The following is a 55,724-nucleotide window of genomic DNA, read 5'->3' as shown; positions in this document are numbered from 1 at the left end:
CGAAGGCCGCCTGGAACTGTCCATCCTCAGCCAGGAAGCACGCCTGAAAACCTGCCTCACCCGCCTGCAGGACAGCGCCGAGAACCTCGCCAAGCAGGCGGCCCAGGCCGACGTGCTGGCCCACAACAGCTCCACCGGCCTGCAGCGCCAACGCGAAGAAACCGACCAGGTCGCCACCGCCGTCAACCAGATGGCCGCCACCACCCTGGAAGTGGCCAACAACGTGGCGCGCACCGCCATCGCCACCCAGGAAGCCAACCGCCTGACCCAGCAAGGCCGTGGCATCGCCAGCGAAACCCGCGAAGCGATCCAGCGCCTGTCCCTGTCGGTGGGCGAAACCGGCGAAACCGTCACCCGCCTCGCCCAGGACAGCAATGAAATCGGCGGCGTGGTCGACGTGATCAAGGGCATCGCCGACCAGACCAACCTGCTGGCCCTCAACGCCGCCATCGAAGCCGCCCGCGCCGGCGAAATGGGCCGCGGCTTCGCCGTGGTCGCCGACGAAGTCCGCTCCCTGGCGCAACGCACCGCCGAATCAACCGGCCAGATCCACGCCCTGATCGCCAAACTGCAACGCACCGCCGACGAAGCCGTGCTGACCATGGACATCGGCCGCAAACAGGCCGACGAAGGCGTCGAACGCGTACAACAGGCCGACCTGGCCCTGGCCGGCATCAGCGACGCGGTCGCCAATATCAACGAAATGGCCGACCAGATCGCCGCCGCCGCCGAAGAACAAAGCGCCGTCGCCGACGAAATCAGCCGCAACATCACCACCATCGCGCAGCTATCCGACCAGACGGCTGGCGAGGCGCAAAGCACGGCGTTGTTGAGTGAGGAGCTCACAAGTACGGCGCAGGGGCAGTATTCGTTGGTGGCGCGGTTTAATCGGTAGGCAATTGAGGCGCAGCGAAATGTTGCGCCTTTTCGCTGGCCTTACGCCCGGGGACGACGTCAGGCTCGGCACCTATCGACATACCGAAAGCGTGGTGTATAACTCGCCAAGCATCCCAGCACCTCGCTGTATGTCGCGAGCTAGACGGGCTCGGCAAAAGGGCATGGGATGTTGTACACCACGCCCCGTCCGGAAAAGTTATGCACCACTTGGTGTCTATTTATAGTTAGAGCTACGCAATGAATCTTTGCCAATGTCCATGCTGCGACTACTTCACCCTAGCCGTAGGTGAAGATTATGAAATATGCGCTGTATGCTTTTGGGAGAATGATTACTTTGGTATTGAGGAACCAGATTTAGAATCAGGTGCAAATCATGGCCTTACTATTCGCCAAGCAAGAGCAAATTTTGCAACCTTTGGGGCATGCCATCCAAGCATGGTTAAAAATGTCATACGCCCCGAACAAAGAGAAAAATATGCATATAAAACACGTGCACTATAGCTCTAACTAGTGGTTTAAATCGTTCACCTCGCTCACTGGGACGGGCTAAATCCCGCGCCTTAACCAAACATTAGCCACCCTATGAAAATAATCGAAACGCATCAGTTTCACCTGACAGTATCAATGAGCGATTTAGTGCGTTGGCGTGGCAACGGCGACGATGACTTTGAGGCCAACACAGAAATTCAGTCGGCAATTGAGTTTTTAGGTCTAGATGTGGACATAAACCATCTATATAAGAAATATTTTTATCAAACAGAAATCGGCCAAGGCGATGTATATGCTTTCTTAAACAGGAATGAGCCTAAAAACCTCTTTGCAATTGACATGTACCGAGACCTCACGGATCAACTAGACATAGTTTCTATCTTTGTTAGCGCCTCCCCGAAACTAGCTCCAGTCGTCAAGGCCAAGCTAAGAAATTTATTTGATTCGGCTTCATGCCAGGTCGCATACGAAGAAGCCAGCAGTCTTCCTAAGCTTCAACAATTGCTTAACAACAATAAATACCCACTCGCCACTGAAGAAAATGGCTATATGCAGAATTTAATTGTGCAACAGTGCGGCTAACAACTCGTTCAAATCGTTCGCTGCGCTCACTGGGACGGGCTAAAGCCCGCCTCTTAACCAAATGTTAGAAAACATCGGAGGCACGTCGAACCTTCATGAGCAAAAAAGCGAAATCCGGAGGCGCTCAAAAACGCCAGCAGGAAAAAGAAAGAGACCTTGCAAAAGCAGAGAAACGACGTGCTCTTGAGAAAGAACGAGCAGCAGAGCAGCTTAAAAAGACAGTTAAATTTCTACGCAGCGGAAAAGTAAAACTCAAAAAGAGTAAGCAAAAGCAAGGCGTGCTCAGCACGTTCACTTCAATGCCATGCCAACCAAAGATCAGAAGAGAAGATGTTGTAATTGATGAACACACTTCACCAAAGAAAGAACAGAACCCATATCGCCTCGAAGGTGATACTGGTTGGGTCTAATAAAATCGAGGTGAATGCTTTTCTAACAATGCGCTCAAAGCGTTCACTTCGTTCGCTGGGACGGGCTAAAGCCCGTCCTCTTAGCTTAACGTTAGCTATTCAAGGAATAGTATTTTGTTTAATTATTCGCCCGGCCTAGATCGATATATTGAGCAAAGACGAAAGAAGGTAGCAAGTAAGGTGGATGACGCTCTTTTCATCCACCATTGCACTCTGAAACTGGTGGACGGATAAAGCGTCGTCCACCCTACGAAACTGGCTGACCACGTACCTCGATTGCTTAATCCAGGGCAACTTTAGCAAGTAGGGTGGATGACGCCTTTTTCATCCACCATTGCAATTTTGAAGTGGTGGACGGATAAGACTTCAGCTACGCGTTTCGCTATCCTACAAACCTTAGGTAATGCATGCCTGACGATGTTTTGGACTCTCCCCTTCAAACAGTGCCTAAGGTCAACTCAATGCTCACCCACAACACCCTTAAATACAAAGCCTGGGCAGACCGTCGAACGCTGGACGCGGTCGCTCAACTCGATCCATTGGCGCAGTCCGAAGCGCTGGCCTTCGCGCGGCAGCAGCTCAACCATATGGTTCGCGTTGAAGAGCTGTTTCGCGCACGGTTGCTTGGGGAGCCGGCGCCCCATGACAGTACCAACACCGATACCCTGCCCCAGCTCGATGAGCTGGATCGCCGGCTGATGGCGGCCAATCGGTGGTTGGCCGCGTACCTCGATGGCCTCACGCCTGGGCAGCTTCAGGAGCCTATTCGCTTCGTTTTCGTGGATGGCAAGCAGGGCATGCTGAGCCGTGAGGAAGCGATCTTTCACCTGGTCAACCACGGCACCTACCATCGCGGCGCCATCGGCCATGCCCTTGACCGGGCTGACGGCAACCGACCCGCCGATACCTACACGGTGTTTATTCATGGGTCAGAGCCTGAGCGTCGAAACGCCTGAGGCATATTCCCGTTCGATACAGACTCACCACCCGGCGAACCATGACCAATCCACAAAACCAACTGAATGAACTGATCGTTCACCTAGCGGCGCTCACAGATATTCTCGCCCTCGACCCAGATAGCCACTGGGGCACGCATTTCCGCAATTGCCTAGCGACCGCCAGAGCGCTGGCGGGCAGCAGTCACGATGGGGATGAACTGACAGGCCTGGCGTGTTCGGTGATGTCCGCTTACGGCGGCATGGGCAGCTTCAACGATTACGCGCCGTGGCAGAATGGCCGCTTCATTGCCGGCTTGGAGTCGCTGGATGAGGCGTCTAACCGCGTCTATATGGCGGCCCGTGCGATAAGGCTGCGTAACGCCACAGATGTAGACTGACTTCCCGCATAGACCAAAGCAGGGGCCACCTGAATCGATGTCCATCAACACCCTATCCGACCTCTTCCAGACCGAGCCCATCAGTTGGGGCTGCCGGGGTGATCCCTATCTGTGGCAGGAAATGAGCGAGGTGTTGGCCACGCAGCCGCTTCCGCCAAGCGATGCGCAACTGGCCGAAATCCTCGAGGCCACCTTCGAACGCCTGGTTGGCTTGCCGACAAGCGCGGAAGTGTCCACGGTGTTCGTCGAGCGGCACGCCCATGGCGGCATGTCGTCGGGGCATATCAGCCTGAAGTTCTGGCGCGAGTCGGCCTTGCCGTTATTGCTCGCACGCTACCGCACAGCACAGGGCGACAGGCCGTGAAGGAACTCGATGGCGAACGCGTGCTGATGACCGAGCGCCTGCTGGTGCGGCGCTGGGTGCCGGATGACCTGGAACCGCTGCTGCGGGTCTACGGCGATGCCGAGGCCATGCGCTGGGTCGGTGATGGCGTGGCGCTGACGCCGCAACAAGCGGCCAATTGGCTGGAGGTAACAGCGAACAACTACCGGCAGCGCGGCTACGGCATGTACGCCGTGACTCTGCGCGACGGCGGCGCGGTGATCGGCTTTTGCGGGCTGGTGCACCCGGACGATCAGGACAAACCCGAGATCAAGTACGCCTTCGCCCGCGAGTACTGGGGCCATGGCCATGCCAGCGAAGTGGTATGCGCCCTGCTACCCTACGCAGCTCAAAAGCTGGGCCTGACGCAGATTATCGCCACCGTTGCGCCAGACAACGCCGCCTCCCGGCGGGTGCTGGGCAAGGCCGGCATGACGCTTACCGACACGCTACCCGAAGAAGACGGCAGCCAGACTCTGTTAATGAGCTGGCACGCGCCAGCCTAAGCAGTGCAGTGATTACAGGAGTTCCCCATGACCGAAAACGCCCCCACCTACTCCATCGTGCACGCCACTCCGTCGGTGGAAACCTATCGCCATCTGCGCACGGCAGCCGGGCTGAGCGGCAAGACCGTTGAGGCGGCGAGCCGCGGCCTGCCCAATAGTCTATTCGCCGTGCAGGTGCTCTGCGCCGGCGAGCCGGTGGGGATGGGCCGGGTGATCGGCGATGGCGGCGCGTTCTATCAGGTGGTGGATATCGCCGTGCTGCCGGAGCATCAAGGCCGCGGCCTGGGGAAAATGATCATGGCGGCGATCAGCGACTTTATCGCCCGCGAGGTCCCGGAGTCAGGCTACGTCAGTTTGATCGCCGACGGCGAAGCGTACCGCCTGTACCAGCAGTTCGGCTTTGCGCTGACGACACCGGCAAGCCAGGGCATGGCCCTGAAGAAAACCGCAGGCTGAAGCGCTCGACACTTACCACAGGTACCCAGATGAATCGCCGCAAGAAGATCAAGCAGTTGCTGGAGGCCCACGCCAAGAAGGCCAATGCCAAGCTGGCACCCAAGAGCAACAAGCCCAAATACATCAGTAAGGCCGACCGGGCGAAGCTGGAAGCCGAGGCTGCCGAAAGCCCGAGCAGCGCCACCGAGTAACGCAAACTGCTTCATTTGTTTTCCATAAGGCACAGACGGTGTAACTGAAGCCAAACTGGCAACGGCTACCCAATAACAAGGATGCCGTGCCATGAACCCGGACGCTTACAACCGCCTGCGCAGCCATGTGGACTTTCTGGAGTCGCTGCTCACCGTACTGGTGATCGCTCTGTTCGTGCTGGCGATCTTCGGGATCCATGATGCGCTGGTGATTGCCCTGGCAGTGGCAATTGCCGCGGGGTTGCTGGGCCTTCATCACCAGCATCGGAAGCTGTCGCGCTACGCCTGCTCGAATTGCGGTCAGTCGCCTCATTACAAGTTTGACCACCGCACAGGTGAACACTGCGATCCTGCAACGGCGCACTGCCTGCAGTGTGGTCAACGGTTGTCGCAGTGACAACAGGCACCCAGCTTGCCGACAAGCTTCAGCGATGCAACGTATATGACCGAGGCCCTGCGCAAGGGCTCTTGTCCCATTCGGCGCTGAACAGGCTCAGCGACACACCTTTGCCTGGAACAGCGACGAAGCCCAGTGGCGCCGTGCGTTTGCCATCTCGAGCTATGTAGCTGAAGGTGCCGCAGGTACCGCGCTGGTCGCTGATGATCAAGGTATCCGGGTCGGCACCGGCGCCACGCACATAGTCTTTCATCATGTCGACGGAGGCTGGGTTGCCCGGCGCACCGGCCAGGTACCACTTGCCCTTGCCCAGCAGCAGAACGAGGCACAGCGGCACAAACGCCCACAGCGCCAGACGCTTGAAACGCTTGGCACTCCGCTGCACCGCCAATACGTCGCGATAATCCATTGCTGCCTTCCGGTAACCCTGACAGCCGTCCATGTTAACCCGTGCAGCGCGCCAGGACTGCGACGCAGACGAGGTTTCAACGCGCCTCGGTGTATTCACGCAGCCTCGTAGGGTGGATGGCGCTTTTTTCATCCACCGTTGCGATTGCAGAACGGTGGACGGGTCGGGCCGCGTAGGTGAGGCGTCGTCCACCCTACAAACTGAACCCTATGGCCCGCTCCTACACTGGATCAGTGTCGACCACTTCAGCCTCGCAGTTGCCGCTTCATGCTCATGAAGACCGTGAACAGATTTTAAGAAACGCCACGACCGCATCCGCCGCCGAATCCAGATGCTGCTCGTGGCTGTAGCCGGACACCTTCAGCGGTTTGAGGTCGTGGTCGCCCGCCGCCAGCCAGCACAGTTCGATTGCCGCCGAGAGTTGGTAACCGGCCACGGTGTGGCGGTCGCCCATGGCGTCGCGTTCGCCCTGCACGATGAGGGTCGGCGTTTTCAGGTCGGCCAGGTGCGCGGTGCGCGGTTTGTCGGCCTTGCCGATGGCGTGGAAGGGGTAGCCCAGGCAAACCAGACCGTCAGCATCCAGTTCGTCGGCCAGCAGACTGGCCATGCGCCCGCCCATGGATTTGCCGCCGATGGCCAACGGCCCCGTGACCTGGTGTCGCACGGCGGCGTGAGCGGCTCGCCAGCAGTCGAGCAGTTTCGCCTGGGGGTTGGGTGGGCGTTTCTTGCCGTCCTGTCGGCGCGCGGCCATGTAGTCGAACTCGAAGCGCACCACCGTCAGCCCGCGGGCGGCGAGCTTGCCTGCCATCAGGTTCATGAAGTCGCTGTCCATCGGCGCGCCGGCGCCGTGGGCAAGGATCAGGGTGGCCTGGCTGGCGCCCGTCGGCCGATCCCAGAGCAGCGCTGGCGCTGGGCTTTCTTGTGCCTGTTGACCGGCGTCAATACCGCTTCGCTGCCCTTCTCGCATGCTTGCCTCGCTCATAAAAAAGCCCTTTTTCGTGTACGGATTTGTCCGTGCGCGGGGGCTGCAGATGATCTGCCCATAACCGTGGATGGAAACCCAGACATGAACACAACAACCAGTTCCGCCTATAACTACAAGGTGGTTCGCCAATTCGCCATCATGACGGTGGTGTGGGGCATAGTCGGGATGGGGCTCGGCGTGCTTATCGCAGCGCAGCTCGCCTGGCCATGGCTCAATTTCGACCTGCCGTGGACCAGTTTCGGTCGCCTGCGGCCCCTGCACACCAACGCGGTGATCTTCGCCTTCGGCGGCTGCGCCCTGTTCGCCACCAGTTACTATGCCGTACAGCGCACCTCCCAGGCCACGCTGTTCGCACCGAAGCTGGCGGCCTTCACGTTCTGGGGCTGGCAACTGGTGATCCTGCTGGCGGCCGTCACCCTGCCGCTGGGCTACACCAGTTCCAAGGAATACGCCGAGCTGGAATGGCCGATCGACATTCTGATCACCATCGTCTGGGTCAGCTACGCGATCGTGTTTTTCGGCACCATCATCAAGCGCAACGTCAGCCACATCTATGTGGGCAACTGGTTCTTCGGCGGGTTCATCCTCACCGTGGCGCTGCTGCACGTGGTCAACAACCTGGAAGTGCCGGTCACCCTGACCAAGTCCTACTCGCTGTACGCCGGCGCCACCGACGCGATGATCCAGTGGTGGTACGGCCACAACGCGGTGGGTTTCTTCCTGACCGCGGGCTTCCTGGGGATGATGTACTACTTCGTGCCCAAGCAGGCCGGGCGTCCGGTGTATTCCTATCGCCTGTCGATCGTGCACTTCTGGGCGCTGATCACCCTGTACATATGGGCCGGCCCGCACCACTTGCACTACACCGCGCTGCCGGACTGGGCCCAGAGCCTGGGCATGGTCATGTCCCTGGTGCTACTGGCACCGAGCTGGGGCGGCATGATCAACGGCATGATGACCCTGTCGGGCGCCTGGCATAAGTTGCGCACCGACCCGATCCTGCGCTTTTTGGTCGTCTCCCTGGCGTTCTACGGCATGTCGACCTTCGAAGGCCCGATGATGGCCATCAAGACCGTCAACGCCCTCTCCCACTACACCGACTGGACCATCGGCCACGTGCACGCCGGCGCCTTGGGCTGGGTTGCCATGGTGTCGATCGGCTCGCTGTATCACCTGATTCCCAAAGTGTTCGGCCGCGAGCAGATGCACAGCATCGGCCTGATCAACGCGCACTTCTGGCTCGCCACCATCGGCACCGTGCTGTACATCGCCTCGATGTGGGTCAACGGCATCGCCCAGGGCCTGATGTGGCGCGCGGTGAACAGCGACGGCACGCTCACCTACTCCTTCGTCGAGGCGCTGGAAGCCAGCCACCCCGGCTTCGTGGTGCGGGTGATCGGCGGCGCGATCTTCTTCACCGGCATGTTGCTGATGGCCTGGAACACCTGGCAGACCGTGCGTGCCAGCAAGCCGGAAGAACTCGAAGCCGCTGCGCTTTATTCGGTTGAGGGAGCCCACTGATGAAACACGAAATCGTCGAAAAGAACGTCGGCCTGATGGCCCTGCTGATGGTGTTCGCCGTCAGCATCGGCGGGCTGACGCAGATCGTCCCGCTGTTCTTCCAGGACGTGGTCAACGAGCCGGTCGCCGGTATGAAACCCTACACCGCCCTGCAACTCGAAGGCCGCGACGTGTACATCAAGGAAGGCTGCGTGGGTTGCCACTCGCAGATGATCCGCCCGTTCCGCGCCGAGACCGAGCGCTACGGCCACTACTCGGTAGCCGGCGAAAGCGTCTGGGATCACCCCTTCCTGTGGGGCTCCAAGCGCACCGGGCCGGACCTGGCCCGGGTCGGCGGCCGCTACTCGGACGAGTGGCACCGCGCGCACCTCTACAACCCGCGCAACGTGGTGCCGGAATCGAAGATGCCGTCCTACCCCTGGCTGGTCGAGAACGTGCTCGACGGCAAGGACACCCCCGCCAAGCTCAAGGCCATGCGATTTCTCGGCGTGCCCTACACGGATGACGACATCGCCGGCGCCAGCGCCGCGGTAAAGGGCAAGACCGAGATGGACGCCCTGGTCGCCTACCTGCAAGTGCTCGGCACTGCGCTGAAGAACAAGAGGTGATCCCATGCTTACCGACCTGATCGACATCGGCATGGTGCGCGGCATCGGTACCGCCCTGGTACTGATCGCCTTCACCTGCGTGACGCTGTGGGCCTACAGCGGCAAGCGCGCCAAGGCCTTCGAGGATGCGGCGAACCTGCCCTTCGCCGATGAACCCAACAAAGCAGCAGTAAGGAAAGACACCCCATGAGCACTTTCTGGAGCTGGTACATCACGCTGCTGACCCTCGGCAGCCTGGTCGCGTTGTTCTGGCTGCTGTTCGCCACACGCAAAGGGGAACGCAAGAACACCACCGACCAGACCATGGGCCATTCCTTCGACGGCATCGAGGAATACGACAACCCGCTGCCACGCTGGTGGTTCATGCTGTTCCTCGGCACGCTGATCTTCGCCGTGGGTTACCTGGCCCTGTATCCAGGCCTGGGCAACTTCAAGGGTCTGCTGCCGGGTTATGAAGACGGCTGGACCCAGGTCGCCCAGTGGGAGCGCGAAGTGGCCAAGGCCGACGCCCAGTACGGGCCGATCTTCGCCAAGTACTCGGCCATGCCGCTGGAACAGGTGGCCCAGGACGAGCAGGCGCTGAAGATGGGCGGCCGGCTGTTCGCCACCTACTGCTCGATCTGCCACGGCTCGGACGCCAAGGGCGCGGTGGGTTTTCCCAACCTGACCGACGAAAACTGGCGCTGGGGCGGCGACGCCGAAACCATCAAGACCACCATCCTCAACGGGCGCATCGGCGTGATGCCGGCCTGGGGCCAGGTGCTCGGTGATGACGGCGTGCGCAACGTCGCCGGCTACGTGCGCCACGAATTGGCTGGCCTGCCGCTGGCCGATGGCAGCAACATCGACCTGGAACAGGGCAAGCAGCTGTTCTCTACCACCTGCGTGGCCTGCCACGGCCCGGCAGGCACCGGTATGGCGGTCCTGGGCGCGCCGGACCTGACCCACCCCGGCGGCTGGATCTACGGCTCGAGCCTGGCGCAACTGCAGCAAACCATCCGCTACGGCCGCAACGGCCAGATGCCCGCGCAGGAGCACTACCTGGGCAACGACAAGGTGCACCTGCTGGCGGCTTATGTACTGAGCCTGAGCCGCAGCAAAGAAGCGGCCAAATAACCCCGCCACCTACCGCGCCGTAGCCTGGCGTTGAGCGAAGCGATACCTAGGCTACGGAGCAGATCACGAAATCCCATCATTACCCGTAGCCTGGCGTTGAGCGCAGCGATACCCAGGGGCCCCATAATCAATTCTCCCGCTCGCCCAAATACCGCCAGAACCGCGTCTGCCATAGCTGGCGGAACCCTTGCACTACATTTCCACGCATTGCACCACCCGTGCCGGTCAGGGATACTCGCGCCGCCTGAAATGCCTGTCGCCCCGCGGCAGCACCCAGCCCAGCGTGGAACCCAGCATGAGCCCAGCAAGCAGTCCGGCTGCCTACAACTACAAGGTGGTGCGCCAGTTCGCGGTGATGACCGTGGTCTGGGGCGTGGTCGGCATGGCGCTCGGGGTGTTCATCGCCGCGCAGTTGGTGTGGCCGCAACTGAATTTCGACCTGCCCTGGACCAGCTTCGGCCGCCTGCGCCCGCTGCACACCAATGCGGTGATCTTCGCCTTCGGCGGCTGCGCGCTGTTCGCCACCAGCTATTACGTGGTGCAGCGCACCTGCCAGGTGCGGCTGGCGTCCGACCGCCTGGCGGCCTTCACCTTCTGGGGCTGGCAGGCGGTGATCGTCGCGGCGGTGATCAGCCTGCCAATGGGCTACACCAGCAGCAAGGAATACGCCGAGCTGGAATGGCCGATCGACATTCTCCTGGGCATCGTCTGGTTCGCCTATATCGGCGTGTTCTTCGGCACCCTGTTCAAGCGCCGCACCCGGCATATCTACGTGGCCAACTGGTTCTTCGGCGCCTTCATCCTGGTCACCGGCATGCTGCACCTGGTCAACAGCGCAGCCGTGCCGGTCAGCCTGTTCAAGTCCTACTCGGTGTATGCCGGCGCCACGGATGCGATGATCCAGTGGTGGTACGGCCACAACGCGGTGGGCTTCTTCCTGACCACCGGCTTTCTCGGGATGATGTATTACTTCGTGCCCAAGCAGGCCAACCGGCCGATCTACTCATACCGCCTTTCCATCGTGCACTTCTGGGCGCTGATCACCCTGTACATCTGGGCCGGCCCGCACCACCTGCATTACACCGCCCTGCCGGACTGGGCCCAGAGCCTGGGCATGGTGATGTCGATCATCCTTTTGGCACCGAGTTGGGGCGGCATGATCAACGGCATGATGACCCTCTCCGGCGCCTGGCATAAGTTGCGTACCGACCCGATCCTGCGCTTTCTGGTCGTCTCGCTGGCGTTCTACGGCATGTCCACCTTCGAGGGGCCGATGATGGCCATCAAGACGGTCAACGCGCTGTCGCACTACACCGACTGGACCATCGGCCACGTGCACGCCGGCGCCCTCGGCTGGGTGGCGATGATCACCATCGGCTCGCTGTATCACCTGATTCCCCGGGTGTTCGGCCGCGAGCAAATGCACAGCCTGGCGGCGATCCACCTGCACTTCTGGCTGGCGACCATCGGCACCGTGCTGTACATCGTGCCCATGTGGGTCAACGGCCTTACCCAGGGCCTGATGTGGAAGGCGGTGCACGACGACGGCACGCTCACCTACTCGTTCATCGAGTCGGTGACGGCCAGCCACTGGGGCTACGTGGTGCGCATGATCGGCGGCGCGATCTTCTTCAGCGGCATGCTGCTGATGGCCTGGAATACCTGGCGCACCATTCGCGGCGCCCAACCGGCCGACTACGATGCCGGCGCGCGGATTCCCCTGGCGCAAAACGGGGAGGCCGGCCGATGAAGCACGACCTGATCGAAAAGAACCTCGGCCTGATGACCCTGCTGATGGTGATTGCCGTGAGCATCGGCGGCCTCACCCAGATCGTCCCGCTGTTCTTCCAGGACGTGGTCAACGAGCCGGTGGCCGGCATGCGGCCCTACACCGCGCTGCAGCTCGAGGGCCGCGACATCTATATCCGCGAAGGCTGCGTGGGTTGCCATTCGCAGATGATCCGCCCGTTCCGCGCCGAAACCGAGCGCTACGGCCATTATTCGGTGGCTGGCGAAAGCGTCTGGGATCACCCCTTCCTGTGGGGCTCCAAACGCACCGGCCCGGACCTGGCGCGGATCGGCGGGCGCTACTCGGACGAGTGGCACCGCGCCCACCTGATCAACCCGCGCGACCTGGTGCCGGAGTCGAAGATGCCCGCCTATCCCTGGCTGGCCGAGCGCACGCTCGATGGCGGCCTCAGTGCCGAAAAGCTCAAGGTTATGCAGGGCTTCGGCATTCCCTACAGCGACGACGACATCGCCAAGGCCCGCGAGGCGGTGGCCGGCAAGAGCGAGCTGGACGCACTGATCGCCTACCTGCAGGTGCTCGGCACCTCGATCCAGAGCAAGCGGTGACGCCATGCCAGCCTTCCTGACCGACATCGGCACCATCCGCGGCATCGGCACCGCCGTGGTGTTCATCGCCTTCGTCGCCGTGGTGCTCTGGGCCTACAGCAGCAAGCGCAAGTCCAGCTTCGACGAAGCAGCCAACCTGCCCTTCGCCGACGAGCAGCCACCGAGCGCCAGCCAGCAGGACCACAAGGCCGAGGACGACAAACCTTGAGCACCTTCTGGAGCCTGTTCATCGCGCTGGCCACCCTCGGCACGTTGCTGGGCCTGGGCTGGCTGCTCATCGCCACCCGCAAGGGCCAGCGCCCGGGCGACAGCGAGCGGACCACGGGGCACAGCTTCGACGGCATCGAGGAATACGACAACCCGCTGCCGCGCTGGTGGTTCTTGCTGTTTCTCGGCACCCTGGCATTCGCCGTCGGCTACCTGCTGCTCTACCCCGGGCTGGGCAACTTCAAGGGCCTGCTGCCCGGCTATGACGAGGGCTGGACCCAGGTCGCCCAGTGGCAACGCGAGATGGCCGCCGCCGACGCACGCTACGGCCCGCTGTTCGCCGGGTACGCGGCCACCCCCATCACCGAACTGGCCAGGGACGAGCAGGCGCTGAAAATCGGTGGCCGGTTGTTCGCCAACAACTGCGCCGTATGCCACGGCGCCGACGCCAAGGGCGCCTTCGGTTTTCCTAATCTGACCGATGACGACTGGCTATACGGCGGCGACCCGGAAACCATCAAGGCCTCCATCATGCACGGCCGCCAGGGCGTGATGCCGGCCTGGCAGGCCATTCTCGGCGGCGACGGCGTGCGCGACGTGACCGGCTACGTGCGCAGCCTCTCGAACCTGGAAAACCCGGCGCACGTCGCCGTCGACCTGGACGCGGGCAAACAGCTGTTCGCCACCAATTGCGCCATGTGCCACGGCCCCGACGGCAAGGGCCTGCAGGTGCTCGGCGCACCGAATCTGACGGACAAGGTGTGGCTGTACGGTTCGAGCTTCGCCCAGGTGCAGCAGACCATTCGCTATGGGCGCAGCGGCAAGATGCCGGCGCAGGCGGAATTTCTCGGCAACGACAAGGTGCACCTGTTGGCCGCCTACGTGTACAGCCTGTCGCAGCGCGAAAAGGCACCGGCAGAAGCGCAAAACCGGAAGAAAGATTGAGTGCACTGATCTGGGTCAGGACGGCTCCGGCATACTGCCCCTAGCATGGCCCTGCACCTACCCTGCGACGGGTAGCCGCAAGCCCGATCCGGCGTTGCGGCGTACCATCGGCGCAGCGAACGATCGCGACCGGCACGTATCGGCCGCGGCAGGCCCGACCAACCGTTGTGGTAGCCCTCGATGAGCCAACAGATCCCCGTCAAGAACGTCACGCCGCCCGCCGGCGAGACCATCGACCTCTATGCCAGTCGCGAGAAGATCCACACCCGCGCGTTCAGCGGCTTCTACCGCAACCTGCGGCGTGCTGGCGGTGCTCTGCTGTTCGTCCTCTACTTCGGCACCGTGTGGCTGAACTGGGACGGCCACCAGGCAGTGTGGTGGAACCTGCCGGAGCGCAAGTTCCACATCTTCGGCGCCACCTACTGGCCCCAGGATTTCGTGCTGCTCTCGGCGCTGCTGATCATCGCCGCCTTCGGGCTGTTCTTCATCACCGTGTTCGCCGGCCGGGTGTGGTGCGGCTACACCTGCCCGCAGAGCGTGTTCACCTGGATATTCATGTGGGCAGAAAAGGTCACCGAGGGCGACCGCAACCAGCGGATGAAGCTGGAGAAGGCACCGATGAATGCCAACAAATTCGCTCGCCGCTTCGCCAAGCACAGCATCTGGCTGGGCGTTTCCCTGGTCACCGCGCTGACCTTCGTCGGCTATTTTGCGCCGATCCGCGAGCTGCTCGCCGAACTGGTCACCTTCGAAGCCAGCGGCTGGGCGCTGTTCTGGATCGCCTTCTTCACCCTCGCCACCTACGGCAATGCCGGCTGGCTGCGCGAGCAGGTGTGCATCCACATGTGCCCCTATGCGCGCTTCCAGAGCGTGATGTTCGACCAGGACACGCTGATCGTCTCCTACGACCCACGCCGTGGCGAAACCCGCAGCCCGCGCAAGAAGACCGCCGACCACAAGGCCCAGGGCCTGGGCGACTGCATCGACTGCACCCTGTGCGTGCAGGTGTGCCCGACCGGCATCGACATTCGCGACGGCCTGCAGATCGAGTGCATCGGTTGCGCCGCGTGCATCGACGCCTGCGACGCCGTCATGGACAAGATGAACTACCCGCGCGGGCTGATCAGCTATACCACCGAACACAACCTCTCGGGACAGAAGACCCGCCTGCTGCGCCCGCGGCTGATCGGCTACGCCATCGCCCTCCTGGCCATGCTGGCGGTATTCGCCTGGGCAGTGAGCAACCGTTCGCTGGTAGAACTGGACGTGCTCAAGGATCGGGTACTCTACCGCGAGAACGAGCAGGGCCGAATCGAGAACGTTTACACCCTGAAGATCATGAACAAGGCTCAGCAGGACGTCGTCTTCCGCATCGACGCCGACGGCCTGGACGGCCTGGTGTACGAGGGCCGCCGCGAAGTCCGCGCCCTGGCCGGCGAGGTGCTGGCGATCCCGGTGGAGCTGTCCATCGACGCCGAGAAGCTGCCGTCGAGCACCAACGAGATCACCTTCCACATCCGTGCCACCGATGACGACAGCATCCACAACGACGCCAGCAGCCGCTTTATCGGCCCGAGCGTGAGATAGCAGGCCAACCATGAACGAAGACCTCCAACCCGCCCCCTGGTACAAGCAATTCTGGCCCTGGTTCCTGATCGCCCTGCTCGGCTACTCGGTGATCCAGGGGCTGACCCTGCTGGCCGTCGCCACGCGCAATCCGCCGGGATTGATCTCCGACGATTATTACGACGTCGGCAAGGGCATCAACCAGTCCCTGGAGCGCGAGAACCTGGCGCTGCGCCTGAAGCTGCAGGCGACGCTGGATCTGGACGACGAACGCGGCATCGCCGAGTTGCAACTGCACGGCGCCAGCGCTCCCGCGCAACTGGTACTCAACCTGGTATCGCCCACCCAGCCGGAGCGCGATCGCCGCGTGGTGCTGCAACATCAGGGTGAAGGCCTGTATCGCGGCAACCTGCAGGACAGCGTGCAGGGCCGGCGCTTCGTCGAGCTGATCGGCCAGGAAGGCGGCCAGGACTGGCGCCTGTTCGAGGAAGAAACCCTCGAAGCCGGCAAGCGCATCCAGCTCGGGGATGAGCGCTGATCGACACCTCGCTTGCCACCGGCGCGCCGCTCGAGCGCAGCAGCCCGGCGCCCTGCTACCACTGCGGCCTGCCGGTGCCGGCGGGCAGCCACTTTTCAGCTGTGGTGCTGGGCCAGTCGCGCGAGCTGTGCTGCCCAGGCTGCCAGGCGGTGGCCGAAACCATCGTGCAGAACGGCCTGGAGCATTACTACAGCCATCGCAGCGAAGCGGCCCACAATCCCCAACAGTTGCCCCAGGCGCTGCCCGACGAGCTGGCCCTGTATGACCGCCGCGACGTGCAGCAGCCCTTCGTCGAACAAAGCGGCGAGTCGAGCGAAACCAGCCTGCTGATCGAGGGCATCAGTTGCGCGGCCTGCGGCTGGCTGATCGAAAAGCACCTCGCTGCCCTGCCCGGCGTGGTCGAGGCGCACCTGAACCTGTCCAACCATCGCCTGCGGGTACGCTGGAGCGCCAGCGCCCTGCCCTTGAGCGAACTGCTCGGCGAAGTGCGGCGCATCGGCTACGCCGCCCATCCCTGGCAGGCCGATGCCGCCGCCGAGCAGCTGACCCGCGAGAATCGCCGCGCGATGCGCCAGCTGGGCGTCGCCGGGCTTCTCTGGATGCAGGTGATGATGGCCAGCATGGCCACCTGGCCGGAATTCAACGTCGACCTGAGCCCCGAGCTGGACAGCATCCTGCGCTGGGTCAGCCTGTTTCTCACCACGCCCATCGTCTTCTACTGCTGCGGGCAGTTCTTTCGCGGCGCGCTGCGCGACCTGCGCACCCGCCACCTGAGCATGGACGTCTCGGTGTCGCTGGCCATCGGCGGCGCCTACGCGGCGGGCATCTGGTCCACGGTCATGGGCCATGGTGAGTTGTATTTCGATGCCGTGGGCATGTTCGCTCTGTTCCTGCTCAGCGGTCGCTACCTGGAGCGCCGCGCCCGGGAGCGCACCGCGGCGGCTACCGCGCAACTGGTCAAGCTGCTGCCGGCCTCCTGCCTGCGCCTGGATGAGCAGGGCCACAGCCAGCGCATCCTGCTCAGCGAGCTGCAACCCGGCGACCGCGTGCTGGTGCCGCCGGGTGCGCTGCTGCCGGCCGATGGCCAGGTGCTGGCCGGGCAGTCCAGCGTCGACGAATCCCTGCTCACCGGTGAATACCTGCCTCAATCGCGCAGCGTCGGCGATGCCGTGACCGCCGGCACGCTGAATGTCGAGGGCCCGCTGACCGTCGAAGTGCAGGCGCTGGGCGACGCCACCCGGCTGTCGGCCATCGTCCGCCTGCTGGAGCGAGCGCAAGGCGAGAAGCCGCGTCTGGCCGAGATCGCCGACCAGGTGGCGCAGTGGTTCCTGTTGATCGTGCTAGTGGTGGCGGCCATCGTCGGGGTTGTCTGGTGGCAGCTCGATGCGTCGCGGGCGTTCTGGGTGGTGCTCGCCCTGCTCGTCGCCACCTGCCCCTGCGCCCTCGCCCTGGCTACGCCGACGGCGCTGACCACCGCCACCGGCACCCTGCACAAGCTCGGCATGCTATTGACCCGCGGTCATGTGCTCGAAGGCCTGGAGCAGATCGACACGCTGATCGTCGACAAGACCGGCACCCTCACCGAAGGCCGCCTGACCTTGCGCGCCGTGCAACCGCTCGGTGACCTGGATGGCGACACCTGCCTGGCCCTGGCCGCGGCACTCGAAAGCCAGTCCGAACACCCCATAGCCCGCGCCTTCGGCCACGCCACAGCACCGGTCGAGGCGCTGCTGAACGTGCCAGGGCTGGGCCTCGAAGGTGTCGTCCAGGGGCGCCGGCTACGTATCGGCCAGGCCGATTTCGTCAGCGCACTCAGCGCCAGCCCCGCACCGGCCATCACCGGGGAACAGGGCCAGTGGTTGCTGCTGGGTGACGAACAGGGACCGCTGGCCTGGTTCGTACTCGACGACCGCCTGCGCGACGATGCGCCAGCCCTGGTCGAGGCGGCGCGCGGGCGCGGTTGGCAGGTCCTGCTGCTCAGCGGCGACAGCTCGCCCATGGTCGGCGAAGTGGCCCGCCAGTTGGGTATCGATCAGGCCCGCGGCGGGCTGACCCCGGACGCCAAGCTGGCCATCCTGCGCGATCTGCAGACGCAAGGCCGCCGCGTGCTGATGCTCGGCGATGGCGTCAACGACGTGCCGGTGCTCGCCGGCGCCGATATCAGCGTGGCGATGGGCTCGGCTTCGGATCTGGCCAAGACCAGCGCCGACGCCGTGCTGCTCTCCAATCGGCTGACCAGCCTGGTCGATGCCCTGCGCCTGGCGCGCCGCACCCGCACGGTCATCATCGAGAACCTGGCCTGGGCCGGGATGTACAATGGCCTGGTGCTGCCCTTCGCCGCCCTCGGCTGGATCACGCCGATCTGGGCCGCGCTGGGCATGTCGGCCAGCTCGTTGCTGGTGGTACTCAACGCTCTGCGCCTGGGGAAAGCACCATGACCGCGCTGTACATCCTGATTCCCGTCGCCCTGCTGCTGGTCGCCTTCGCCGTGTGGCTGTTCTTCTGGGCGGTGGACAGCGGCCAGTACGACGACCTCGACAGCCCGGCGCACCGCATCCTCTTCGATGACGATGACCCACGCCACCAGGCGGCGGTGAAACAGGCCAAAGACGAGCCCACGCCGAAAGAACATGACTGACCTGCTGCCGCAACTGCTCTCCGCCCTGATGCTCGGCCTGCTCGGCGGCGGCCATTGCCTGGGCATGTGCGGCGGGCTGATGGGCGCGCTGACCCTGGCCATCCCCGCCGAGCGGCGCCACCAGCGCCTGCGCTTGCTGATCGCCTACAACACCGGGCGCATCCTCAGCTACACGACTGCCGGGCTGCTGCTCGGCCTGGCCGGGTGGGCGTTGGCCAGCGGCCCGCTCGCCACCGTAATGCGCAGCATCGCCGGCCTGCTGCTGATCGCCATGGGCCTTTACCTGGCCGGTTGGTGGAGCGGCCTGACGCGTATCGAAGCATTGGGCCGCGGCCTCTGGCGGCACCTGCAACCGATCACCCGACGCTGCATGCCAATCACCAGCGCGCCGCGCGCCCTGTTGCTCGGCGGCCTGTGGGGCTGGCTGCCCTGCGGCCTGGTGTACAGCACCCTGCTGTGGGCGGCGAGCCAGGGTGATGCCCTGCGTAGCGCCACGCTGATGTTCACCTTCGGCCTCGGCACCCTGCCGGTGCTGCTGGCCACCGGGCTCGCGGCCGAGCGTCTGGTCAGCCTGCTGCGCCGGCGTGGCGTGCGCATCGCCGGCGGCCTGCTGGTGATCCTGTTCGGCCTGTGGACCCTGCCCGGCCCTCATCAGCACTGGCTGATGGGGCACTAACGCTGCGGCGTATTGGCTTTTGTAGCCCGGGTAGAGCGCAGCGAAACCCGGGAATCGATACCTGGGTATCGCTGCGCTCAACGCCAGGCTACGGCGCGCAGGTGGCGGGTGGGCTTTGTAGCCTGGCCAAGAGATAAGCTCAGCGGTAGCGCTCTGCTGCGACCCCATGACTCAGATCAAAAAGCCCCGCCCATACGCCCCCTAGACTGCTGAGCATTCAACGCTGAAGCGGAATTCGCCATGCTCGACGCCATCCAGTGGGATTCCGACCTGATCCGCCGCTACGATCAAGCCGGCCCGCGCTACACCTCCTACCCGACCGCCGTGCAGTTCCACGACGGCGTCGGCTCCTTCGACCTGCTGCACGCCCTGCGTGAGAGTCGCCGCGCCCTGCGTCCGCTGTCGCTGTACCTGCACCTGCCGTTCTGTGCCAACATCTGCTACTACTGCGCCTGCAACAAGGTCATCACCAAGGATCGCGGCCGCACCCAGCCTTACCTGCAAGCCCTGGAACGGGAGATGGCGCTGATCGGCCACCATGTCGACAAGCGCCAGCGCATCGAGCAGCTGCACCTGGGCGGCGGCACCCCGACCTTTCTCAGCCATGACGAACTGCGTCAGCTGATGGGCAAGCTGCGCGAGCATTTCGCCCTGCTCGACGACGATTCCGGCGACTACAGCATCGAGATCGACCCGCGCGAGGCGGACTGGTCGACCATGGGCCTGCTGCGCGAGCTGGGCTTCAACCGCGTCAGCCTAGGCGTGCAGGATCTGGACCCCAACGTGCAGCGCGCCATCAACCGCCTGCAGAGCCTGGAAGAAACCCGCGCCATCATCGAGGCGGCACGCACCCTGCAATTTCGCTCGGTGAACATCGACCTGATCTACGGCCTGCCGCTGCAGACGCCGGAGAATTTTGCCCATACCGTGCAGCAGGTCATCGCCTTGCAGCCGGATCGTCTGTCGCTGTTCAACTACGCCCATCTACCGGAGCGTTTCATGCCGCAGCGGCGCATCGACAGCGGGCAGTTGCCGAGCGCGGCGGCCAAGCTGGCCATGCTGCAGGGCAGCATCGAGCAATTGGCCAGCGCCGGCTACCGCTATATCGGCATGGACCATTTCGCCCTGCCCGATGACGAGCTGGCCAGCGCCCAGGAGGACGGCAGCCTGCAGCGCAACTTCCAGGGCTATACCACCCACGGCCACTGCGACCTGATCGGCCTGGGCGTGTCGTCGATCAGCCAGATCGGCGATCTGTACTGCCAGAACAGCTCGGACCCGGCCACCTACCAGACCAGCCTCAACAATCGCCAACTGGCGACCCAGCGCGGGCTGGGCTGCAACGCTGACGATCGCATTCGCCGCGCCGTGATCCAGCAGCTGATCTGTCATTTCCAGTTGGAGTTCGCGGACATCGAACAGCGTTTCGCCGTCACTATGCCCAGCTACTTCGCGGACGCCTGGCCGGCGCTGCAGCAGATGCACCGCGATGGCCTGATCGATTTACGTGACGGCAGCATCGAGGTGCGGCCGGCGGGACGACTACTGGTGCGCTCGCTGTGCATGCTGTTCGACCGCTACCTGGGCGAGACCAATCTGCAGCGTTTTTCGCGGGTGATCTGAGCGTCGCACCCGGCAGGGCTGCGCTGCAGCCCACGCTTCGTCACTTGGCCATCAACGAGGCGACAGTGGCGCTCTGTTCGCTGGTGAGTTTCTGGTCGCGCATCACTTTCACCAATTGCGCGTTGGCGGTGCTCAGGGCACTGCTGATCGAGCCGACTTCGGTCTGCAAGGCTTGCACCTTGGCCTTTTGCGCCTCGTCCTCCATATCGCCCTGAGCCATCAAGGCCTGCAGCTCGGCCGTCTTCTCGGCGAGTTGCGCCTTGAGCTCGCGGATCATCTTGAGCAATCGCTTGATCTCGTCGGGCAGGTTGCTCTCGTCGATATCGGCGTTCTTGTTTTCGGCCTCCTTCGAGCGCGCCAGGCCAACGGCAGACAGGCTCACTTTCACCCCCGGCTCGGCGCTCTTTTCCTCGGCGGGCTCGGTAACGCCTGGCGCTGCCGTCTCGGCAGGCGCTGCTGCTACCGGCGCCGCACCTGGCGCAACGTAACCGCGCTCAATCGCACCACTGGTGGCCACTTGCATCACACCGCTTCCTGCATTCAATTCATCGATACAAACCTATCGGCAGGCGCGTGCGACACTTGAGCACCCTGCGGCAGGTGGCCGCGCACCCCCCTGGTGCGTTACCCTTACGACTTCTGAGTGATTACCTAGGGATAAGGGCGATGTCCGAAAGCATCAAGCTGCGTACTACTCACCAGGCACACTGCAAGGACTGCAGCCTCGCCAGCCTCTGCCTGCCCCTTTCGCTGGATCTCGAAGACATGGACGCGCTCGACGATATCGTCAAACGTGGCCGTCCCCTGAAAAAAGGCGAGTTCCTGTTCCGCCAGGGCGACACCTTCAACTCGGTGTTCGCCGTGCGTTCCGGCGCGCTGAAGACCTTCAGCCTGAGCGACGCCGGCGAGGAGCAGATCACCGGCTTCCACCTACCCAGCGAACTGGTCGGTCTCTCCGGCATGGACACCGAGCTGTACCCGGTGTCGGCCCAGGCCCTGGAAACCACCTCGGTCTGCGAGATTCCCTTCGAGCGCCTCGACGAGTTGTCGGTGAGCCTGCCCCAGTTGCGCCGCCAGTTGATGCGCGTGATGAGCCGCGAGATTCGTGACGACCAGCAAATGATGCTGCTGCTCTCCAAGAAGACCGCCGACGAGCGCATCGCCACCTTCCTGGTCAACCTGTCCGCGCGCTTCAGCGCCCGTGGCTTCTCGGCCAACCAGTTCCGTCTGTCGATGTCGCGCAACGAGATCGGCAATCACCTGGGCCTGGCCGTGGAAACCGTGTCGCGCGTGTTCACGCGCTTTCAGCAGAGCAACCTGATCGAAGCCGAAGGCAAGGAAGTGCATATTCTCGACCCGATCGAGCTGTGCGCCCTGGCAGGTGGTAACCTTAACGGCTGATACTCCCGTTAAGGATTCACCCTGCCATGATCTTTGATGAATTCACCATCAAGACCCTTATCCGCCCGGTCAACGACTTCCCCAAACCGGGCGTGGTATTTCGCGACATCACGCCGCTGTTCCAGTCCCCTCGCGCCCTGCGCATGGTCATCGACAGCCTGATCCAGCGCTACGTCGAAGCGGACTTCACCCACGTCGGCGCCATGGATGCACGGGGCTTTCTGATCGGATCGATTCTCTCCTACGAGCTGAACAAGCCGCTGGTGCTGTTTCGCAAGCAGGGTAAGCTGCCGGCCGACGTGCTTAGCCAGGGCTACCAGACAGAATACGGCGAGGCCTTCCTGGAAGCGCACGCCGACAGCCTGTGCGAAGGCGACAAGGTGCTTATCGTCGACGACCTGATCGCCACCGGCGGCACCTTGCTGGCCGCCGTGCAACTGGTCAAGCGCATGGGCGCCGAGTTGTACGAGGCGGCAGCGATCATCGACCTGCCGGAGCTCGGCGGCTCGCGCAAACTGCAGGACATGGGCATTCCCACCTACAGCCTGACGGCCTTCGCCCTCGACGAGCGCTGAGACCGCTTCCCCGCAATGCACCCATCGACGAGCGAAAAACGCTCGCTTAACCGATGGGCGCTGGCCACCCCGTCCTGCGATGTGCTTTTCGGCGCCCTCCGCCGGCAGTTTTTACTAGCCAAACTCGGCCTGTCAGAACCTACCCGGCGCCCATCGAGCGCCAGGACCTTTGCTCATTTCGCCTGGGCAGTGGTCGGCTGCAAGGTCGAAGTGAAAGAGCTATCGAACAGCCGCTCGGCCGGATAACCCTTTACCAGCCCCAGGCCGGCGAAAAAGTCGACGGTCTGTTGCGCCTGCTCGATGGCTGCCGGCGTTACCGGGCCGATGTCTGTGCGGGCACGGGCGAACCAGGCACGGGCGACGGATTCGTCAGCGCGGGTGTGCTTGGCCCAGGCGCTGGCATAGGCGTCGGTATGGGCTGGGTTGGCCAGCGCCCATTCACGGGCGCGTTTCAGGCGCTGCAGAAAGTCGCCGATGATCTCGCGTTTGCCGGCCAGGGCCTTGTCACTGGCCACGGCGAAGCTCTGCGCGGGGATCAGCCCCTCGGCGGTGGTCAGCACACGGGCGCCGTGGCGCTCGGCCTGGGTGACGTAGGGCTCCCAGGTGGCGATCACGTCCACCGAGCCACCCTCCAATGCATGGGAGGCGTCGAGCGCGCTCAGGTAGCTCAACTGCAGATCGTCCCGGGCAATGCCCTCACGGTCCAACGCGGTGAACAGCAGTTGCTGGCTCCAGGAACCCTTCCACACGGCGGCACGCTTGCCGCGCAAATCCGCCAGGCTGCGAATCGGCGAGTCCTTGCGCACCAGGATGGCCACACCTTCCAAGTTCTGTTTGGTTACAGCGACTACTTTGATGGGAGCACCCAGAGCACCGAGGAAAAGGGGTGGCGCGTCACCAAGAAAGCCTAGGTCGAGACTGCCGACATTCAGCGCTTCGGCTACCGGCGAGCCGGCGGTGAACTGCTTCCAGTCAACCTCATAGGGCACGTCATCGAGCACGCCGGCGGCCTCCATGACGGTACGGGTGTTGTAACTCTGGTCACCGATAACCAGCGTCTCGGCTAGTGCTGAAAGCGAAAACAGCGTCGTGGCCGTGACCAGTGCGAGCGAGCGTAAAATGCGCATGAAAGGGTGTCCTGTTGGGTGGGCTACCAATCCGCGCGTGCGGTCTTGTGGGTAATGGCCAGTTGAATGGAGAGTTACTCGAAGGCCTTGTCGAACGAAGTGTCGATGATGCTGCTGGTATCGATTTTCTGTTTCAGCGCACCGGTTTCGACGAGGAAGTCAGCGGTCTCCTGATAGTCGCGCGCAGCCTGCTCGTCGACCGGGCCGACGGTCATGTTGGCGTGGCCGATCCAGTTGCGAGATACCGCCTGATCCAGGTTGGCCTTCTTGGCCCAAAGGTCGGCGTAGTCTTCCTTGTTAGCCTCGACCCAGGCGCGGGCTTTCTGCAAGCGGCCAAGGAAGTCGGCGATGGCGGCGCGCTTGGGCTCGATCGATTCGGCGTTGGCGGCGATGCTCGACAGCCCCGGCATCAGCCCCTTGGCGGTGATGATTGGCTTGGCACCAGAGAACAGGGTTTGCTGGGAGATATAGGGCTCCCAGACCGGAAACGCATCGATACTGCCTTGGGGAAAGGCTGCAGCGGCATCGATGGGCATCAGCTTGACGAACTCGACGTAATCCTGGGGCAGGCCGGCTTTTTCCAGTGCACGCAGGGTCAGCTGCTGGCTCCACGCGCCGGGCCAGTAGGCGACCTTCTTACCCTTGAGGTCTTCGATGGTCTTGACGGTGGAATCCTTCGGCACCAGCAAGGCGATGGTGTCCGGGTTCTGCCGCGATACGCCGATCAGCTTGACCGGCGCGCCTTTGGCAGCCAGGAAGATGAAGCCCGAGTCACCGAGAAAACCAAGGTCGACGGCGCCCGCCTCCAGCGCCTCGGCGACCGGCGCAGCGGACTGAAAATGCTTCCAGTCCACCGTGTACGGCGCGCCTTCCAATACGCCGGAAGCCTCCACCGAGGCGCGTACGTTGTAGTAGTTCTGATCACCAATGCGCAGCACCGTTGGGTCTGCGGCGTGTGCCAGGGGCGCAGCCACGGCGATGGCCGCCAGGCTGCGGCGCAACAGGGAAAGCAGTTTCATTGGGGCAATCTCCAGAGTCAGCCGGCCCGGCGCTGTTGCAGGGTGGCGATATGTTCACGAATTGCCGGGATCAGGCCCCGGCCATAGAGCTCGGCGTCTTCCAAAGGATCGAAGCCGCGAATCAGAAAGGTGGAGGCGCCGTGCTGCCAGTAGCGGCCGAGCGAAGCCGCGACCTGCTCGGCGGTGCCCACCAGCGCGGTGGAATTCCACTGCGCGCCGGTCAGGCGTGCCACGCCGGTCCACAACCGCTCGTCCAACACCTCGCCGCGCTGCGCGGCCGCCAGCAGGCGCTGCGAACCGGCATTGGCCGGCGCGTGGCCATTGATCGGCAGACCCAGACGGGTGCGGTTCTCGCGAATACGTTCGAGCAGTTCGGCAGCGCGTTTCCAGGCGGCCTCCTCGGTATCGGCGATGATCGGCCGGAACGACACCGACACCCGCGGGCTACGCCCTTGACGCTGGGCCGCAGCGCGCACCTGCTGCACGTGCTCTGCGAAGTCCGCGAGCGGTTCGCCCCACAGCATGTAGGTGTCGGCATGCCGCGCTGCCACCTGGATGGCAGCGGGCGAGGAACCGCTGAAATAGATAGGGATATGCGGCTGCTGCCGGGTACGCACGCTGGGCAGCGCACCCTTGAAGCGGTAGTAATGGCCGTGGTGATCGACCGGCGCCTGGGCGGTCCAGATCGCCTTGAGGGCGTCCAGGTATTCGTCGGTGCGTGCGTACCGCTGGTCATGGTCGAGCCAATCGCCATCGCGCTGCTGATCGGCATCGCTGCCGCCACTGATCACGTTGAGCGCCAGGCGCCCGTTGCTGAACTGATCCAGGGTCGCCAGCTGGCGGGCCGCGAGCGGCGGCGCGATCACCCCGGGCCGGTAGGCCAGCAGGATGCCCAGGCGCTCGGTGGCGGCGGCGATGAACGAACTGACCACTGCGCCTTCGGCGCCATTGGAAAAATAACCGACCAGGGCGCGGTCGAAGCCCGCGTGCTCATGGGCCTGGGCGAAACGCCGGACGAAGTCGGCATCCACCGCATCGCCCAGCGGTTGATCCACTTCCGAACTGGGAGTAGCAGTGATCATGCCGATGATTTCCACGCTCATGTCGCGCTCCTGAGTGAGTTGGCAAGCGCCAGCACGACAGTGCTTTTTTATTTATAAAAGCGCGTCTGTGTCTAACGAATGTTTATAACGCTACTCAAGCGGCATTCAGTTAGGAAATTCATTTTAGGCATAACCTAATATGCATAAATATCAGCCGTCATGTTTCAGGGTCGTTGAACTCGCAGGATCGATCCACGGGAACACCTGCCGAGCGCAGGCCAGCGGTCACGACAACGCAGCGAAGTGAGAGTCAGCCTGATAAATTCTTAATTGGCATATTAGCTTATGCACAAATTGAATTTTTATGATCATAAACCGTTTGCTAACGTGGGCACTCGATGCCCTGCCGGGCCTTCAGCTGACCACCGGATATCCGTATGTGCGCCCAACCGAATCTGCAACGCCTGCGCCTATTCATCGATCAATTGGCGCAACTGCTCGACAGCACGCCCGCAGAGAGCCAGGTGCTCGAACGCGGCGCCGAACTGCTGCATCAGTTGGTTGCTCATGACGACTGGCTGCCGCCCGCCTTCGCCCAGCCAGACCCGCAGCGCTATCAGCAATTTCTGCTGCACAGCGATTCGCGCCAGCGCTTTTCGATCGTCAGCTTCGTCTGGGGGCCAGGCCAGAGCACGCCGGTGCACGATCACCGGGTCTGGGGCCTGATCGGCATGCTGCGCGGCGCCGAGCTCTCCCAGGGCTTCGTCCGCGATGCCACCGGCTTGCGCCCCGAAGGGCCAGCGGTGCACCTGCTGCCTGGCCAGGTGGAAGCCGTGTCGCCACGCATCGGCGATATCCACCGGGTCAGCAACGCCTTCGATGATCGCACCTCCATCAGCATCCACGTCTACGGCGCCAACATCGGCGCGGTACGGCGTGCTGTTTACCTTGAGGACGGCAGCGAGAAACCCTTCATTTCCGGCTATTCCAACAGCCTTCTTCCCAACCTCTGGGACCTGTCCAAAGAGAACCCTGCATGAGCCAGATCGCCACCCGCTCCTTCCACGCCATCCGCCAGGCCCTGCTCGACAAGCAGGAAGTGGCGCTGATCGATGTCCGCGAAGAGGCGCCGTTCGCCGAAGCGCATCCGCTGTTCGCCGCCAATATCCCGCTGTCCAAACTGGAGCTGGAGGTCTACGCACGTATTCCGCGGCGCGATACCGCCGTAACCCTGTATGACGACGGCGAGGGCCTGGCGCAGGAAGCGGCCAAACGCCTGGCCGCATTGGGTTATAGCCAGGTGGCACTGCTCGAAGGTGGCTTGGCCGGCTGGCGCGATGCCGGCGGTGAACTGTTTCGCGACGTCAACGTGCCGAGCAAGGCGTTTGGCGAGTTGGTCGAGAGCGTGCGCCACACGCCGTCGCTGGCTGCCGAAGACGTCAAAGCCCTGCTCGATGCCAAGGCCGACGTGGTGGTGCTCGACGCCCGCCGCTTCGACGAATACCAAACCATGAGTATTCCTACCGGCATCAGCGTGCCGGGCGCCGAGCTGGTGCTGCGCGCCCGTGAGCTGGCGCCCGATCCGGCCACCCGTATCGTGGTGAACTGTGCTGGTCGCACCCGCAGCATCATCGGCACCCAGTCGCTGGTCAACGCCGGCCTGCCCAACCCGGTAGCGGCGCTGCGCAATGGCACCATCGGCTGGACCCTGGCTGGCCAGCAGCTGGAGCACGGCCAGGCCCGGCGCTTCGGCGAGGTGAGCGAGCGCAATCACCAACAAGCCGCGCAGTCGGCACGCGCCGTGGCGGACAAGGCCGGCGTCGGCCGCGCCAGCCTGCAGAGCCTGGCACGCTGGCAGGCAGAAAGCGGCCGCACCACTTATCTGTTCGACGTGCGCACGCCCGAGGAGTACGAAGCCAGCCATCTGCCGGGTGCCCGCTCGACGCCGGGAGGCCAGCTGGTGCAGGAAACCGATCATTTCGCCAGCGTGCGCGGCGCCCGCGTGGTGCTCGCCGACGATGACGGCGTACGCGCCAACATGAGCGCCTCATGGCTGGCGCAGCTGGGCTGGGAAGTGCACGTGCTCGATGGCCTGCAGGACAGTGACTTCACCGCACGCGGCGCCTGGCAGCCGCCATTGCCGGCCCTGCCGCAACCCGCCGCTATCGATGCGCAGACGCTGGCCGCATGGCAGGCCGAAGGCGACATACTGGTGCTGGACTTCACTGCCAGCGCCAACCATGTCGCCCGGCATATCCCCGGCGCCTGGTGGGCATTACGGTCGCAGCTGCCACAAGCGCTGGAAAAACTGCCGGTGGCCAAGCGCTATGTGCTCACCTGTGGCAGCAGCCTGCTGGCCCGTTTCGTGGTCAGCGAGCTGGAAGAACTGACCGGCAAGCCAGTGGCGCTGCTCGAAGGCGGCACGGCGGCCTGGGTCGCTGCCGGCCTGCCGACGGAGACCGGCGATCAGCACCTGGCCGTCCCCCGTAGCGACCGCTATCGCCGCCCGTACGAGGGCACCGATAACCCGCGCGAAGCCATGCAGGGCTATCTTGATTGGGAGTTCGGCCTGGTCGAGCAACTGGGCCGCGATGGGACCCATCACTTCCAGGTGATCTGACAACCTGCTCATAATCTTTCAGTACAGGCTCGCCGATTTTGGCAGCCAAGTGGGGCGAAAGCAGCCTTTCGTAGGGTGGACGACGCTTCATCCGTCCACCGATCTGCATCCGCGATGGTGGATGAAAAGAGCGTCATCCACCCTACGGACTGTGGGAGCGGGCCATGCCCGCGAAAAAATCACGGGCATGGCCCGTTCCCACATTGAATCGTTGGATGTCCGCTTCTGCCTTGTAGCTGCCGCTTCATGCGCGAGGATCTTGAACAGGTCCTGAGAGGCTGAAAGCTGCACCAGGAGGCTCTCGTTCCTGCGCCTCGAGTTTTCCAATGGCCGCGGCAGATGCCCCGCGCCGCCACCCTATTCGCTTCTTTCGCGGCCACTACGCAAAAGCTGGTTGGCGTTCAGCGCTTCGCCAAACCACCCCTGCCTTGCCGGGCACATTCGCAAATCGATCCGTGCTCTGGCTCAATCCAGCGAGTTATTCTATAAGCGTATTTTTTCCAACCTTTAATATGTGAGCGCAAAGATGAAGATCGATGACATGGATGCATTCGTTGCGGTGATCCGCTGTCAATCGACCAAGCTGGCGGCCGATGCGCTGCAACTGACCCAGCCAGCCATCACCCGGCGCGTACAGAACTTCGAGGAAGACCTGGGCGCCAACCTGCTCGACCGCAACACCAAGCCGCTCAAGCCGACGCCCATGGGCCTGCGCGTCTACGAGCAGTGCAAGGCGATTCTGCGTGAGATCGATTCGCTGCGTGAGCTGGTGGCCAGCGATGGCTCGCCTAGTGGCTCGCTACGCCTGGGCGTGCCGCAGACCATCAGCGATGTGGTGCTGCTCGATGCCCTGCAGCAGATTCGCGAAACCTTCCCGGAGCTCAAGACCCAGGTCGTCAACGGCTGGGGCAGCAGCCTGATAGCGCGCATGGAAAACGGCGAACTGGACGCCGCCGCAGCGCTCTTTCCGGCCGGCAAGATATTTCCCGAAGGCATCGCCAGCCGGTCCATTGGCCGCATGCCGCTGCTGGTGGTCGCGGCCAAGGGCGCCGTTCGCAAGCGCAGCTGCAAGCTAAAGGACTGCTACCAGCAAGGCTGGGTGCTCAACCCGGATGGCTGCGGGTTCCGCGCCGGCCTGCAGCGTGCGCTGTCCGAGCAGGGCTTGTCGCTGCAGATCAACCTGGAAACCTTCGGTACCGAACTGCAACTGGGGCTGGTCGCCAGCGGCATGGGTTTCGGTCTGGTGCCGGCGCCACTGCTGGAGCGCAGCGGCCATCGCGACGAGTTGGACGTGATCAGCGTGGGCGACTTCAAGCCGATGATCGACCTCTGGCTGCTGCATCCGCAGTACCTGGGCAACCTGCAGGACGCCGTGAACCTGTTCAGCGATGTTGCTGCCGAGCGCCTGCGCTCGGCCTGACGCCAGAGGCTGTAGGGGTTCGCACCGCCCAAACACCGCGCTGATCGACACCGGGAATGGCTGCAGAAGCAGGCATCCTGACAGAAAATAAAATTCTATTAATGCATAAACAGCAAACTGATAATTCAGAAAAGCTGATAATTAGCTTAGAACAAAAAAGACTTTTACAGCATTAAGTTATAAGAATACGGTCTCACTCAGGCCACCTCATCACCCTGGGGCGCTCAGAAATCCAACAGGCATTGCCTGCCCTCTGCGCCAGTGATGAGAGACCCATGACGCACCTTGCCGACCCCCTCGCCTTTGCCGCCCAACGCCAGTTCCCTGAGCAAGACGCGGTCCGCTTCGCCCGCCTGCTGGCTGAAATAACCCGTACCCTGGCCGCCAGCGCCGAGCGTTTCGACCGCACTGGCGAGTTTCCAGCGGAGAACTTTGCACTGCTGCAGCGCCACGGGTTGCTGGCCTTGACGGTGCCGAAAAGTCTCGGCGGCAGCGGCGCTGAGCTAGCCGCTGCGCGACAGGTCATCAGTGCAGTGGCCAAGGGCGAGCCCTCCACCGCCTTGATTCTGGTGATGCAGTACCTGCAGCATTTTCACCTGCAGCAGAACCTTGCCTGGCCGGAGCACCTGCGCCGCCGTGTGGCGATCGATGCCGTCGAAGAGGGTGCACTGATCAATGCCTTTCGTGTCGAGCCGGAGCTCGGCACACCGGCACGAGGCGGGCTGCCGGCGACCACTGCCCGGCGCACTCCACAAGGCTGGCGCCTCAGTGGCCGCAAGATCTACTCGACCGGCAGCCACGGCCTCACCTGGTACTTGGTGTGGGCCCGCAGCGACGACGCAGACCCGTTGGTGGGCGGCTACCTGGTGCACCGCGACACCCCCGGCATCCAGATCGTCGACGACTGGGATCACCTGGGCATGCGCGCCACCTGCAGCCACGAAGTGCGTTTCGAAGAGGTGCTGATTCCCCTCGACCACGCCGTCAGTGTCAGCCCATGGAGCGCACCCAAGCCGGAGCTGGATAGCGAAGGCCTGCTGTGGATGTCGGTACTGCTGCCGGCGGTCTACGACGGCGTAGCCCAGGCAGCGCGAGACTGGCTGGTGGGTTTTCTCGAAGGGCGCAAACCGTCGAATCTCGGCGCGCCGCTGTCCAGCCTGACGCGCTTCCAGGAAGTCGTAGGGCGTATCGACACGCTGCTGTTCGCCAATCGCAGCCTGCTCGACTCGGCGGCCGCCGGCCAGATCGACGCCAGTCACGCCGGGCAGATCAAGCAGTTGGTCAGCGGCAACGCGATCCGTGCCGTGGAGCTGGCCATCGAGGCCGCCGGCAACCCCGGGCTGTCACGCAAGAACCCGCTGGAGCGGCACCTGCGCGACGTGCTGTGCAGCCGCATCCATACCCCGCAGGACGACGTGGCCCTGAATGCCGCCGGCCGCGCCGCCTTTGCCCATTTCCGCGAGACGCAGCAATGAGCCGTCCCGAACGCCCGCCCAAACCTGTGCCGCCTGCACACACCACTACCCGATTGCCCACCACGGCCAGGAGATTGCCATGAGTTCACTTGCCACCCTGCACAGCACCCCGTCGGTCAGAGAGCGCGTCAGCCCTGAAGAATGGGAAGTGCGCGTCAAGCTCGCAGCCGCCTACCAGCTGGCGGCGCTGTTTCGCTGGACGGATCATATCTACACGCACTTTTCCGCCCGTGTGCCGGGGCCGGACGAGCACTTCCTGATCAACGCCTTTGGCCTGCTGTTCGACGAAATCACCGCCTCGAACCTGGTGAAGGTCGACGTCGACGGCACCCTCATCGATGACCCGCTGAACCTGGGCATCAACCAGGCCGGCTACGTGATCCACAGCGCCATCCACCGTGCACGGCCTGACCTGCAGGCAGTGTTGCACACCCACACCCGCGACGGCGCCGCGGTCTCCGCCCAGCGCAACGGCCTGCTGCCGCTCTCGCAACACGCGCTGGGCTACTACAGCCGGGTGAAGTACCACGACTACGAAGGCGTGGCGCTGGATCTCGACGAGCAGGAACGCCTGATCGCCGACCTGGGCGACAGCAACATCTTCATCCTGCGCAACCACGGGCTGCTCACCGGCGGCATCAGCGTCGAGCACGCGTTTCGCGAGCTGCATGGGCTGGAGCGAGCCTGCAACATCCAGATTGCGGCCCAGGCCGGTGGTAATGCCGACCTGTTGCACGCGCCGGCCGAAGCCATCGAGAAGGTACACCAGCAATCGGCGCGCTTTTCCGACGGCAAGGGCCCGGGCATCAAACTGCACTGGGACGCCCTGATTCGCCAGCTCGAGCGCGCCTCGGGCCAGAGCTATAAGCACTGAGCGACGGGAGATGCAGATGAGCGACACCAGCACCTTCACCGTAAGCCGCGCGATACCGTCCGCCCGCCGCCGCAAGTGGACGGCACCGGATTTCGTCCTGCGTCTGCTCAGCCCCCTGGCCATCCTGCTGCTGTGGGAAACCGCCTCGCGGGCCGGGCTGATTCCCACCCGGGTGATCGCCGCGCCGAGCGAAATCAGCACCACGCTGTGGGAGCTGATCCGCAGTGGCGAGCTGCTGCGCCATCTGCTGGTATCGCTGCAACGTGCCGTCACCGGCTTGAGCATCGGCGTGGCCATTGGCGTCAGCGCCGCGTTGATCACCGGCCTGTCGAAACGCGGCGAGATCGCCCTCGACTCGCCCATGCAGATGCTGCGTACCATTCCGTCCCTGGCCCTGGTGCCGCTGTTCATCCTGTGGTTCGGCATCGGCGAGTTCACCAAGGTGGCGCTGATCGTCATGGGCACCACCTTTCCGATCTACCTCAACCTGTTCGCCGGCATCCGCAACATCGACCCGAAACTGGTGGAGGCGGCCAACACCCTGGGCCTCAACCGTCGCGAGCTGATCTGGCATGTGATCCTGCCCGGCGCCCTGCCCTCGTTCTTCGTCGGCCTGCGCTATTCCTTGGGCATTTCCTGGCTGGCGCTGGTGTTCGTCGAGCAAATCAACACCACCGCTGGCATCGGCTTCCTGGCCAGCGATGCGCGGGACTTCATGCGCACCGACGTGATCGTCATCTGCCTGCTGATCTACAGCCTGCTAGGTCTGCTCATCGATGGCCTGATCCGCACCCTGGAGCGCCTGGCCCTGGCCTGGCGCCCCTCGTTCATAAGGACCTGATGCATGAATGCGCACAGCAAAATCGACTTCTCGCCGGCCGTCAGCCTGCGCGGCGTGGTGCGCCAGTTCGGCGACAACCGGGTGATCGACGAGCTGGACCTGGACATCGCCCCTGGCGAGTTCGTCGCCCTGCTCGGCGCCAGCGGTTCCGGCAAGACCACCCTGCTGCGCTCCCTGGCAGGCCTGGACCCCATCGAGGGCGGCGAACTGATCGCCCCGCAGGCCCGCGCCGCGGTGTTCCAGGAACCACGCCTGATGCCCTGGAAGCGAGCCTGGAAGAACGTCACCCTCGGCCTGCGCGTGGACAACCCCAGGGAGCGCGCCGTGCAGGCGCTTACCGAGGTCGGCCTGGCCCATCGCCTGGAGGCCTTTCCGGCCACTCTGTCCGGTGGCGAATCCCAGCGCGTGGCGCTGGCCCGCAGCCTGGTGCGCGAGCCGAAACTGCTGCTGCTCGATGAACCCTTCGCTGCCCTCGATGCGCTGACCCGCATCCGCATGCACCGGCTGATCATCGACCTGTGGCACAAGCACACACCGGCGGTGCTGCTGGTCACCCATGATGTCGACGAAGCGATCCTGCTCGCCGATCGCATCATCGTGCTGCAGCACGGACGCATCGCCGAAGCAGTGCAGGTTGACCTCGCGCGCCCTCGGGACAACGGCCAGGCCGGCTTCAACGCCATCCGCACGCGCCTGCTGGCCCTGCTTGGCGTGGAAAAAGACGATCCAGAGAGCCTCGCGCGGGATCACAACCCATTCATCACGCCGGGCTATCCGCTCAGCGCCATCGCCATCTGAGGCAGGAAGTCAGTCATGAAACGCGTTCTCTGCCGTCTCGTCAGCCGCCTGCTCGACAACCTGCATGGCGACCGTATCAGCACATTGATCGGCTGGCCGGGCGTGCCACCAGCCGACAACGGCGAGCGAATGTGCCGCCCGCACTGATCGTCTAACCGGACAGCTCACCGGACAGACCCCGCAACACCTCGAGCGATCTACCACCGCCTTGTCGCTCCCCACCACGCCCATGAACCGCGCTCGTGAAAACAGGCGCGTCAGGGTTTCGTGCACCTCGCGCGCGGCGGTGGACACCATTTCGGACGACGCCGCATCGGCTGTCGCCCCAGCCTTTCAGACAGGGATAAGCGCCATGGCAAAACCGTTCTCCACCACCCCGCTGCACCGCCTACGCAGCGCCCCGGCCCGCGCCGGGCTGACCTTTTCGGTACTGTCGCTGGCCTGCCTGCTTGGGCCCGACGTGCAGGCGCAAAGCAGCGAAACACGCCTGGAGACCGTGCAGGTGGTATCCACCGGTTTGCGCGGCAGCCAGCGCACGGTTGCCGACAGCCCGACGCCGATCGATGTGATCAACAGCGACCAGTTGCTCAAGACCGGTCGCGCCGAACTCTCCGAGGCGATTTCCAAACTGCTGCCCTCGTTCAACTTCGGTAGCAACATCGCCGGCTACAACTCGGTAACCCGGCCATTGACCAACCGCAGCCTCGGCCCGGCTTACACCCTGGTGCTGGTCAACGGCAAGCGCCGCCACAACGGCGCAATCGCCCAGCGCGGCTCGGTCGACAACAGCGGCGCCAATGCCGTGGACATCGACCTGATCCCGATCAGCGCCGTAGCGCACATCGAAGTGCTCAAGGACAGCGCTGCCGCCCAGTACGGCTCGGATGCGGTGGCCGGGGTGATCAATATCATCCTCAAATCCAGCGACGCCGGCGGCCACTACGAAAGCAGCTATGGCCAGCTGTTCTCCGGCCAGGGCGAGTCGATCAAACTGGCCGGCGACCAGGGCTTCGCGCTCGGCGATGGCGGTTTCCTGCATCTGGCCGCCGACGCCCGCAAGCGTGGCTACGCCGCGTGGAACGACAAGGCCGACAACAGCGTGCGCGCCTATGCCGACCCGGCGCAGGAGGCAGCCTGGGATCGCGTGGCGATCAAGAACGGCGACCCGGACATCGAGGCCTTCAACCTCGCCTACAACGCCGAGCTGCCGCTCGACGGCATCACCCTGTATTCCCACTCGACCTATGGCGAGCGCGACGCAGAGGTGCAGAACTACTTCCGCCTGCCCAATGGCACGGCGGCAGTACCCGAGCTGTTCCCGAACGGCTACTACCCGGTCAACAACATCAAGGATCGCGACTACCAGTTGCTGTTCGGCGGCAAGGGCGAAGCGCTCGGCTGGGACTGGGATCTGTCGACCACCTACGGTCGCAACAACGTCCACCACTCCAGTGACTTCAACATCAACCCGTCACTGGGCACCAGCACGCCGACCAAGTTCGACAACCTGGCGACCTTCCGCTTCGAGCAGTGGGTCAACAACGTCGACGTCACCCGCCACTACGAGGGCGGGCTGTTCAACCTCACCGCACCGGTGCAGGTATCGGCCGGCCTGGAGCATCGCTGGGAGCGCTTCAGCACCTTCGCCGGCGATCCGCTGGCCTACAGCACTGGCAGCTACCCGGCCGCATCCGGTGCCCAGGCCGCAGTGGTGATTCGCCCCGAGGATGAAGTCAGCCTGATCCGCAACAATTATGCCGGCTATCTGGATCTGGGCTGGGACCTGACCGAGCGCTGGTTTGTGGGCGCTGCCGGGCGCCTGGAGCACTACGATGACGACTCGGGCAACACCTTCGGCCTGAAACTCAACTCGCGCTACGAACTGACCGATACCGTCGCCGTACGCGGCACCGTCGGCACCGGCTTCCGCGCCCCCTCGCTAACGCAGATCGGTTACACGGTGGCCGACAACCGGGTCAACACCGACGTCAACGGCAACGTGGTGCCCGCCATCACCCGGTTGACGCCCTCCGCAAGCGCGCTGGCCAAGGCCCTGGGCGGCGACGATCTGGAGCCGGAAAAATCGCGCAACCTGGGCCTCGGCGTGACCTGGCAACCGGCGCCGCGTACCAGCATTACCGCCGATGCCTACCTGATCGATATCGATGATCGCATCACCCTGACCAGCAACATCTACGACCGCGGCAACGGCCGGATCAACGACATTCTCGATGCCCAGGGCGTGGCGCGCGGAACCTGGGTCAACTATTACACCAACGCCTTCGATACCCGCACCCGTGGCCTGGATATCGTGGCCGATCACACCACCCCGCTCGCGGCGGGCTGGGGCCAGGTGCGCTGGAGCGCGGCATTCAACTGGAACAAGACCACCATCGAGGGCATACGCGCCAACCCCAGCGCCCTCAGCGACTCCGGCATCAACCTGATCGGCCGCGACCGCGAGGGCGACCTGACCGAGGCGACCCCGAAGACCAAGTGGATACTCGGCGCCAACTGGACGGTCGACAACCTCGCCATCAACCTGCAGACCACCCGCTACGGCAAGGTCAAGACCCTGGCGGTCAACGAAAGCGGCGACCGCGCCTTCAACGCCAGGTGGCTCACCGATCTGGACATCAGCTACACATTCGCCGAGCAACTGACCCTGAGCGTCGGCGGCAACAACATCTTCGATGTGCGCCCCAGCAAGAACGCCGTGTACAGCAACCTCGGCCTGGCGCCGTACGGCAACCCGCCGTTCTACCCCGGCGGTGGCTCCTGGTACGCCAAGCTCGCCTACGACTTCTGAACCCTGTGGCTGCGCCGTTTCGGGACGGCGCAGCCTTTTCCGAGGACTTCTCACATGCCTCTCTCACATCGCCACCCTGGAACACGCCGATGAACAAGACCCGCCTCGCGACCCGCCTGCTGGCCTCCTGTGCCCTCGCCGCCGCGCTGATCGGCTGCTCGCCGTCAGACCAGCAAGCCACTAGCAAAACCCTGAGCATCGCCTTCTTCGGCGACAACACCACGCTGGTCAGCGTCGATCCCTTCCAGGTCTACTGGCTGGAGCACCGCGTTTTGCTGCGCAATGTCGCCGAAAGCCTGACCGATCAGGATCCCGACAGCGGCGAGATCATTCCCTGGCTGGCGAAAAGCTGGACGATCAGCGACGACGCCCTGACCTACACCTTCCAGCTGCGCGATGACATCACCTTCAGCAATGGCGAGCGCTTCGACGCCAAGGCCGTGAAGACCGCGTTCGACAGCAACAAGGCCTTGGCCAGCGAACTGCCAGCGACCTTTGGCGCCACCTACCTGGCCGGTTTCGATCACGCCGAAGTGGTCGACGACTTCACCGTCAAACTGGTGCTGTCGCGACCGAACGCCGGTTTTCTGCAGGCCACCTCGACCACCAACCTGGCGATTCTCGCACCAGCGTCCTACGCACTGACGCCAAAGGAGCGCTCGCTGGGCAAGATCATCGGCAGTGGCCCGTTCGTGCTCGAACACTACACCCCGGAAGTCGGCGCCAGGCTGGTCAAACGCAGCGGTTACGCCTGGCCGTCGGCCAACGTCAGTAACAAGGGTGAAGCCCATCTCGATGCCGTGGAGATCAGCTACATACCCGAGGAAAGCGTGCGCAATGGCCTGTTCCTGCAGGGCGAGGCCGACATCCTGTGGCCGCGCAATCCGTTCTCGGAAGTGGACCTGAAACTCTTCCAGTCCAAGGGCGCGACCATCCAGAGCCGGGCGCTGCCGGGGCCGTCGCTGAATCTGTTCCCCAACACCCGCAACGGCCGCGTGCTGGAAGACAAGCGCGTGCGCCTGGCGCTGCAGAAAGGCATCGACCGCAAGACCTACGCCAGCACCGTGTACAACGCCGAGTTTCCGGTGGTACGCAGCGTCTATGACCTGACCACGCCATTCTTCAAGGACCAGAGCGCCAAGCTGGCCTATGACCCGCAGGGCGCCGAGAGGCTGCTCGACGAAGCGGGCTGGAGCAAGGGCGCCGATGGTTATCGCAGCAAGGACGGCAAGCGCCTGAGCCTGAGCTACAACATCCAGGGTGCGGAAACCGCCGGCGACGTGCTGGTGCAGGATCAACTGCGCAAGCTCGGCATCGAGCTGAAGCTCGCCGTGGTGACCCGCGCCGAATGGGTCACGGCCAACGCCCAGGGCAACTATGACCTGACTTCAACCTACATGACCCGCGCCGACCCGATCATCCTGCAGACCATTCTCGATCCGCGCACCGCCAACAGCTCGACTCTGGCCACCAACCTCTACGAGCCGCCAACCCTGGAACGGGCCAAGGCGCTGTTCGATGCCGGCATCACCGCCACCCAGGCCGAGCAGCGCGCCAAGGCCTACGGGCAATTACAGGATCTGCTGGTCGACGAAGCCTCCGCGTTTCCGATCTACGAGCGCGTCTGGCAGGCCGCCACCGCGCCGCGGGTGAAGAACTTTCGCTGGACCGCCGAAGGCTTCGCGCTGTTAAGCGATATCGGGGTGGATGAACCATGAGCCGCTACCTGATCGGCCGCGTCGGCCAGGCACTGCTGGTGCTCTGGGGCGCCTACAGCATCACCTACTTCATCCTCTATCTGCTACCGGGCGACACCCTGGCGATCATGCTCAGCGCCTCGGGCATGGAAGTCGATTCGCTGTCACCCGCGGACCTGGCCAGAGCGCAGGCTTACTACGGCCTCGACAAGGGCATCTTCGAGCAGTACTTCAGCTTGCTGTGGAACGCTGTGCAGGGCGACTTTGGGCAATCGCTGTCGCTCAACCGCCCGGTAAACCAGCTGCTCGTCGAGCGTCTGCCGCAGACGTTGTCGCTGGCGGGCCTGGCTATCGTGCTGTCGATGATCGGCGGCATTGGCCTGGCCTACCTGACCGCTTACGTGCGCTGGCAACCGCTGAAGGTGGCGCTGGCCCGTCTGCCGTCGCTGGGCTTTTCGGTGCCGGTGTTCTGGATGGGCCTGTTGCTTATCCAGGTATTCGCCTTCAGCCTTGGCTGGTTTCCGGCCACCGGCAGCCGCGGCTTCGACAGCCTGATCCTGCCGGCCGTGACCCTGGCGATTCCCAGCGCCGCGGTATACGCCCAGGTGCTGCAGCGCGGTTTCCAGGGCGTGTGGCAGGAACCCTATATCGCCACGGCCTACGCCAAGGGCCTCAGCCGCTGGCAGGTGCAGGCGCGCCACGGTTTCAAGAACGCCGCGCTGCCGATCCTCACGCTGATCGGCCTGCAAGTGGGCAATACGGTGTCCGGCGCGGTGCTGGTGGAAACCATCTTTGCCCGCAACGGCGTCGGCCGCCTCGCCCAGGAAGCGGTGCTGCGCCAGGACATTCCCGTGGTACTGGCCATCGTCGCGGTGTCTGCGGCCGCCTTCGTGCTGGTCAACCTGATCGTCGATCTGCTCTACCCCTACCTCGATCCACGCATCGCCCACACGCCAAAGGTGTCCTGACCATGAACGCCGAAAGCCGCATCGCCTCGCTGTCCCACTCGCCTGCAACGGTGTCGCTGGGCTGGCGGCGCCGCAGCCGCCTGCAGCGCGCGGCCACCGCATTGCTGCCGCTGTTGCGCCGTCCCGGCTTCAGCCTGGCCCTGCTGATCGTGCTGTTCGCCCTTGTCGCGGCTCTGCTGCCGGGGCTGCTGAGCAGTTTCGATCCCTACGCCACGTCGCCTGCGGACAAGCTCACCGCACCGAATCTGGTGCACTGGTTCGGCACCGACGAATTGGGCCGCGACCTCTACACCCGCGTGGTCTACGGCTCCAGCCTGTCGGTGCAGGCCGCACTGCTGGCCGTGGGCATCGCCCTGGTCGGCGGGCTCGGCCTGGGTGTGCTGTCCGGGTTCGCCGGTGGGCGTACCGATGCCGTGATCATGCGCTTCGTCGACGTACTGTTGGCCTTGCCCGGCCTGCTGCTGGCCCTGGCCATCGTCACCGCCATCGGCTTTGGCACCCTCCCGGTGGCCATCGCCGTAGGCGTCGGCATCATTCCCGGCTTCGCCCGAACCACCCGCGCCGAAGTGCTGCGCGTGAAAACCCTGCCTTACGTGGAAGCGGCCCGCCTGGGCGGCGCCAGCTGGGGCCGCACCCTGCTTCGGCACATTCTGCCCAATGCCTGGGGCCCGGTGGCGGTGCTCGCCACCCTGGATTTCGGCGCGGCGATTCTGGCCACCGCCGGCCTGTCGTTTCTCGGTTTCGGCGCGGCGCCACCGGCTGCCGAATGGGGCACGCTGATCGCCAACGGCCGGCACTTCCTGATCACCGCGCCGTGGGTGTCACTGCTGCCAGGTTTGTTCGTGGTCGCCGTGGTGTTCAGCCTCAACCATATCGCCCGTACCCTGGAGGAAAACCCGCGATGAGCAGCCCCTTGATCGACATCCGCCAGCTCTGCGTCACCTACCGCTTCGCCGGGCAGATCACCGAGGCCGTGCGGGGCGTTTCCGTCCAGATCAGCCAGGGCGAAACGGTGGCCATCGTCGGTGAATCCGGCTCCGGCAAGTCGACCTTGGCCAACGCCATTCTTGGCCTGCTGCCCGACAACGCCCTGCCCTACGGCCAGTTGCGGGTCGACGGTGTCGAGTTGAGCGGCGCCAGCGAGAAGCAGAAACGCGCGCTGCGCGGGCGCACCATCGGCCTGGTGCCCCAGGACCCGATGGTCAGCCTCAACCCGACGTTGCGTATCGGCCAGCAGATCGCCGAAGCGCTGATTCTCGCTCACGGTCGCCGCTACCCCAGCGTCGATGCCGACGTGATCGAGCTGCTGGAACAGGTCGGCCTGGACAAACCGCTGCTGCGCGCCCGCCAATATCCCCACGAGCTGTCCGGCGGCATGCGCCAGCGCGTGCTGATCGCCATCGCCCTGGCTGGCAACCCGCGGCTGATCATCGCCGACGAGCCGACCAGCGCCCTGGACGTGACGGTGCAGCGCAGGATTCTCGATCACCTGCAACGCCTGGTCGCCGAGCGGGGCATTTCCCTGCTGATCATCACCCATGATCTGGGCGTGGCCACCGACCGTGCCGATCGCATCCTGGTGATGAAACACGGCGAGTTGGTCGAACAGGGCCCGCCCCGGCAGATCCTCGATGCGCCGCAGCACGACTACACCCGCGCGCTGCTGGCGGCCGCACCGGCGTTCGCCAATCGGCGCAAACCGCGCTCGCCCCAACACACCGCCCAGGCGCCGATCCTTAGCCTGCAGGGCATCGGCAAGACCTTCGACCTGCCACGGGTCAAGGGTGAGAGCAGCACCTTCACCGCCCTGCAGAACCTCAGCTTCGACGTTTATCCCGGGCAGACGCTGGCCATCGTCGGTGAGTCCGGTTCGGGCAAAAGCACCGCCCTGCGCATCGCCCTCGGCCTGGAAAAACCCAGCCAGGGTCGCGTGCAGTTCGAGCAACGCGACGTGACCGATCTCAGCTGGCGCGAATTCCGCCCACTGCGCCAGCGCATCCAGCTGGTGCAGCAGAACCCGTTCGCCGCCCTCGATCCACGCTTCACCATCTTCGACAGCATCGTCGAACCGCTGGTGTCGTTCGGGCTGCTCAAGGGGCCGGCATTGGAACAGGCCGCGCGGGAGCTGATCAGCCGCGTGCATCTCCCCCTCAGCTACCTGGATCGCCTGCCCCGCGAGCTGTCCGGCGGCCAGCGCCAGCGCGTTGCCATCGCACGTGCCCTGGCCCTCAAGCCGGATCTGCTGCTGCTCGACGAACCGGTCTCGGCGCTGGACGTTTCGGTGCAGGCGCAGATTCTCGATCTGCTGCTCGAACTGCAGCAAGCGTTGGGCATCGCCTATGTGCTGGTGTCCCACGACCTGGCCGTGGTGGCCAACGTGGCCGATCAGGTGCTGGTGCTGCGCAACGGCCAGGTGGTCGAGCAAGGCCCCGTGAGCCAGGTATTCGACCAGCCGGTCAGCGCTTACACCCGCGAGCTGATCGCGGCCATACCGGGGCGTCTGTCGGCCGGCGTGGCGGCTTGAGCCTGCCCCCGCCGACGCACCAACGCCCAGCGGGTGCTCAACCCACCGGCAACTCACCGGTCAGGATCGCCGTGACGATGAAGATACCGAACAGCGGCAGCGACCATTTGAAGAACTCCTTCTGGTACTGGCCGAACGTCATCTCGGTACGGTTCATCAGCAGGAACAGCCACGCCACCGTTGGGCTGGCATAACGCAGTGCCTGCCCCATGAACGAGGCCACGCCGATTTCGGTCGGGGTGATGCCGAACTGGTATGCGATGGGAGCAACCACGGGCAGGATGCCGAAGTAGTAGGCATCCACCGGCAATGCATAACAGGCAATGGCGCCAAGGAAGGCGAACATCAGCGCGGTATGGCTGCCCATCGACTCGGGAATCAGGCCGGCGATGCTTTCGGCGACCGCCGCCGCCATGCCGCTGCCGTTGAACACGCCGAGAAAGCAGCCTGCCGCCATGATGATCGACGCCACCGCGATGGCATCGCCCCCGTTGGCGGTGATGCGGTCACGCTGTTCGGTGGCACTGTAGTTCACCGCCAGGGCGATGGCGGTGCCGAGCATGAAGACGATTGCCCCGCTCGCCCAGCCCGCCAGGAGGATGACCAGCATGCCGATGGTCAGGGCCAGGTTGAACAGGAACAGTTTCGGGCGCTTGAACTCGCGATCGTTCTCTTCGATCACCGTGACCATGTCGTCGATCTGCTGCGGGGTAACGATCGCCCTCTCGCCAGGAATGTAGCCCAGCCGCGCGCGCTCCTTGCGTCCCATCAGGTAGGCCATGAAGAACACGTAGATGAACGACACGCCGAGAATCGGCAGAATCGCCACGAACAATGTGTTCACCTCCACGTTGAGCACCGCCGCCGCGCGTGCCAGTGGCCCGCCCCAGGGCAAGCAGTTGCCCAATCCGCACGGCAGGATGATGAGCATCGCCAGGTTCGACAGTTTCATGCCCATCTGCTTGTACAACGGCAGAAAGGCACTGGTGATGATCAGGATGGTGGTGGTGCCGTCACCGTCGAGCGTGACCACCGAGGACGTGAACGCCGTGACCAGGATGATCTTCAACGGATCGCCGTTGGCCTTGCGGATCAGGTAGGTGCACAGCGGGTCGAACAAGCCGACGTTCATCATCAGGCTGAAGTAGAGGATCGCAAAGAGGATCATCACCGTCGGGTTGACGGTCCCCAACGAGACCTTGCCCTGTTCATTGGTGGTGTAGAACAGCCCTTCCCTCACCCAGGTCACCAGAGTGTCGAACGGCACACCAGTGGCCATGCAGGCCAGGGCACCGACGATCAGCGAAACGACGATCAGGCCGGTGAACGGTGAAAGCTTTTGCTTGATGACGAGGATCAGGAACGAAACGATCAACAAGTAGCCGAGAGCGGTAAGCATCCGGACATCTCCCAATTTTATTTTTATAGTGCGGAAACGGTGTATCAGGGAGCCTCCGGGGCTCCCCAGAGGGCATCAGCGCCCGGCTAGCAGTTCAGTTACCCAGGCTGGCGCGAGCTCAGGCAATGGCTCGCCACTAGCTCGATGACGGGCATACTGCTCGATCACCTCGCGGCGCTTGGCCTCGTAGGCATCCTTCTTTTCGGAAGCCTCCAGAACGTCCAGCAGGCGGGCACGGGGAACCACCGTGACGCCGTCGTAATCGCCGAAGACCAGGTCGCCCGGGGCGACCTCGATGCCAGCGCAATGCACAGGCACATTGATCTTGCCAGGCCCCTGCTTGGCCGGGCTGCGCTGCATGAAACCCTTGGCATAGATCGGAATGTCCAACTCGGCCAGTGGCACCTTGTCGCGTACACAGCCGTCGATCACCAGGCCGTTGAGGCCCACCGCCTGGGCAGCGCCAGCCATCAGATCACCGATGTAGGCACGACCGCGATAGCCTTTGCCCGCCACCACCAGTACGTAACCCGGCTGCCCCTGGTAGATGGCCACGTGGATGGGGAAATTGTCGCCGTCTTCGGTATCCACCGTATAGGCGGTGCCGAGCATGACCTTGCTTTCATCGAGCGGCATCAGGTCGCTGTCCATGCAACCATTGCGGGCAATACCCAGGCTCTGCATGCCATCGCACAGCTGTGCGGGGCTGAGCTTGCGAAAGCGCTCAAGGATTTCCTGAGGAATGGCATCGGGTAGGGAAAGATAGTGTTCGGTATTCATGGCGAAGTCCTCAGGGCTGGCGGATGAGATGCGCGATGGCGTCGCGGTAGTTCATGTCACTGCCGCCCGGGCCGAGCTTGCTTGACCAGTCCTGGTCTGCAAGCTTTTCCAACTGTGCCCTGGTAGCGATCGACATGCTGGCATCGACGCCAGCCGCTTCGAGTGTGGAAACCACGTCATCCAATTCGGCAGCTCGGCGCTTCGCATGGATCAGCGTGCGTGCGGTGAAGGTGTTGGCGAGCTGCTCGACCGTCTTGCCATCGAGCGAGTCCGCCAGTGAGTCGACCAGGGTATCCAGCACGCCGAATCGCTCGGCCGCCTGGAAGGACTCCAGGAGCAACTGGGGTAGGCCTTTCATGACGACGCTCTTGAGCATTTTGATGGCCGATGCCGAGCCGGGATCCGCGTCCAGTACGGTCAGGCGCATGCCACGGGGGCTGAATGCCTGCTCGAATGCCTGCGCAGCGCTACCGGCCAGCAGCATCGGTACCCGGTGGGCGTTGCCCGGCACGGTACCCATTACCGCAACGTCGCAGAAGCCCACCTCAGCAGCCCGCGGCAAGCACGCGATGGCCTGCTTGACGGTGGGTGCTGCCGAGTTCATGTCGATGTAGTGCTGGCCGGCCCGTAGCAACGGCATGATGCGTTCGGCCAGGGCAAGGGCACTGCTGGCGCTGGTCAGGCAGACAATGAAGCGGCCCTCACGGCATGCCGCTTCCAGGGAGTCGAACAGGGTCACCTGCGTTTGCTCGGCGCGTTGCCGAATCAATGGGCCTGCTTTGGGGTCGTCTCGATAGGCGTCGTATGCGCCCATGCGTATGTCACCTTGCGCACCCAGGCCGGTGGCCAGGTGAAAGGCGGCTTCGCCAAAACCGATGAAGATCAAGTCCATGAACGCGTTGCCTCTTATTGGATTTATTTTTCTGGAGGCAGAGCAAGGCATGTGCCACGACCTACGCCGACGAAACAACCTCAATAAAATCGTCTTATATATCAATAAATTAAAGAAATTCCGTTTCAACTCGGCCTTGATCGCAAACAACACAGCAATTAATTTACAATTTCAGTTAATTTCACCTCATCCAATAAAAATGAAATAGAAGAGAAGAAAATGAAAGGCGACGCCAATCCAGCTGAGCAGCGGATTCCTACCAGTGCAATTGCCGTGATCACCCCCTCCACCACCATGACGCGGACGATCGACAGCATTCTGCAAGCGCGCCAGCTTTCCCTACCCGTCGTGCAGGCGGCACAGACCGAAGCGATCAGGATCGCCGGGCAACTAATAGCCGAAGGTGCTGAGGTGCTGATCAGTCGGGGCAAGACCGCACACATGCTTCGCGAACACTTTCGCGTACCAGTCGTGGAGGTCAGGCACACCTTCTTCGACTGCATCAATGCTTATGAGAAGGCTAAACGCCTGTCCTCCAAGATAATTTTCCTAGCGACATCAGAGGGTTACGCCAGGATTCTGGAAAAATCCCGCCCGTTCGTGCCCGACGCATCGATCTGTTTCATAGACCCGCTGAGTAGCGTGCAAAACACCGAGTCGATCCTTGATGGCCTGCAGGATCAGGGCATAGAAGTCGCGATAGGCGGCCTGTCACTCGAGGAGCCGGTCAAATCGCGCGGCATGCACTATGTGATGTCGGATACCGATAGCGATGCCGCATCCGAAGCAATCGACGAAGCCCTGCATCTTTTGCAGGTGCAGGAGCAAAGAAAACAGCAGCGACAGGAGTTGCAACACCGATACGAGATGATCCAGTCGATCCTCGATTGTGTGTCCGAAGGCATATTCAGCGTCGATGCCATAGGGGTGGTGACGCGCATGAATAACGTCGCCAAGACCTACCTGAGTACCGTCAGTTGCGGAGATGCCATCACCGAGCTGCCGATGCATAACTACGTCACCCAGGCGCTACGCCACGGTAAGCCGGTGCGCGGGGCGTTGATCGATATAGGCCGCCTGTCGCTCACCCTAAGCATTGCGCCCATCGTCCTCGAGGGGCAGACCATTGGCGCCGTTGCCACCCTGCAGAAGCAGACGGATATCAAGGCGATCGAACATAAGATGCGTCGCGCCCTGGCCGGGCAACATACGGCAGACAACAGTTTCGATGACATCATCGGTGGCAGCGCGGCCTTGCAAAGGGCCAAGAGCCTGGCCGCCACCTACGCCGGCGTGGATAGCACCCTGATGATCGAAGGTGAAACAGGCACCGGCAAGGAGCTTTTCGCGCAGAGCATCCACAATGCGTCGCAACGCCGTGCCGGCCCCTTCGTGGCGATCAACTGCGCTGCTTTTGCGCCTGGCGTCCTGGAAAGCGAGCTGTTCGGTTACGTAAAGGGCGCTTTCACCGGTGCCTCGAGCGAGGGTCGGGCCGGGGTCTTCGAACTGGCCCACACCGGCACGCTGTTTCTCGACGAAATCAGCGAAACCTCGGCAGATATTCAGTTGAAACTGCTGCGTACCCTGCAGGAACGCAAAGTCATCCGTATGGGCGACGACAAGGTTACGCCGGTAGACATCCGCATCATCACGGCAAGCAACAAGTCCTTGCCGGCGCTGGTCGCCCAAGGCCTGTTCCGCGAGGACTTCTATTACCGCATCTGCGTGCTGAGACTCAGGCTGCCGCCCCTGCGCGAACGCCGAGAGGATGTTCCCGCGCTGGTGCGCCATCTTCTCAAAGGCAACGCCAGCGAGCTGCTGGAGCACACGCCAACCCTGCTCGCCAGACTCTGCGATCACCACTGGCCGGGCAACGTTCGCCAACTCGGCAACATCGTCGAGCGCCTGAGCGTGATGAGCCAATGCAGCGCGCTGATACCGGGCTGGCTGGACGACGCCCTCGACGATCTCTCTCCGACAACCCCAGCCGTGAACGGCGAGCCGGCCATGAAACCGGCCAGCGAGCGTGACATTCTGTTCGCGGCACTGGTCAGGGCGGGCGGCAACCGGCAAAGCGCCGCCGAGCACCTGGGCATCAGCACCACCACACTGTGGCGCAGAATGAAGAAGTTTCTGGATGAGGATCCGGGTTGTTTCGATGCCGCACGATACGGCTAGTCAGCCACGTTCAGGCCGGTGATTGCGCGGAATCTCCAGCCCCAGGCTCTCGCGCAAGGTGCTGCCCTCGTACGCGCGGCGATAAACCCCACGCTCCTGCAGAATCGGCAGCACTTCCCTGGTGAAGCGCCGGAATTGCTCCGGGTGGCCGATGTAGAGGTTGAAGCCATCCAGTGCCCGCGCCTCGAACCAGCGAATCATCTCGTTGGCGACCGTCTCGGCCGACCCGACGAAGGCATTGGGCCTTAGCTGCAGGCCGGCCGCCACCGCCTGGCGCAGCGTCCAGCCTTTGGCGACGGCCTGGTCGGTGGCTGCCTTGGCGGCAGTATAGAAACTGCTGCGAGCATGTTCGAGCGCCTCGACCGGGAACGGCGCGTCGAGGTCGTACTGGCGGAAGTCGTGCCAGCCGAAACTGCGCCCATATTCGGCCAGGGCCTGCTCGAAACTATGGTCAACGGCATGATAGTGACGCTCGATCTCACGCGCCTCGGCGTCGGTGTCACCGATGTAGATCTGTGCGCCGGGCAGGATGATGATGTCATCGGCATCGCGCCCCAGGCGTTGGGCGCGCGCCTTGATATCGCGGTAGAAGGCCTGGCCCTTCTCCACGCTCGGTGCATGGGTGAACACCACGTCGGCCACGCTGGCGCCCAGGTCGCGCCCCTGGGGCGAGTCGCCCGCCTGGAAGATCACCGGCTGCCCTTGCGGCGAGCGCTGGATGTTCAGCGGGCCGACCACCGAGAAGTGCTCGCCCTTGTGATGCAGCGCATGCAACTTGCTGCGGTCGAGGAATTGCCCGGTATCGCGGTTGCGCACCAGCGCATCGTCCTCGTAGGAGCGCCAGAGTTTCTGCACCACTTCGACATGCTCCAGCGCACGCCCGTAACGGGTGTCGTAGTCGTAATGCTCGTCGCGCCCGTAGTTGCCGGCGGTGCCGGCATCGCCGCTGGTGACCACGTTCCATCCCGCCCGCCCCTTGCTGATCAAGTCCAGCGAGGCCAGCCGGCGCGCCACGTTGAAAGGCTCGTTGTAGGAGGTGGTCAGGGTACCGACCAGGCCGATGTGGCGGGTGGTCACCGCCAGGGCAGAGAGCAGCGTCAGCGGTTCCAGGCGGTTGAGGTAATGGGGCGGCGAATCCGGCGTGATGAACTGGCTGTCGACGATGAAGATCAGGTCGAACAGCGCGGCCTCGGCCTGCTGCGCCAGGTCGATGAACCACTCGACACTGACACTGGCATCAGCCGGCACTTCGGGGTCGTGCCAAAGATTATGGCGCCCTGGCCCGCCCACGCCCATCGGCACTGCGCCCAGTTTTATCTGTCTTTTGCTGCTCATGGGAGAACTCTCGATTACGCTCAGGATGCCCGCATTAAATACTCATTACTGATATTTCAAAACACGTTAGATAATGAAATTACATAATTAGCTTAGAACCACAAAGACTTTCACAGCCCTTTCTTAGCTCTATAAGGTCGACTGCAGACCGACCCCTTTCCTGGCGGAGGCCGTCCCCCGACCCATGCCAGGAGCGCTACGCCCATGCCCGCCCCCGCCTTCATTCCCGCTGATTCCCCACGACGCGGCATCGCTCACGCGCACCTTTATTTGACCAACCTGGCCGCGCTGGCGGCCTGACCGGAGCTCACCCATGCTGATCCGCACCCTCCTCACCACCCTGCTTGGCAGCAGCCTGCTGTTCGGCGGCTTTGCCAGCGCCGCAGACCTCGAGCCGCTGCGTGTCGCCAACCAGAAATCCAGCATCAAGCTGCTGCTGGAGGCCGCCGGCGAACTCGACGACGTGCCGTACGAAATCGACTTCTCCGAGTTCCCGGCCGCCGCCCCCTTGGGCGAGGCGCTGAACGCCGGCGCCGTCGACATCGGTGGCCTGGGCGATGCGCCCTATGTGTTCGCCCTGGGCGCCGGCGCGCCACTCAAGGTGGTGGAAATCATCAAGCGTGATGGCCGCTACACCACTTCGATCCTGGTGCCGAAGGATTCGCCGCTGAAGACCGTGGCCGACCTCAAGGGCCAACGCATCGTCACCAACCGGGGTTCCATCGGCCACTTTCTGGTGATCCGCGCGCTACGCGAAGCCGGCTTGAAAACGTCCGACGTGACCTTCGTCAACCTGCTGCCCACCGATGCCCGCAGCGCCCTGGAAAGCGGCGCCGCCGATGCCTGGTCGACCTGGGATCCGTACACCACCATCGCCATCACCCAGAACGGCGCACGCATCCTGCGCAGCAGTGACAACCTGCTGACCAACCATTTCTACCTAGCCGCCACGCAGACCGCCATCGACGGCAAACGCGTGCAGCTCGAAGACTTCGTCGAACGGGTCGAGCGCGCCTTCCTCTGGGCCAACGACCACCACCAGGCGTACGCAGAGGCCCAGGCGCGGGTGACCGGCCTGCCGGTCGAGGTGCATCTGGAATCAGTCAAGGCCACCGCCCATTCGCGCGCCGAAATCACCGACGAGGTCATCGCCGGCTTGCAGCAAGTCTCGGATATTTACCTGGAAGAAGGCGTGCTGAGCCGCGCCGTGGACGTTTCCAAGGGCTTTGACCCCAGCTTCAACGCCGCCCGCGCCGAGCAACCCGCAAAAGCGCTCGCCCAGGTGCAGCCCCAGTAATCCGACAGGAGCAACGTCCATGAGCAAACGACAGATCAAACTCGGCGCCATGATTCACGGGGTCGGCCACGGCTGGGGCGAATGGCGCCACCCGGATGCACTGGCCGATGCCAGTGTGAATTTCGGCTTCTACAAACAGCAGGCCAAACTGGCCGAAGGCGCCAAATTCGACTTCGCGTTCATCGCCGACAGCCTGCACATCCATGCCAAATCCAGCCCGCACTACCTCAACCGCTTCGAGCCGCTGACCATTCTTTCGGCACTGGCCGCCGTGACCGAAAATATCGGCCTGGTCGCCACCGTGACGGTGAGCTACAGCGAGCCGTTCCAGGTCGCCCGGCAGTTCGCCTCGCTCGATCACATCAGCGGCGGGCGTGCCGGCTGGAACGTGGTCACCTCGTGGCTCTCCGGAACCGCCGACAACTTCGGCAAAGCCGAGCATCCGCCCCACGCCACCCGCTACCGCATCGCCCGCGAGCACGTGAATGTGGTCAAGGGGCTGTGGGATTCCTGGGAAGACGACGCCTTCACCCGCGACAAGCAGAGCGGCGAATTCTTCGACCCGAGCAAGCTGCACACCCTCGATCACCAGGGTGAATTCTTCAAGGTCAAAGGCCCGCTCAACATCCAGCGCTCGCGCCAGGGCCAGCCGCTGATCTTCCAGGCCGGCACTTCCGAGGATGGCCGCAATTTCGCTGCCCAGAATGCCGACGCGATCTTCGTCAGCCCGGAATCCTTCAGCGAGGCCCGCGCCTACTACGCCGACCTCAAACAGCGCGCGGCCAAGGCCGGACGCAACCCGGATGAGCTATTCATCCTGCCGGGCATTCGCCCGATCATCGGCCGTGATGACGAGGAAGTGGAAAGCCGCTACCAGCAGGCCGTCGAGCTGGTCAGCATCGAGGACGCCATCGTTGCCCTTGGCCGCCCATTCAACGACTACGACTTCAGTCGTCACGAACTGGATGCGCCCTTCCCTGACCTTGGCGACCTGGGCAGCAACAGCCACAAGGGCACGTCGGAACAGATCAAGCAGCGCGCCCGCGACGAGCACCTGACCCTGCGCGAGGTGGCCCTGCAGTTCTCGCGCCCGCGCCGCGATTTCGTCGGCACGCCGCAAGCGGTCGCCAACGCCCTGCAGGACTGGTTCGAGGACGGCGCCGCCGACGGCTTCATCGTCAACTCGCTGCTGCCCGACGGCCTGCAGTACTTCACCGAACTGGTAGTGCCCCTGCTGCAGGAGCGCGGCCTGCTGCGCCGCGACTATGAAGGCCAAACCCTGCGCGACAACTTCGGCCTGGCAGTGCCCACCAACCGCAACACCGTGCGCCGCCTGGAAGGCCGAGTGGCCTGAGCATCGCCCGTCGCCGCGCTCGCCAGGCGGGCCGGTGGCAGCCCACTTCAATAGAAAGGAGCAACCATGAGCCTCGAATTCATCGGCCTGATAGGCCCCCAGGAAGCCAGCGAATCCCAGGCGCCACGTGGCCCGGCGGTGGACATCGACTTCATCAAGGCCTTCGCCCAGGCCCAGGAATATGGCGGTTTCGACAAAGCCCTGCTGGCCGTCAACACCAGCGCACCGGATTCGATGATCCTGGCCAGCTACGTGGCCGCGGTGACCGACAAGCTGGGCCTGCTGGTCGCCCATCGTCCGGGCTTTCAGGCACCTACCTTCGCCGCCCGGCAGTTCGCCACTCTCGATCACCTCAGCCGCGGCCGCGCCTCGATCAACGTGATCACCGGCGGTGACAGCGGCGACCTGCAGCGCGACGGCGACTACCTCGACAAGGACGCGCGATACGCCCGTACCGAGGAATACCTGGACATCTTCCGCAAGACCTGGACGAGCACCGAGCCCTTCGATCACCAGGGTGAGCACTACCGCATCGAAGACAACCTGACGCTGGTCAAGCCGATCCAGAAACCACACGTACCTATCTACTTCTCCGGCGCATCCGACGCTGCCGTGGAGGTCGCCGCCAAGCACGCCGACGTGTACATGATGTGGGGCGAACCGCTGGAGCAGGTTCGCGAGCGCATCGCCAAGGTGCGCAAGGCTGCCGCCAAATACGGTCGCGAAAAACATATCCGCTTCAGCCTGTCGCTGCGGCCGATCCTCGGTGCCACCGAAGAGCAAGCCTGGGCCCGCGCCGAGCGCACCCTGCTTGATGCACGTGAGCTGATCCATCTGCGCCAGGGCAAACGTCGCGACAAGAACTTCGGCACCAGCAACGCGGGCTCCTCGCGCCTGGTGGAACTGGCGGGCCAACGCAAGGTGCATGACAAACGCCTGTGGACCGAGATCGCCGCCCTTAGCGGCGGCGCCGGCAACTCCACTTCACTGGTCGGCACAGCGGAGCAGGTCGCCGAAGCCGCGCTGGAGTACTACAACATTGGCGTGACCACCTTCCTGTTCCGCGGCTTCGAGCAACTGCGCGACGCCGTGGAGTACGGCCAGGATCTGCTACCGCGCATTCGCGCCCTGGTCGAGCAGCAGAAAAACGCCAAGAGCATCAGCAACGCCTGACGTCCTCTATAGGGCACCTCTAAAAACTACCTGCGTTGTCAGCACGGCGTTAAAAAACAGGCTCAAAATGCTCATTTACAGCAGTAAACTCCGCTTTTTCGCCTGTTTTTGCCTTGCGCTGACTGCCTCGCCAACGTTTTTAGAGATACCCTATAAAGGCAGCGTGTGTGGATTTTCGAAACTAATAAAAAGCCCCGGCATCTGGCCGGGGCTCTCTATTTACAACGCCGCCATCAACGCAGCGTTGGCCCCTGAAAACCCATCCACAAGGCCAGATGCTCGGCAACACTGGCACCGAGCTTCTTGGTGAAGCGATCCAGCGGGCTTTCCTGCACGGTGAAGTCGACCATTTCTTCCTGGCCGATCACCTCGCGAGCCACGTAGCTGGTGCTGCCCAGCCCGTCGATCAGGCCGAGGCCGAGGGCCTGCTCGCCGGACCAGATCAGGCCGGAGAACAGCTCGGGATGCTCGGCGTCCTTGAGGCGATCGCCACGGCCCTTCTTCACGCTGTCGATGAACTGCTTGTGGGTGGTGTCCAGCACCGTTTTCCAGAAACGGGTTTCTTCGTCCTTCTGCGGCTGGAATGGGTCGAGGAATGCCTTGTGCTCACCCGAGGTGTACACACGGCGCTCGACGCCAAGTTTCTCCATGGTATCGACGAAGCCGAAACTGGCTGCCGTGACGCCGATGGAGCCCACCAGACTGGCTTTGTCAGCGTAGATCTGGTCCGCGGCGCTGGCGATGTAATACGCACCGGACGCGCCTAGGTCGGAAATCACCGCGTAGACCTTGATGTTCGGGTTCTCGTCACGCAGGCGGCGGATCTCATCGTACACATAGCCCGACTGCACCGGGCTGCCACCTGGGCTGTTGATGCGCAGGATCACGCCCTTGGTGTTCGTATCCTTGAAGGCAGCGCGCAGGCTGCCGACGATGTTGTCGGCGCTGGCCGCTTCCTTGTCGGCGATCATCCCGCGCACTTCGATGACCGCGGTATGGGGCGAACTGCTGCCGCTGCCCTGGTTGCTGATCAGCGGCGAGAACAGCGCCAGGGCGCCGAACAGGTAGATGAAGGTCAGCAGCTTGAAGAAGATTCCCCAGCGGCGCGAGCGGCGCTGCTCATGGACGCTGGCCAGCAAGGTCTTTTCAAGGAGCTTCCAGCTCTTCGGATCGCTCTCGGAGACCGATGACGTCTTTCTCTCACCCCACATGCTCAATCTCCTCGGTTAGGGTCTCGGCTACCGTGCAGCTCAGCCAGGTACTCAATTGCGTGAAATGGTTGATCGACAATTTCGGCTCATAAAGGCTCAGCGCTTCCAGCGTCTGTGCGCCGTAGCCCACTGCCACCGAATCCATGCCCGCGCGCTGGGCCATTTCCAGATCGAACGACGAATCGCCGACCATCAACGCCTGCTCGGCGCTCACCCCGCAATGCTGCAGAATCTCGTGCAACATCCGCGGGTCCGGCTTGCTGGCCGTTTCATCGGCACAGCGGGTGATATCGAAATAATTCTGCCAGCCCAGGGTGTCGAGAATCCGCTGCAGGCCACGGCGACTCTTGCCGGTGGCGACCGCCAACTGGTAGCCCTGCTCGCGGAACCTCGCCAGGCTCTGCTCGACATCGTCAAAGAACGCCGAAGGCGTCCGATCCAGAGCTACGTAGCACTCGCTGTAGGCGGCATGGAAGCGTTCGACGTGCGCCGCTTCGTCGAGTTCCGGATAAAGGGTGGTGATCGCTTGCGGCAGCGCCAGGCCGATGATGCCCTTGACCGCCTCGTCGCTGCGCCGCGGCACGCCGCACAGATCGGCGGCCTGGTGCATGGCGGTGACGATACGGGCTATGGAGTCGACCAGGGTGCCATCCCAGTCGAAGATCAGCAGCTTGTAGTCACGCACTCAGGCGCTCCACGGTGCGGGCCCACACCTCGTCGACCGGCGCCTCGAGCTTCAGCACGCCGCCTTCTGGCAGCGGGATGTTCAGCTCGTAGGCGTGCAGGAACAGGCGCTTGCCGCCCAGTTCGCGAATCTCGCGGGTGAAGTCGTCATCGCCGTACTTGCTGTCACCGGCGATGCAATGCCCACCGTACTGGGCATGCACGCGAATCTGGTGAGTACGGCCGGTCACCGGCTTGGCCTCGACCAGGGTGGCGAACTCACCGAAGCGACGCAGCACGCGAAACACGGTCAGTGCTTCCTTGCCTTCCGGGTTGACCTCGACCATACGCTCACCGGAACGCAGATTGCTCTTGAGCAGCGGCGCGTTGATCTGCTTCTTGGCGGTTGCCCAGTGGCCACGCACCAGCGCCATGTAGCGCTTGTCGACGCCATCGCCGCGTAGTTGCTCGTGCAAGTGGCGCAGCATACTGCGCTTCTTGGCGATCATCAGCAGGCCTGAGGTATCGCGGTCCAGGCGGTGCACCAGTTCCAGATCCTTGGCGTCCGGGCGCAATTGGCGAAACGCCTCGATCACCCCGTAATTGAGGCCGCTGCCGCCATGCACGGCGATACCGGCCGGCTTGTTGAGCACGATCAGCGCCTTGTCCTCATAGACGATGGCGGCTTCCAGGCGCTGCAACAGGCCCTGGGCCAGCGGCTCCGGTTCGTCTCGCTCGGCCAGGCGCAGCGGCGGCACCCGCACGATGTCGCCGGCCTGCAGCTTGTACTCGGGCTTGATGCGCCCCTTGTTGACCCGTACCTCACCCTTGCGCAGGATGCGGTAGATCAAGGTCTTGGGAACACCCTTGAGTTGGTTGCGAAGGAAGTTGTCGATGCGCTGACCCGCGAGCTCAGGCGCGACCTCGAGCAGCTGAACGCCGGAGGTTGGGGGAGTAGGTGTCGTCATGCCCGCGATCATACAATTTTTATGCATTTGAAGCACTTAATCATTGCTGCTATAGTCGCGAATGCCGTCAAAAGCGGCCTGATTCGCGGATGTTGCCAAACCGCCATCGCGAATCGAGCAACCCACTTCAGGACATAAGGCCGTCCGACGGGCATCTCGGAGAGCGAAAGGCCAGCATGGCTGCTCGAGAAACTCGGAAACAAGGCCTGAGACACAGATGCGTGACCTGCCCAATTGGACGGTCGCGGTAATGCCAACCCGCTGCGGATTTTCGTGAGCGGCACCCGATTTTCAGCGATACGTGTAGGGTGGAGATGCACAACGGTCGGCCTGCGTAGCAAAGAGCTTTATCAGAGACGCGTCATATCGTCCGCTACCGACCCTTGATTCCTCCTCCTGACTGAGAACCTGTTTAAGGTCTCGCGAGCTAGCGCCAAGCAAGACGCTACG

57 protein-coding genes (1 of these 57 cut by a window edge) are annotated in these 55,724 nt (G+C 63.4%); 44 read left to right on the top strand and 13 right to left on the bottom strand.

The window, feature by feature from the left end; all coding sequences use genetic code 11:
* From BVH06_RS02590 to BVH06_RS02540, 11 genes are all read left to right on the top strand, one after another.
* Positions 1-895 carry the 3' portion of a PAS domain-containing methyl-accepting chemotaxis protein gene (locus BVH06_RS02590; RefSeq protein ID WP_075933077.1) on the top strand. 671 nt of this gene lie to the left of the window's left edge, so the window shows 895 of its 1,566 coding nt (coding positions 672-1,566); its start codon lies off the left edge, out of view; the stop codon is at positions 893-895.
* Positions 896-1,134: 239 nt separating this feature from the next.
* Entirely contained in the window at positions 1,135-1,398 is a 264-nt protein-coding gene (locus BVH06_RS02585; RefSeq protein WP_075933076.1) for a CPCC family cysteine-rich protein, read from the top strand.
* An 81-nt stretch (positions 1,399-1,479) separates the two neighbouring features.
* Complete coding sequence (locus BVH06_RS02580) at positions 1,480-1,968, top strand: hypothetical protein (RefSeq protein WP_013791943.1); 489 nt, start codon at positions 1,480-1,482, stop codon at positions 1,966-1,968.
* Between the two features lie 95 nt (positions 1,969-2,063).
* Positions 2,064-2,378, top strand: a complete 315-nt coding sequence (locus tag BVH06_RS02575; protein ID WP_075933075.1) for a hypothetical protein — start codon at positions 2,064-2,066, stop codon at positions 2,376-2,378.
* A 407-nt stretch (positions 2,379-2,785) separates the two neighbouring features.
* On the top strand, positions 2,786-3,334 hold the full coding sequence (locus BVH06_RS02570) for a DinB family protein (RefSeq protein ID WP_139315546.1): 549 nt from the start codon (positions 2,786-2,788) through the stop codon (positions 3,332-3,334).
* A 41-nt stretch (positions 3,335-3,375) separates the two neighbouring features.
* Positions 3,376-3,714 carry a hypothetical protein gene (locus tag BVH06_RS02565; RefSeq protein ID WP_075933073.1) on the top strand — a complete coding sequence of 113 codons (339 nt, stop codon included), beginning with the start codon at positions 3,376-3,378 and terminating at the stop codon, positions 3,712-3,714.
* Positions 3,715-3,751: 37 nt separating this feature from the next.
* Positions 3,752-4,078, top strand: a complete 327-nt coding sequence (locus BVH06_RS02560; protein WP_075933072.1) for a hypothetical protein — start codon at positions 3,752-3,754, stop codon at positions 4,076-4,078.
* A complete protein-coding gene (locus BVH06_RS02555) occupies positions 4,075-4,602 on the top strand; it encodes a GNAT family N-acetyltransferase (RefSeq protein WP_075933071.1) in 528 nt (175 codons plus the stop codon). The genes BVH06_RS02560 and BVH06_RS02555 overlap by 4 nt, the downstream gene beginning before the upstream one ends.
* 27 nt (positions 4,603-4,629) lie before the next feature.
* Entirely contained in the window at positions 4,630-5,058 is a 429-nt protein-coding gene (locus BVH06_RS02550) for a GNAT family N-acetyltransferase (RefSeq protein ID WP_075933070.1), read from the top strand.
* A gap of 29 nt (positions 5,059-5,087) precedes the next feature.
* Positions 5,088-5,249, top strand: coding sequence for a DUF2986 domain-containing protein (locus BVH06_RS02545; protein WP_075931458.1), 162 nt, complete (start codon positions 5,088-5,090; stop codon positions 5,247-5,249).
* A gap of 91 nt (positions 5,250-5,340) precedes the next feature.
* A complete protein-coding gene (locus BVH06_RS02540) occupies positions 5,341-5,646 on the top strand; it encodes a hypothetical protein (RefSeq protein WP_075933069.1) in 306 nt (101 codons plus the stop codon).
* A gap of 28 nt (positions 5,647-5,674) precedes the next feature.
* Here the strand turns inward: BVH06_RS02540 and BVH06_RS02535 are convergent, their stop codons facing one another.
* Together BVH06_RS02535 and BVH06_RS02530 are read right to left on the bottom strand one after the other, a co-directional pair.
* Positions 5,675-6,055 carry a hypothetical protein gene (locus BVH06_RS02535; protein ID WP_075933068.1) on the bottom strand — a complete coding sequence of 127 codons (381 nt, stop codon included), beginning with the start codon at positions 6,053-6,055 and terminating at the stop codon, positions 5,675-5,677.
* 271 nt (positions 6,056-6,326) lie between these two features.
* On the bottom strand, positions 6,327-7,022 hold the full coding sequence (locus BVH06_RS02530; RefSeq protein WP_075933087.1) for an alpha/beta family hydrolase: 696 nt from the start codon (positions 7,020-7,022) through the stop codon (positions 6,327-6,329).
* A gap of 99 nt (positions 7,023-7,121) precedes the next feature.
* Between BVH06_RS02530 and ccoN (BVH06_RS02525) the strand changes: the two genes are divergently transcribed.
* From ccoN (BVH06_RS02525) to hemN, 14 genes are all read left to right on the top strand, one after another.
* Positions 7,122-8,561, top strand: a complete 1,440-nt coding sequence (gene ccoN / locus BVH06_RS02525) for a cytochrome-c oxidase, cbb3-type subunit I (RefSeq protein WP_075933067.1) — start codon at positions 7,122-7,124, stop codon at positions 8,559-8,561.
* On the top strand, positions 8,561-9,169 hold the full coding sequence (gene ccoO, locus BVH06_RS02520) for a cytochrome-c oxidase, cbb3-type subunit II (protein ID WP_075933066.1): 609 nt from the start codon (positions 8,561-8,563) through the stop codon (positions 9,167-9,169). Before ccoN (BVH06_RS02525) ends, ccoO (BVH06_RS02520) begins: the two co-directional genes overlap by 1 nt.
* A gap of 4 nt (positions 9,170-9,173) precedes the next feature.
* Positions 9,174-9,359, top strand: coding sequence for a CcoQ/FixQ family Cbb3-type cytochrome c oxidase assembly chaperone (locus BVH06_RS02515; RefSeq protein WP_013791955.1), 186 nt, complete (start codon positions 9,174-9,176; stop codon positions 9,357-9,359).
* Complete coding sequence (gene ccoP / locus BVH06_RS02510; RefSeq protein ID WP_075933065.1) at positions 9,356-10,285, top strand: cytochrome-c oxidase, cbb3-type subunit III; 930 nt, start codon at positions 9,356-9,358, stop codon at positions 10,283-10,285. Before BVH06_RS02515 ends, ccoP (BVH06_RS02510) begins: the two co-directional genes overlap by 4 nt.
* A 295-nt stretch (positions 10,286-10,580) precedes the next feature.
* The gene (gene ccoN / locus BVH06_RS02505; RefSeq protein WP_075931508.1) at positions 10,581-12,035 is read left to right on the top strand and encodes a cytochrome-c oxidase, cbb3-type subunit I; all 1,455 of its coding nucleotides are present in this window, start codon (positions 10,581-10,583) and stop codon (positions 12,033-12,035) included.
* Positions 12,032-12,640, top strand: coding sequence for a cytochrome-c oxidase, cbb3-type subunit II (gene ccoO / locus BVH06_RS02500; RefSeq protein ID WP_075933064.1), 609 nt, complete (start codon positions 12,032-12,034; stop codon positions 12,638-12,640). The genes ccoN (BVH06_RS02505) and ccoO (BVH06_RS02500) overlap by 4 nt, the downstream gene beginning before the upstream one ends.
* Before the next feature lie 4 nt (positions 12,641-12,644).
* Entirely contained in the window at positions 12,645-12,848 is a 204-nt protein-coding gene (locus tag BVH06_RS02495; protein WP_075933063.1) for a CcoQ/FixQ family Cbb3-type cytochrome c oxidase assembly chaperone, read from the top strand.
* Entirely contained in the window at positions 12,845-13,792 is a 948-nt protein-coding gene (gene ccoP / locus BVH06_RS02490) for a cytochrome-c oxidase, cbb3-type subunit III (protein ID WP_075933062.1), read from the top strand. The genes BVH06_RS02495 and ccoP (BVH06_RS02490) overlap by 4 nt, the downstream gene beginning before the upstream one ends.
* Before the next feature lie 180 nt (positions 13,793-13,972).
* Entirely contained in the window at positions 13,973-15,379 is a 1,407-nt protein-coding gene (gene ccoG / locus BVH06_RS02485) for a cytochrome c oxidase accessory protein CcoG (protein WP_075933061.1), read from the top strand.
* Between the two features lie 10 nt (positions 15,380-15,389).
* On the top strand, positions 15,390-15,896 hold the full coding sequence (locus BVH06_RS02480; RefSeq protein ID WP_075933060.1) for a FixH family protein: 507 nt from the start codon (positions 15,390-15,392) through the stop codon (positions 15,894-15,896).
* Positions 15,896-18,334 carry a heavy metal translocating P-type ATPase gene (locus tag BVH06_RS02475; protein ID WP_168172877.1) on the top strand — a complete coding sequence of 813 codons (2,439 nt, stop codon included), beginning with the start codon at positions 15,896-15,898 and terminating at the stop codon, positions 18,332-18,334. Before BVH06_RS02480 ends, BVH06_RS02475 begins: the two co-directional genes overlap by 1 nt.
* Complete coding sequence (ccoS, locus tag BVH06_RS02470; RefSeq protein WP_075931469.1) at positions 18,331-18,534, top strand: cbb3-type cytochrome oxidase assembly protein CcoS; 204 nt, start codon at positions 18,331-18,333, stop codon at positions 18,532-18,534. The genes BVH06_RS02475 and ccoS overlap by 4 nt, the downstream gene beginning before the upstream one ends.
* Complete coding sequence (locus BVH06_RS02465) at positions 18,527-19,210, top strand: sulfite exporter TauE/SafE family protein (RefSeq protein ID WP_075933058.1); 684 nt, start codon at positions 18,527-18,529, stop codon at positions 19,208-19,210. The genes ccoS and BVH06_RS02465 overlap by 8 nt, the downstream gene beginning before the upstream one ends.
* Positions 19,211-19,450: 240 nt before the next feature.
* On the top strand, positions 19,451-20,833 hold the full coding sequence (gene hemN / locus BVH06_RS02460; protein WP_075933057.1) for an oxygen-independent coproporphyrinogen III oxidase: 1,383 nt from the start codon (positions 19,451-19,453) through the stop codon (positions 20,831-20,833).
* Positions 20,834-20,873: 40 nt separating this feature from the next.
* On the opposite strand, the gene BVH06_RS02455 is transcribed toward hemN, so the two are convergent.
* The gene (locus BVH06_RS02455) at positions 20,874-21,356 is read right to left on the bottom strand and encodes a hypothetical protein (protein ID WP_075933056.1); all 483 of its coding nucleotides are present in this window, start codon (positions 21,354-21,356) and stop codon (positions 20,874-20,876) included.
* A gap of 143 nt (positions 21,357-21,499) precedes the next feature.
* On the opposite strand from BVH06_RS02455, the gene fnr reads away from it, so the two are divergent.
* Both fnr and BVH06_RS02445 read left to right on the top strand, forming a co-directional pair.
* Positions 21,500-22,234 (top strand): fumarate/nitrate reduction transcriptional regulator Fnr, encoded by a 735-nt coding sequence (gene fnr, locus BVH06_RS02450; RefSeq protein WP_075931473.1) that lies wholly within the window; start codon positions 21,500-21,502, stop codon positions 22,232-22,234.
* A 26-nt stretch (positions 22,235-22,260) separates the two neighbouring features.
* Positions 22,261-22,809, top strand: coding sequence for an adenine phosphoribosyltransferase (locus tag BVH06_RS02445; protein WP_075931474.1), 549 nt, complete (start codon positions 22,261-22,263; stop codon positions 22,807-22,809).
* 173 nt (positions 22,810-22,982) lie between these two features.
* Here BVH06_RS02445 and BVH06_RS02440 read toward each other — a convergent pair whose 3' ends face one another.
* The 3 genes from BVH06_RS02440 to BVH06_RS02430 all read right to left on the bottom strand — a co-directional run bounded on the left by BVH06_RS02440 (position 22,983) and on the right by BVH06_RS02430 (position 26,037).
* On the bottom strand, positions 22,983-23,936 hold the full coding sequence (locus tag BVH06_RS02440; protein WP_075933055.1) for an ABC transporter substrate-binding protein: 954 nt from the start codon (positions 23,934-23,936) through the stop codon (positions 22,983-22,985).
* A 74-nt stretch (positions 23,937-24,010) separates the two neighbouring features.
* Positions 24,011-24,955 (bottom strand): ABC transporter substrate-binding protein, encoded by a 945-nt coding sequence (locus tag BVH06_RS02435; RefSeq protein ID WP_075933054.1) that lies wholly within the window; start codon positions 24,953-24,955, stop codon positions 24,011-24,013.
* A 17-nt stretch (positions 24,956-24,972) separates the two neighbouring features.
* Positions 24,973-26,037, bottom strand: coding sequence for an LLM class flavin-dependent oxidoreductase (locus BVH06_RS02430; RefSeq protein ID WP_139315548.1), 1,065 nt, complete (start codon positions 26,035-26,037; stop codon positions 24,973-24,975).
* Positions 26,038-26,435: 398 nt separating this feature from the next.
* On the opposite strand from BVH06_RS02430, the gene BVH06_RS02425 reads away from it, so the two are divergent.
* The 13 genes from BVH06_RS02425 (at position 26,436) to BVH06_RS02370 (ending at position 42,024) form a co-directional block, all read left to right on the top strand.
* Positions 26,436-27,038, top strand: a complete 603-nt coding sequence (locus tag BVH06_RS02425; protein ID WP_075933052.1) for a cysteine dioxygenase — start codon at positions 26,436-26,438, stop codon at positions 27,036-27,038.
* Positions 27,035-28,618: a rhodanese-related sulfurtransferase gene (locus BVH06_RS02420; RefSeq protein WP_075933051.1), complete on the top strand. Its 1,584-nt coding sequence runs from the start codon at positions 27,035-27,037 to the stop codon at positions 28,616-28,618. Before BVH06_RS02425 ends, BVH06_RS02420 begins: the two co-directional genes overlap by 4 nt.
* A 526-nt stretch (positions 28,619-29,144) precedes the next feature.
* Positions 29,145-30,038 (top strand): LysR family transcriptional regulator, encoded by an 894-nt coding sequence (locus BVH06_RS02415; RefSeq protein WP_075931480.1) that lies wholly within the window; start codon positions 29,145-29,147, stop codon positions 30,036-30,038.
* A 275-nt stretch (positions 30,039-30,313) separates the two neighbouring features.
* Positions 30,314-31,513, top strand: a complete 1,200-nt coding sequence (locus BVH06_RS02410; protein WP_083651832.1) for an acyl-CoA dehydrogenase family protein — start codon at positions 30,314-30,316, stop codon at positions 31,511-31,513.
* A 79-nt stretch (positions 31,514-31,592) separates the two neighbouring features.
* On the top strand, positions 31,593-32,387 hold the full coding sequence (locus tag BVH06_RS02405) for a class II aldolase/adducin family protein (RefSeq protein ID WP_075933050.1): 795 nt from the start codon (positions 31,593-31,595) through the stop codon (positions 32,385-32,387).
* 16 nt (positions 32,388-32,403) lie between these two features.
* Positions 32,404-33,228 (top strand): ABC transporter permease, encoded by an 825-nt coding sequence (locus tag BVH06_RS02400; protein WP_075933085.1) that lies wholly within the window; start codon positions 32,404-32,406, stop codon positions 33,226-33,228.
* 3 nt (positions 33,229-33,231) lie between these two features.
* On the top strand, positions 33,232-34,026 hold the full coding sequence (locus BVH06_RS02395) for an ABC transporter ATP-binding protein (protein ID WP_075931482.1): 795 nt from the start codon (positions 33,232-33,234) through the stop codon (positions 34,024-34,026).
* A gap of 15 nt (positions 34,027-34,041) precedes the next feature.
* Entirely contained in the window at positions 34,042-34,173 is a 132-nt protein-coding gene (locus BVH06_RS25965; RefSeq protein ID WP_256562794.1) for a hypothetical protein, read from the top strand.
* Positions 34,174-34,378: 205 nt separating this feature from the next.
* Entirely contained in the window at positions 34,379-36,835 is a 2,457-nt protein-coding gene (locus BVH06_RS02390) for a TonB-dependent siderophore receptor (RefSeq protein WP_075933049.1), read from the top strand.
* An 89-nt stretch (positions 36,836-36,924) separates the two neighbouring features.
* A complete protein-coding gene (locus tag BVH06_RS02385; protein ID WP_075933048.1) occupies positions 36,925-38,553 on the top strand; it encodes an ABC transporter substrate-binding protein in 1,629 nt (542 codons plus the stop codon).
* Positions 38,550-39,500 carry an ABC transporter permease gene (locus tag BVH06_RS02380; RefSeq protein ID WP_075933047.1) on the top strand — a complete coding sequence of 317 codons (951 nt, stop codon included), beginning with the start codon at positions 38,550-38,552 and terminating at the stop codon, positions 39,498-39,500. The genes BVH06_RS02385 and BVH06_RS02380 overlap by 4 nt, the downstream gene beginning before the upstream one ends.
* A 2-nt stretch (positions 39,501-39,502) precedes the next feature.
* Positions 39,503-40,405 carry an ABC transporter permease gene (locus BVH06_RS02375; protein WP_075933046.1) on the top strand — a complete coding sequence of 301 codons (903 nt, stop codon included), beginning with the start codon at positions 39,503-39,505 and terminating at the stop codon, positions 40,403-40,405.
* Entirely contained in the window at positions 40,402-42,024 is a 1,623-nt protein-coding gene (locus tag BVH06_RS02370) for an ABC transporter ATP-binding protein (protein WP_075933045.1), read from the top strand. Before BVH06_RS02375 ends, BVH06_RS02370 begins: the two co-directional genes overlap by 4 nt.
* Before the next feature lie 37 nt (positions 42,025-42,061).
* Here the strand turns inward: BVH06_RS02370 and BVH06_RS02365 are convergent, their stop codons facing one another.
* From BVH06_RS02365 to BVH06_RS02355, 3 genes are all read right to left on the bottom strand, one after another.
* Entirely contained in the window at positions 42,062-43,423 is a 1,362-nt protein-coding gene (locus tag BVH06_RS02365; RefSeq protein WP_075931488.1) for a CitMHS family transporter, read from the bottom strand.
* 75 nt (positions 43,424-43,498) lie between these two features.
* On the bottom strand, positions 43,499-44,203 hold the full coding sequence (locus BVH06_RS02360) for an RraA family protein (protein WP_075931489.1): 705 nt from the start codon (positions 44,201-44,203) through the stop codon (positions 43,499-43,501).
* Positions 44,204-44,213: 10 nt separating this feature from the next.
* On the bottom strand, positions 44,214-45,095 hold the full coding sequence (locus BVH06_RS02355) for a DUF1932 domain-containing protein (protein ID WP_075933044.1): 882 nt from the start codon (positions 45,093-45,095) through the stop codon (positions 44,214-44,216).
* 219 nt (positions 45,096-45,314) lie between these two features.
* Between BVH06_RS02355 and BVH06_RS02350 the strand changes: the two genes are divergently transcribed.
* Positions 45,315-47,273, top strand: a complete 1,959-nt coding sequence (locus BVH06_RS02350; protein ID WP_075933043.1) for a sigma 54-interacting transcriptional regulator — start codon at positions 45,315-45,317, stop codon at positions 47,271-47,273.
* On the opposite strand, the gene BVH06_RS02345 is transcribed toward BVH06_RS02350, so the two are convergent.
* Positions 47,274-48,608: an LLM class flavin-dependent oxidoreductase gene (locus BVH06_RS02345; RefSeq protein ID WP_075931492.1), complete on the bottom strand. Its 1,335-nt coding sequence runs from the start codon at positions 48,606-48,608 to the stop codon at positions 47,274-47,276.
* 313 nt (positions 48,609-48,921) lie between these two features.
* Between BVH06_RS02345 and BVH06_RS02340 the strand changes: the two genes are divergently transcribed.
* From BVH06_RS02340 to BVH06_RS02330, 3 genes are all read left to right on the top strand, one after another.
* The gene (locus tag BVH06_RS02340; protein WP_075933042.1) at positions 48,922-49,905 is read left to right on the top strand and encodes an ABC transporter substrate-binding protein; all 984 of its coding nucleotides are present in this window, start codon (positions 48,922-48,924) and stop codon (positions 49,903-49,905) included.
* A 19-nt stretch (positions 49,906-49,924) separates the two neighbouring features.
* Complete coding sequence (locus BVH06_RS02335) at positions 49,925-51,259, top strand: LLM class flavin-dependent oxidoreductase (protein ID WP_075933041.1); 1,335 nt, start codon at positions 49,925-49,927, stop codon at positions 51,257-51,259.
* A 66-nt stretch (positions 51,260-51,325) separates the two neighbouring features.
* Positions 51,326-52,432: an LLM class flavin-dependent oxidoreductase gene (locus BVH06_RS02330; protein WP_075933040.1), complete on the top strand. Its 1,107-nt coding sequence runs from the start codon at positions 51,326-51,328 to the stop codon at positions 52,430-52,432.
* A 233-nt stretch (positions 52,433-52,665) separates the two neighbouring features.
* Here BVH06_RS02330 and sppA read toward each other — a convergent pair whose 3' ends face one another.
* Genes sppA through rluC form a run of 3 tightly spaced genes read right to left on the bottom strand, consistent with a single transcriptional unit; the run spans position 52,666 to position 55,274 of the window.
* Entirely contained in the window at positions 52,666-53,643 is a 978-nt protein-coding gene (gene sppA, locus BVH06_RS02325; protein WP_075933039.1) for a signal peptide peptidase SppA, read from the bottom strand.
* Positions 53,633-54,328, bottom strand: coding sequence for an HAD-IA family hydrolase (locus BVH06_RS02320; protein WP_075933038.1), 696 nt, complete (start codon positions 54,326-54,328; stop codon positions 53,633-53,635). Before BVH06_RS02320 ends, sppA begins: the two co-directional genes overlap by 11 nt.
* Positions 54,321-55,274, bottom strand: coding sequence for a 23S rRNA pseudouridine(955/2504/2580) synthase RluC (rluC, locus tag BVH06_RS02315; RefSeq protein ID WP_075933084.1), 954 nt, complete (start codon positions 55,272-55,274; stop codon positions 54,321-54,323). The genes BVH06_RS02320 and rluC overlap by 8 nt, the downstream gene beginning before the upstream one ends.
* Positions 55,275-55,724: the final 450 nt, after the last annotated feature.

The sequence above is a fragment of the Pseudomonas sp. PA27(2017) genome (genome assembly GCF_001945445.1).
GTDB lineage: Bacteria > Pseudomonadota > Gammaproteobacteria > Pseudomonadales > Pseudomonadaceae > Aquipseudomonas.
Note: the sequence above shows the minus strand (reverse complement) of the source record. Positions and strands in the feature narration are given on the sequence as shown.

Excerpts from the sequence above, each read along its gene's own strand:
- BVH06_RS02380 (WP_075933047.1), top strand. The coding sequence starts at position 38,550 with ATGAGCCGCTACCTGATCGGCCGCGTCGGCCAGGCACTGCTGGTGCTC.
- hemN (WP_075933057.1), top strand. The coding sequence starts at position 19,451 with ATGCTCGACGCCATCCAGTGGGATTCCGACCTGATCCGCCGCTACGAT.
- BVH06_RS02515 (WP_013791955.1), top strand. The coding sequence starts at position 9,174 with ATGCTTACCGACCTGATCGACATCGGCATGGTGCGCGGCATCGGTACC.
- BVH06_RS02440 (WP_075933055.1), bottom strand. The coding sequence starts at position 23,936 with ATGCGCATTTTACGCTCGCTCGCACTGGTCACGGCCACGACGCTGTTT.
- BVH06_RS02560 (WP_075933072.1), top strand. The coding sequence starts at position 3,752 with ATGTCCATCAACACCCTATCCGACCTCTTCCAGACCGAGCCCATCAGT.
- BVH06_RS02360 (WP_075931489.1), bottom strand. The coding sequence starts at position 44,203 with ATGAATACCGAACACTATCTTTCCCTACCCGATGCCATTCCTCAGGAA.
- ccoG (WP_075933061.1), top strand. The coding sequence starts at position 13,973 with ATGAGCCAACAGATCCCCGTCAAGAACGTCACGCCGCCCGCCGGCGAG.
- BVH06_RS02400 (WP_075933085.1), top strand. The coding sequence starts at position 32,404 with ATGAGCGACACCAGCACCTTCACCGTAAGCCGCGCGATACCGTCCGCC.
- BVH06_RS02410 (WP_083651832.1), top strand. The coding sequence starts at position 30,314 with ATGACGCACCTTGCCGACCCCCTCGCCTTTGCCGCCCAACGCCAGTTC.
- ccoP (WP_075933065.1), top strand. The coding sequence starts at position 9,356 with ATGAGCACTTTCTGGAGCTGGTACATCACGCTGCTGACCCTCGGCAGC.
- ccoO (WP_075933066.1), top strand. The coding sequence starts at position 8,561 with ATGAAACACGAAATCGTCGAAAAGAACGTCGGCCTGATGGCCCTGCTG.
- BVH06_RS02340 (WP_075933042.1), top strand. The coding sequence starts at position 48,922 with ATGCTGATCCGCACCCTCCTCACCACCCTGCTTGGCAGCAGCCTGCTG.
- BVH06_RS02580 (WP_013791943.1), top strand. The coding sequence starts at position 1,480 with ATGAAAATAATCGAAACGCATCAGTTTCACCTGACAGTATCAATGAGC.
- BVH06_RS02385 (WP_075933048.1), top strand. The coding sequence starts at position 36,925 with ATGAACAAGACCCGCCTCGCGACCCGCCTGCTGGCCTCCTGTGCCCTC.
- BVH06_RS02350 (WP_075933043.1), top strand. The coding sequence starts at position 45,315 with ATGAAAGGCGACGCCAATCCAGCTGAGCAGCGGATTCCTACCAGTGCA.
- ccoN (WP_075931508.1), top strand. The coding sequence starts at position 10,581 with ATGAGCCCAGCAAGCAGTCCGGCTGCCTACAACTACAAGGTGGTGCGC.
- ccoN (WP_075933067.1), top strand. The coding sequence starts at position 7,122 with ATGAACACAACAACCAGTTCCGCCTATAACTACAAGGTGGTTCGCCAA.
- BVH06_RS02540 (WP_075933069.1), top strand. The coding sequence starts at position 5,341 with ATGAACCCGGACGCTTACAACCGCCTGCGCAGCCATGTGGACTTTCTG.
- BVH06_RS02550 (WP_075933070.1), top strand. The coding sequence starts at position 4,630 with ATGACCGAAAACGCCCCCACCTACTCCATCGTGCACGCCACTCCGTCG.
- BVH06_RS02435 (WP_075933054.1), bottom strand. The coding sequence starts at position 24,955 with ATGAAACTGCTTTCCCTGTTGCGCCGCAGCCTGGCGGCCATCGCCGTG.
- BVH06_RS02545 (WP_075931458.1), top strand. The coding sequence starts at position 5,088 with ATGAATCGCCGCAAGAAGATCAAGCAGTTGCTGGAGGCCCACGCCAAG.
- BVH06_RS02405 (WP_075933050.1), top strand. The coding sequence starts at position 31,593 with ATGAGTTCACTTGCCACCCTGCACAGCACCCCGTCGGTCAGAGAGCGC.
- BVH06_RS02335 (WP_075933041.1), top strand. The coding sequence starts at position 49,925 with ATGAGCAAACGACAGATCAAACTCGGCGCCATGATTCACGGGGTCGGC.
- BVH06_RS02420 (WP_075933051.1), top strand. The coding sequence starts at position 27,035 with ATGAGCCAGATCGCCACCCGCTCCTTCCACGCCATCCGCCAGGCCCTG.
- BVH06_RS02365 (WP_075931488.1), bottom strand. The coding sequence starts at position 43,423 with ATGCTTACCGCTCTCGGCTACTTGTTGATCGTTTCGTTCCTGATCCTC.
- BVH06_RS02415 (WP_075931480.1), top strand. The coding sequence starts at position 29,145 with ATGAAGATCGATGACATGGATGCATTCGTTGCGGTGATCCGCTGTCAA.
- BVH06_RS02570 (WP_139315546.1), top strand. The coding sequence starts at position 2,786 with ATGCCTGACGATGTTTTGGACTCTCCCCTTCAAACAGTGCCTAAGGTC.
- BVH06_RS02355 (WP_075933044.1), bottom strand. The coding sequence starts at position 45,095 with ATGGACTTGATCTTCATCGGTTTTGGCGAAGCCGCCTTTCACCTGGCC.
- BVH06_RS02430 (WP_139315548.1), bottom strand. The coding sequence starts at position 26,037 with ATGATCACTGCTACTCCCAGTTCGGAAGTGGATCAACCGCTGGGCGAT.
- BVH06_RS02495 (WP_075933063.1), top strand. The coding sequence starts at position 12,645 with ATGCCAGCCTTCCTGACCGACATCGGCACCATCCGCGGCATCGGCACC.
- BVH06_RS02530 (WP_075933087.1), bottom strand. The coding sequence starts at position 7,022 with ATGCGAGAAGGGCAGCGAAGCGGTATTGACGCCGGTCAACAGGCACAA.
- BVH06_RS02425 (WP_075933052.1), top strand. The coding sequence starts at position 26,436 with ATGTGCGCCCAACCGAATCTGCAACGCCTGCGCCTATTCATCGATCAA.
- BVH06_RS02480 (WP_075933060.1), top strand. The coding sequence starts at position 15,390 with ATGAACGAAGACCTCCAACCCGCCCCCTGGTACAAGCAATTCTGGCCC.
- BVH06_RS02465 (WP_075933058.1), top strand. The coding sequence starts at position 18,527 with ATGACTGACCTGCTGCCGCAACTGCTCTCCGCCCTGATGCTCGGCCTG.
- BVH06_RS02565 (WP_075933073.1), top strand. The coding sequence starts at position 3,376 with ATGACCAATCCACAAAACCAACTGAATGAACTGATCGTTCACCTAGCG.
- fnr (WP_075931473.1), top strand. The coding sequence starts at position 21,500 with ATGTCCGAAAGCATCAAGCTGCGTACTACTCACCAGGCACACTGCAAG.
- BVH06_RS02535 (WP_075933068.1), bottom strand. The coding sequence starts at position 6,055 with ATGGATTATCGCGACGTATTGGCGGTGCAGCGGAGTGCCAAGCGTTTC.
- ccoS (WP_075931469.1), top strand. The coding sequence starts at position 18,331 with ATGACCGCGCTGTACATCCTGATTCCCGTCGCCCTGCTGCTGGTCGCC.
- BVH06_RS02585 (WP_075933076.1), top strand. The coding sequence starts at position 1,135 with ATGAATCTTTGCCAATGTCCATGCTGCGACTACTTCACCCTAGCCGTA.
- BVH06_RS02345 (WP_075931492.1), bottom strand. The coding sequence starts at position 48,608 with ATGAGCAGCAAAAGACAGATAAAACTGGGCGCAGTGCCGATGGGCGTG.
- BVH06_RS02390 (WP_075933049.1), top strand. The coding sequence starts at position 34,379 with ATGGCAAAACCGTTCTCCACCACCCCGCTGCACCGCCTACGCAGCGCC.
- BVH06_RS02330 (WP_075933040.1), top strand. The coding sequence starts at position 51,326 with ATGAGCCTCGAATTCATCGGCCTGATAGGCCCCCAGGAAGCCAGCGAA.
- BVH06_RS25965 (WP_256562794.1), top strand. The coding sequence starts at position 34,042 with ATGAAACGCGTTCTCTGCCGTCTCGTCAGCCGCCTGCTCGACAACCTG.
- BVH06_RS02445 (WP_075931474.1), top strand. The coding sequence starts at position 22,261 with ATGATCTTTGATGAATTCACCATCAAGACCCTTATCCGCCCGGTCAAC.
- BVH06_RS02395 (WP_075931482.1), top strand. The coding sequence starts at position 33,232 with ATGAATGCGCACAGCAAAATCGACTTCTCGCCGGCCGTCAGCCTGCGC.
- BVH06_RS02455 (WP_075933056.1), bottom strand. The coding sequence starts at position 21,356 with ATGCAAGTGGCCACCAGTGGTGCGATTGAGCGCGGTTACGTTGCGCCA.
- ccoO (WP_075933064.1), top strand. The coding sequence starts at position 12,032 with ATGAAGCACGACCTGATCGAAAAGAACCTCGGCCTGATGACCCTGCTG.
- BVH06_RS02370 (WP_075933045.1), top strand. The coding sequence starts at position 40,402 with ATGAGCAGCCCCTTGATCGACATCCGCCAGCTCTGCGTCACCTACCGC.
- BVH06_RS02375 (WP_075933046.1), top strand. The coding sequence starts at position 39,503 with ATGAACGCCGAAAGCCGCATCGCCTCGCTGTCCCACTCGCCTGCAACG.
- rluC (WP_075933084.1), bottom strand. The coding sequence starts at position 55,274 with ATGACGACACCTACTCCCCCAACCTCCGGCGTTCAGCTGCTCGAGGTC.
- sppA (WP_075933039.1), bottom strand. The coding sequence starts at position 53,643 with ATGTGGGGTGAGAGAAAGACGTCATCGGTCTCCGAGAGCGATCCGAAG.
- BVH06_RS02575 (WP_075933075.1), top strand. The coding sequence starts at position 2,064 with ATGAGCAAAAAAGCGAAATCCGGAGGCGCTCAAAAACGCCAGCAGGAA.